The sequence below is a fragment of the Cupriavidus yeoncheonensis genome, assembly GCF_905397275.1.
Classification (GTDB): Bacteria; Pseudomonadota; Gammaproteobacteria; order Burkholderiales; family Burkholderiaceae; genus Cupriavidus; species Cupriavidus yeoncheonensis.
Genome location: NZ_CAJPUY010000019.1, coordinates 114,699 through 164,522 on the forward strand (window position 1 = coordinate 114,699; position 49,824 = coordinate 164,522).

The 49,824-nt window shown below is 64.7% G+C and carries 54 protein-coding genes and 1 pseudogene (1 of these 55 cut by a window edge); 39 read left to right on the forward strand and 16 right to left on the reverse strand.

All coding sequences use genetic code 11. The annotated features are described in order from the left end of the window. Window positions 1–345, forward strand: partial view of a Bug family tripartite tricarboxylate transporter substrate binding protein gene (locus tag KHO22_RS23805; protein ID WP_230426990.1) — the final stretch only. Its footprint begins 627 nt before the window's first position; the window shows 345 of its 972 coding nt (coding positions 628–972); its start codon lies beyond the left edge, outside the window; its stop codon occupies window positions 343–345. Between the two features lie 11 nt (window positions 346–356). Further along, window positions 357–1,280, forward strand: coding sequence for an SMP-30/gluconolactonase/LRE family protein (locus tag KHO22_RS23810; RefSeq protein ID WP_211949641.1), 924 nt, complete (start codon window positions 357–359; stop codon window positions 1,278–1,280). 92 nt (window positions 1,281–1,372) lie between these two features. Here the strand turns inward: KHO22_RS23810 and KHO22_RS23815 are convergent, their stop codons facing one another. Further along, entirely contained in the window at window positions 1,373–2,008 is a 636-nt protein-coding gene (locus tag KHO22_RS23815; protein WP_211949642.1) for an FMN-binding negative transcriptional regulator, read from the reverse strand. 132 nt (window positions 2,009–2,140) lie between these two features. Between KHO22_RS23815 and pdxR the strand changes: the two genes are divergently transcribed. Together pdxR and KHO22_RS23825 are read left to right on the forward strand one after the other, a co-directional pair. Next, the gene (gene pdxR, locus KHO22_RS23820; RefSeq protein ID WP_211949643.1) at window positions 2,141–3,637 is read left to right on the forward strand and encodes a MocR-like pyridoxine biosynthesis transcription factor PdxR; all 1,497 of its coding nucleotides are present in this window, start codon (window positions 2,141–2,143) and stop codon (window positions 3,635–3,637) included. Between the two features lie 61 nt (window positions 3,638–3,698). Next, the gene (locus tag KHO22_RS23825; RefSeq protein WP_211949644.1) at window positions 3,699–4,301 is read left to right on the forward strand and encodes a glutathione S-transferase family protein; all 603 of its coding nucleotides are present in this window, start codon (window positions 3,699–3,701) and stop codon (window positions 4,299–4,301) included. Between the two features lie 67 nt (window positions 4,302–4,368). On the opposite strand, the gene KHO22_RS23830 is transcribed toward KHO22_RS23825, so the two are convergent. Further along, window positions 4,369–5,280, reverse strand: coding sequence for a sterol desaturase family protein (locus KHO22_RS23830; protein WP_211949645.1), 912 nt, complete (start codon window positions 5,278–5,280; stop codon window positions 4,369–4,371). A gap of 254 nt (window positions 5,281–5,534) precedes the next feature. Between KHO22_RS23830 and KHO22_RS23835 the strand changes: the two genes are divergently transcribed. The 3 genes from KHO22_RS23835 to KHO22_RS23845 all read left to right on the forward strand — a co-directional run bounded on the left by KHO22_RS23835 (window position 5,535) and on the right by KHO22_RS23845 (window position 6,868). Continuing rightward, window positions 5,535–5,834, forward strand: coding sequence for a hypothetical protein (locus KHO22_RS23835; protein ID WP_211949646.1), 300 nt, complete (start codon window positions 5,535–5,537; stop codon window positions 5,832–5,834). Window positions 5,835–5,894: 60 nt separating this feature from the next. Further along, window positions 5,895–6,188, forward strand: a complete 294-nt coding sequence (locus KHO22_RS23840) for an EF-hand domain-containing protein (protein WP_211949694.1) — start codon at window positions 5,895–5,897, stop codon at window positions 6,186–6,188. Between the two features lie 191 nt (window positions 6,189–6,379). After that, a complete protein-coding gene (locus tag KHO22_RS23845; protein ID WP_211949647.1) occupies window positions 6,380–6,868 on the forward strand; it encodes an SgcJ/EcaC family oxidoreductase in 489 nt (162 codons plus the stop codon). A 183-nt stretch (window positions 6,869–7,051) separates the two neighbouring features. Here KHO22_RS23845 and KHO22_RS23850 read toward each other — a convergent pair whose 3' ends face one another. Further along, the gene (locus tag KHO22_RS23850) at window positions 7,052–7,333 is read right to left on the reverse strand and encodes a hypothetical protein (protein ID WP_211949648.1); all 282 of its coding nucleotides are present in this window, start codon (window positions 7,331–7,333) and stop codon (window positions 7,052–7,054) included. Between the two features lie 328 nt (window positions 7,334–7,661). Here KHO22_RS23850 and KHO22_RS23855 point away from each other — a divergent pair, with 328 nt between their 5' ends. After that, window positions 7,662–8,078 carry a DUF427 domain-containing protein gene (locus KHO22_RS23855; RefSeq protein ID WP_211949649.1) on the forward strand — a complete coding sequence of 139 codons (417 nt, stop codon included), beginning with the start codon at window positions 7,662–7,664 and terminating at the stop codon, window positions 8,076–8,078. A 48-nt stretch (window positions 8,079–8,126) separates the two neighbouring features. Here the strand turns inward: KHO22_RS23855 and KHO22_RS23860 are convergent, their stop codons facing one another. After that, window positions 8,127–8,765, reverse strand: a complete 639-nt coding sequence (locus tag KHO22_RS23860) for a TetR/AcrR family transcriptional regulator (protein ID WP_211949695.1) — start codon at window positions 8,763–8,765, stop codon at window positions 8,127–8,129. Window positions 8,766–8,819: 54 nt separating this feature from the next. Here KHO22_RS23860 and KHO22_RS23865 point away from each other — a divergent pair, with 54 nt between their 5' ends. The 4 genes from KHO22_RS23865 to KHO22_RS23880 all read left to right on the forward strand — a co-directional run bounded on the left by KHO22_RS23865 (window position 8,820) and on the right by KHO22_RS23880 (window position 12,197). Beyond that, entirely contained in the window at window positions 8,820–9,386 is a 567-nt protein-coding gene (locus tag KHO22_RS23865) for a nuclear transport factor 2 family protein (RefSeq protein WP_230426991.1), read from the forward strand. A 29-nt stretch (window positions 9,387–9,415) separates the two neighbouring features. After that, window positions 9,416–10,162 carry an SDR family oxidoreductase gene (locus KHO22_RS23870; RefSeq protein WP_211949650.1) on the forward strand — a complete coding sequence of 249 codons (747 nt, stop codon included), beginning with the start codon at window positions 9,416–9,418 and terminating at the stop codon, window positions 10,160–10,162. 159 nt (window positions 10,163–10,321) lie between these two features. Beyond that, window positions 10,322–11,428, forward strand: a complete 1,107-nt coding sequence (locus KHO22_RS23875; RefSeq protein WP_211949651.1) for an alkene reductase — start codon at window positions 10,322–10,324, stop codon at window positions 11,426–11,428. 259 nt (window positions 11,429–11,687) lie between these two features. After that, on the forward strand, window positions 11,688–12,197 hold the full coding sequence (locus tag KHO22_RS23880; RefSeq protein WP_211949652.1) for a PaaI family thioesterase: 510 nt from the start codon (window positions 11,688–11,690) through the stop codon (window positions 12,195–12,197). Between the two features lie 108 nt (window positions 12,198–12,305). Here KHO22_RS23880 and KHO22_RS23885 read toward each other — a convergent pair whose 3' ends face one another. From KHO22_RS23885 to KHO22_RS23900, 4 genes are all read right to left on the reverse strand, one after another. Next, window positions 12,306–13,061, reverse strand: a complete 756-nt coding sequence (locus KHO22_RS23885; protein ID WP_211949653.1) for a TrmB family transcriptional regulator — start codon at window positions 13,059–13,061, stop codon at window positions 12,306–12,308. Between the two features lie 154 nt (window positions 13,062–13,215). Then, window positions 13,216–13,506, reverse strand: coding sequence for a DUF1427 family protein (locus KHO22_RS23890; RefSeq protein WP_211949654.1), 291 nt, complete (start codon window positions 13,504–13,506; stop codon window positions 13,216–13,218). 98 nt (window positions 13,507–13,604) lie between these two features. After that, window positions 13,605–14,294, reverse strand: a complete 690-nt coding sequence (locus KHO22_RS23895) for a hydrolase (protein WP_211949655.1) — start codon at window positions 14,292–14,294, stop codon at window positions 13,605–13,607. A gap of 25 nt (window positions 14,295–14,319) precedes the next feature. Next, window positions 14,320–14,661, reverse strand: coding sequence for a carboxymuconolactone decarboxylase family protein (locus tag KHO22_RS23900; protein WP_211949656.1), 342 nt, complete (start codon window positions 14,659–14,661; stop codon window positions 14,320–14,322). A gap of 460 nt (window positions 14,662–15,121) precedes the next feature. Here KHO22_RS23900 and KHO22_RS23905 point away from each other — a divergent pair, with 460 nt between their 5' ends. From KHO22_RS23905 to KHO22_RS23920, 4 genes are all read left to right on the forward strand, one after another. Beyond that, the gene (locus tag KHO22_RS23905) at window positions 15,122–18,526 is read left to right on the forward strand and encodes an adenylate/guanylate cyclase domain-containing protein (protein WP_211949657.1); all 3,405 of its coding nucleotides are present in this window, start codon (window positions 15,122–15,124) and stop codon (window positions 18,524–18,526) included. Window positions 18,527–18,733: 207 nt separating this feature from the next. After that, window positions 18,734–18,871, forward strand: a complete 138-nt coding sequence (locus tag KHO22_RS23910; protein WP_211949658.1) for a hypothetical protein — start codon at window positions 18,734–18,736, stop codon at window positions 18,869–18,871. Window positions 18,872–18,981: 110 nt separating this feature from the next. Beyond that, entirely contained in the window at window positions 18,982–19,299 is a 318-nt protein-coding gene (locus KHO22_RS23915) for a hypothetical protein (RefSeq protein WP_211949659.1), read from the forward strand. A 70-nt stretch (window positions 19,300–19,369) separates the two neighbouring features. Continuing rightward, a complete protein-coding gene (locus KHO22_RS23920; RefSeq protein ID WP_211949660.1) occupies window positions 19,370–19,621 on the forward strand; it encodes a DUF1488 family protein in 252 nt (83 codons plus the stop codon). Window positions 19,622–19,723: 102 nt separating this feature from the next. Here KHO22_RS23920 and KHO22_RS23925 read toward each other — a convergent pair whose 3' ends face one another. Both KHO22_RS23925 and KHO22_RS23930 read right to left on the reverse strand, forming a co-directional pair. Then, window positions 19,724–20,929 carry a chromate transporter gene (locus KHO22_RS23925; RefSeq protein ID WP_211949661.1) on the reverse strand — a complete coding sequence of 402 codons (1,206 nt, stop codon included), beginning with the start codon at window positions 20,927–20,929 and terminating at the stop codon, window positions 19,724–19,726. Further along, window positions 20,926–21,942 carry a chromate resistance protein ChrB domain-containing protein gene (locus tag KHO22_RS23930; RefSeq protein WP_211949697.1) on the reverse strand — a complete coding sequence of 339 codons (1,017 nt, stop codon included), beginning with the start codon at window positions 21,940–21,942 and terminating at the stop codon, window positions 20,926–20,928. Before KHO22_RS23930 ends, KHO22_RS23925 begins: the two co-directional genes overlap by 4 nt. A gap of 255 nt (window positions 21,943–22,197) precedes the next feature. Here KHO22_RS23930 and imuA point away from each other — a divergent pair, with 255 nt between their 5' ends. From imuA to KHO22_RS23945, 3 genes are read left to right on the forward strand one after another with little or no spacing between them, the layout of a single operon-like run. Next, window positions 22,198–23,064, forward strand: a complete 867-nt coding sequence (gene imuA / locus KHO22_RS23935; protein WP_211949662.1) for a translesion DNA synthesis-associated protein ImuA — start codon at window positions 22,198–22,200, stop codon at window positions 23,062–23,064. Next, window positions 22,997–24,601, forward strand: coding sequence for a Y-family DNA polymerase (locus KHO22_RS23940; protein ID WP_211949663.1), 1,605 nt, complete (start codon window positions 22,997–22,999; stop codon window positions 24,599–24,601). The genes imuA and KHO22_RS23940 overlap by 68 nt, the downstream gene beginning before the upstream one ends. After that, entirely contained in the window at window positions 24,598–27,924 is a 3,327-nt protein-coding gene (locus KHO22_RS23945) for an error-prone DNA polymerase (protein ID WP_211949664.1), read from the forward strand. The genes KHO22_RS23940 and KHO22_RS23945 overlap by 4 nt, the downstream gene beginning before the upstream one ends. Before the next feature lie 84 nt (window positions 27,925–28,008). Here KHO22_RS23945 and ltaE read toward each other — a convergent pair whose 3' ends face one another. Next, window positions 28,009–29,013, reverse strand: a complete 1,005-nt coding sequence (gene ltaE / locus KHO22_RS23950; protein ID WP_211949665.1) for a low-specificity L-threonine aldolase — start codon at window positions 29,011–29,013, stop codon at window positions 28,009–28,011. A 222-nt stretch (window positions 29,014–29,235) separates the two neighbouring features. On the opposite strand from ltaE, the gene KHO22_RS32740 reads away from it, so the two are divergent. Continuing rightward, window positions 29,236–29,370 carry a hypothetical protein gene (locus tag KHO22_RS32740; protein ID WP_268914541.1) on the forward strand — a complete coding sequence of 45 codons (135 nt, stop codon included), beginning with the start codon at window positions 29,236–29,238 and terminating at the stop codon, window positions 29,368–29,370. 47 nt (window positions 29,371–29,417) lie between these two features. Here KHO22_RS32740 and KHO22_RS23955 read toward each other — a convergent pair whose 3' ends face one another. Beyond that, on the reverse strand, window positions 29,418–29,840 hold the full coding sequence (locus tag KHO22_RS23955; RefSeq protein ID WP_230426992.1) for a YfeK family protein: 423 nt from the start codon (window positions 29,838–29,840) through the stop codon (window positions 29,418–29,420). Between the two features lie 41 nt (window positions 29,841–29,881). After that, window positions 29,882–30,028, reverse strand: a complete 147-nt coding sequence (locus tag KHO22_RS23960) for a DUF3096 domain-containing protein (RefSeq protein WP_211949666.1) — start codon at window positions 30,026–30,028, stop codon at window positions 29,882–29,884. 459 nt (window positions 30,029–30,487) lie between these two features. On the opposite strand from KHO22_RS23960, the gene KHO22_RS23965 reads away from it, so the two are divergent. Continuing rightward, window positions 30,488–31,831: a glycosyltransferase family 2 protein gene (locus KHO22_RS23965; RefSeq protein ID WP_211949667.1), complete on the forward strand. Its 1,344-nt coding sequence runs from the start codon at window positions 30,488–30,490 to the stop codon at window positions 31,829–31,831. After that, the gene (locus tag KHO22_RS23970) at window positions 31,831–32,859 is read left to right on the forward strand and encodes a hypothetical protein (RefSeq protein WP_211949668.1); all 1,029 of its coding nucleotides are present in this window, start codon (window positions 31,831–31,833) and stop codon (window positions 32,857–32,859) included. The genes KHO22_RS23965 and KHO22_RS23970 overlap by 1 nt, the downstream gene beginning before the upstream one ends. A 120-nt stretch (window positions 32,860–32,979) precedes the next feature. On the opposite strand, the gene KHO22_RS23975 is transcribed toward KHO22_RS23970, so the two are convergent. Then, window positions 32,980–33,987, reverse strand: coding sequence for an AraC family transcriptional regulator (locus KHO22_RS23975; protein ID WP_211949669.1), 1,008 nt, complete (start codon window positions 33,985–33,987; stop codon window positions 32,980–32,982). Window positions 33,988–34,261: 274 nt separating this feature from the next. Between KHO22_RS23975 and KHO22_RS23980 the strand changes: the two genes are divergently transcribed. The 17 genes and pseudogenes from KHO22_RS23980 (at window position 34,262) to KHO22_RS24055 (ending at window position 48,237) form a co-directional block, all read left to right on the forward strand. Then, window positions 34,262–35,320 carry a beta-keto acid cleavage family enzyme gene (locus tag KHO22_RS23980; RefSeq protein WP_211949670.1) on the forward strand — a complete coding sequence of 353 codons (1,059 nt, stop codon included), beginning with the start codon at window positions 34,262–34,264 and terminating at the stop codon, window positions 35,318–35,320. 71 nt (window positions 35,321–35,391) lie between these two features. After that, window positions 35,392–36,363, forward strand: coding sequence for a quinone oxidoreductase family protein (locus KHO22_RS23985; protein ID WP_211949671.1), 972 nt, complete (start codon window positions 35,392–35,394; stop codon window positions 36,361–36,363). A 147-nt stretch (window positions 36,364–36,510) separates the two neighbouring features. Next, window positions 36,511–37,491, forward strand: coding sequence for a tripartite tricarboxylate transporter substrate binding protein (locus KHO22_RS23990; RefSeq protein WP_211949672.1), 981 nt, complete (start codon window positions 36,511–36,513; stop codon window positions 37,489–37,491). A gap of 12 nt (window positions 37,492–37,503) precedes the next feature. Next, window positions 37,504–38,352, forward strand: a complete 849-nt coding sequence (locus tag KHO22_RS23995; RefSeq protein ID WP_211949673.1) for a TauD/TfdA dioxygenase family protein — start codon at window positions 37,504–37,506, stop codon at window positions 38,350–38,352. 12 nt (window positions 38,353–38,364) lie between these two features. Then, window positions 38,365–38,462 (forward strand): annotated as a pseudogene (locus KHO22_RS32890) (H-NS family nucleoid-associated regulatory protein); the annotation flags it as partial. A gap of 103 nt (window positions 38,463–38,565) precedes the next feature. Beyond that, window positions 38,566–39,270, forward strand: a complete 705-nt coding sequence (locus KHO22_RS24000) for a dienelactone hydrolase family protein (RefSeq protein ID WP_211949674.1) — start codon at window positions 38,566–38,568, stop codon at window positions 39,268–39,270. A gap of 377 nt (window positions 39,271–39,647) precedes the next feature. Further along, window positions 39,648–40,142 carry a DUF3016 domain-containing protein gene (locus KHO22_RS24005; protein WP_211949675.1) on the forward strand — a complete coding sequence of 165 codons (495 nt, stop codon included), beginning with the start codon at window positions 39,648–39,650 and terminating at the stop codon, window positions 40,140–40,142. Between the two features lie 97 nt (window positions 40,143–40,239). Continuing rightward, the gene (locus KHO22_RS24010; protein ID WP_211949676.1) at window positions 40,240–40,833 is read left to right on the forward strand and encodes a uracil-DNA glycosylase family protein; all 594 of its coding nucleotides are present in this window, start codon (window positions 40,240–40,242) and stop codon (window positions 40,831–40,833) included. 117 nt (window positions 40,834–40,950) lie between these two features. Next, window positions 40,951–41,340, forward strand: coding sequence for a cupin domain-containing protein (locus KHO22_RS24015; protein WP_211949677.1), 390 nt, complete (start codon window positions 40,951–40,953; stop codon window positions 41,338–41,340). 83 nt (window positions 41,341–41,423) lie between these two features. Continuing rightward, on the forward strand, window positions 41,424–42,404 hold the full coding sequence (locus KHO22_RS24020) for a Bug family tripartite tricarboxylate transporter substrate binding protein (RefSeq protein ID WP_211949678.1): 981 nt from the start codon (window positions 41,424–41,426) through the stop codon (window positions 42,402–42,404). 21 nt (window positions 42,405–42,425) lie between these two features. Further along, entirely contained in the window at window positions 42,426–43,592 is a 1,167-nt protein-coding gene (locus KHO22_RS24025; RefSeq protein ID WP_211949679.1) for an acyl-CoA dehydrogenase family protein, read from the forward strand. A gap of 10 nt (window positions 43,593–43,602) precedes the next feature. After that, the gene (locus KHO22_RS24030; protein WP_211949680.1) at window positions 43,603–44,760 is read left to right on the forward strand and encodes a CaiB/BaiF CoA transferase family protein; all 1,158 of its coding nucleotides are present in this window, start codon (window positions 43,603–43,605) and stop codon (window positions 44,758–44,760) included. 44 nt (window positions 44,761–44,804) lie between these two features. Then, window positions 44,805–45,572, forward strand: a complete 768-nt coding sequence (locus tag KHO22_RS24035; protein WP_211949681.1) for an IclR family transcriptional regulator — start codon at window positions 44,805–44,807, stop codon at window positions 45,570–45,572. A 544-nt stretch (window positions 45,573–46,116) separates the two neighbouring features. Continuing rightward, a complete protein-coding gene (locus tag KHO22_RS24040) occupies window positions 46,117–46,710 on the forward strand; it encodes a TetR/AcrR family transcriptional regulator (protein WP_211949699.1) in 594 nt (197 codons plus the stop codon). Between the two features lie 10 nt (window positions 46,711–46,720). Beyond that, complete coding sequence (locus KHO22_RS24045; RefSeq protein ID WP_211949682.1) at window positions 46,721–47,200, forward strand: nuclear transport factor 2 family protein; 480 nt, start codon at window positions 46,721–46,723, stop codon at window positions 47,198–47,200. Window positions 47,201–47,414: 214 nt separating this feature from the next. After that, the gene (locus tag KHO22_RS24050) at window positions 47,415–47,681 is read left to right on the forward strand and encodes a PepSY domain-containing protein (protein WP_211949683.1); all 267 of its coding nucleotides are present in this window, start codon (window positions 47,415–47,417) and stop codon (window positions 47,679–47,681) included. A 22-nt stretch (window positions 47,682–47,703) separates the two neighbouring features. Then, window positions 47,704–48,237, forward strand: a complete 534-nt coding sequence (locus KHO22_RS24055; protein ID WP_211949684.1) for a cytochrome b/b6 domain-containing protein — start codon at window positions 47,704–47,706, stop codon at window positions 48,235–48,237. Window positions 48,238–48,246: 9 nt separating this feature from the next. Here the strand turns inward: KHO22_RS24055 and KHO22_RS24060 are convergent, their stop codons facing one another. Together KHO22_RS24060 and KHO22_RS24065 are read right to left on the reverse strand one after the other, a co-directional pair. Continuing rightward, window positions 48,247–49,275 carry a class I fructose-bisphosphate aldolase gene (locus tag KHO22_RS24060; protein ID WP_211949685.1) on the reverse strand — a complete coding sequence of 343 codons (1,029 nt, stop codon included), beginning with the start codon at window positions 49,273–49,275 and terminating at the stop codon, window positions 48,247–48,249. 19 nt (window positions 49,276–49,294) lie between these two features. Continuing rightward, window positions 49,295–49,624: a DUF3175 domain-containing protein gene (locus tag KHO22_RS24065; RefSeq protein WP_211949686.1), complete on the reverse strand. Its 330-nt coding sequence runs from the start codon at window positions 49,622–49,624 to the stop codon at window positions 49,295–49,297. Between the last annotated feature and the right edge of the window lie 200 nt (window positions 49,625–49,824).

Genomic DNA, 49,824 nt, shown 5'->3' on the forward strand with positions numbered 1-49,824 from the left:
CTCGCGCCGGTCAAGGGCAACCAGATGCGCTTGCTCGGTATCAGCGGAAAGAGCCGCGTCAATGTATTCCCGGGCGTACCCACGTTCGCCGAAGCAGGCGTACCCGGCTTCAGCCTGTTCAACTGGTCGGGGCTGGCGGCGCCGAAAGGCACGCCGAGCGAGGTGGTCGCGCGGCTGCAGGCGGAAATCCGCAAGGCGCTCCAGTCGCCGGACATGAAGGAGTATCTTGCGCAGATGGGCGCGCAGCCGGGGACCCTGGACAGCCCCGCATTCGCGCAACTGATCCAGCGCGAAACCACGCAATGGGCTGCGGTGGCGCAGAAAGCCAACATCCAGAAGCAATGACGGGAGTCGAGATGTTCCTGCTTCATCAACCGGCTGTACGCGACGCGACGGTGCTCACGCGGCTTCCGGAGTCGTTTTGCCGCCGGGACGCCGACAATGCATGGGCGCAAGCCAATCGCGGCGGCGCCGCTACCGGTTCCTTCCTTGAAGGTCCGGTCTGGTCCGACGGCCACCTGTGGGTCACCGACATTCCGTACGGCCGGATCTTCCGGGTATCGATGCAGGGCGACTGGCAACTCGTGGCCGAGTATGACGGCGAGCCGAACGGCATGAAGCGCCTGGCCAGCGGCGATTTCCTGATCACCGATTACCGCAACGGCCTGATGCGCCTGGATGCGAAGGCCGGCACCCTGGCGCCGTTCCTGGAGCGCCGCAATTCGGAGCGCTTTCGCGGCGTCAATGACCTGACGTTCGACGCGCAGGGCAACCTGTACTTCACCGACCAGGGCCAGACCGGCCTGCACGATCCCACGGGCCGCGTTTATCGGCGCTCACCCGAGGGCAAGCTCGACGTGCTGCTCGACAACTGTCCGAGCCCGAACGGCATCGTGCTGTCACCCGACGAAAAGGTGCTGTTCGTTGCCATGACGCGCGGCAACTGCGTGTGGCGCGTGCCCCTGCAACCCGACGGTTCGGTCAGCAAGGTCGGCCAGTTCTTCACGTCCCATGGGCCGAGCGGCCCCGATGGCCTGGCGATGCGCGCGGACGGGTGCCTGCTCGTGGCGAATCCGGGGCTTGGCTACGCCTGGGTGCTGAACCATCGCGCCGAACCGGTCGAAGTGATCCGCAGTCCTGCGGGGGCTTCGCTGACCAACCTCTGTTTCGGCGGGCCGGAGGGCAAGACGCTGCTGATGACCGAATCGGCGACCGGCACCATCCTCCGCGCGGACATGCCCGAGCGCGGCGCGCCGGTACATGGAGGCCGGTTGCCATGAGCGGCAGGAGCGGCATGCGCGAGTCCGACGCGTGCCCGATACGGCGTGCCATGACGTCGTCCGGCGGGTGAACGCGAGGACTGCGCCCGCCTTCATTCCGGCGGCATGGCCGTGTCCTTCATCGCCTGGGCCAGTTCAATGTTCCCTCGCGCCTCCAGGCCCTGGATCGCCCCCTCCCGATCCGGTGTCTGGTGGTGCTGGCTCAGCTTGCGCTTGCCTTCGAGCCGTGACACGCGGACTTCGATGCCCACGATGTGGCTCAGTTGCTCGGCGATGAAATCCGCGGGCGCATCGCCCATCTTCCACGGTTGCGGCTCGCTGGCTTCATGCTGCCGGGTCAGGCGGGCCACGACGCCGCGGACGAATTTTTCATCGTCCCGGATATGGAGCGTGCCGTGCGCGTGCACCACCTCGTAGTTCCAGGTCGGGACCCGACGGTGCGTCTGCTGCTTGCCGGGGTACCAGTTGGGCGTGATGTAGCCCTGCGCGCCGGTGAAGATCACGAGCACGGGCGATCCGTCGGCGACTTCCCGCCAGAGCGGATTGGCGCGTGCCACATGCGCGTGCAGCACGCCGCATGCGCCCTCTCCGGGTTCGAACAGGAAGGGCAGGTGATTGGCATCGAAGCCCGCGTCCGTCTGGGTGACCAGCGTGGCAAGCGCGTGCTCGCGCATGATGCGATGCAGTTCTTCGGCGTGGGGTTCGGCGAAGTGTTTGGGCAGGTACATGGGACGGGTCCACTCTGAACGGGCGTCGTCGGGACGCGACGCTCAGCGACAGTGTGCCGTGCTTCCGGTTGGGTGAAAATAGCCAGTTTGATACCATCTGACCAGACCAGTTGATCCGGCCAGGTGACCAGGATGTCCAGTGACAAGCATGGCGAGCGGGGCCTGGGCCGCGCCCTGTATGACGAATTCCGGGCGCGTATCGCGGACGGCACCTACGCCGTGGGGGCACCGCTGCCATCGAGCCGCGCACTGGCCGCCGAGCGCGGGCTTTCGCGCGCCACCGTGTCGCTCGTCTATGAGCAGCTCGCGGCCGACGGATTCATCGATACACGGGGTGGCGCGGTCAGCCGCGTGGCGGCCGGCGCAGCGCCGGGCAGTCCGGTTCGTCGCACCACGCGCGGCGCCATCGGGACGGTTGCGGCAGACCCGCATGCCGGGCGACTTTCCGCATGGGGTGCCCGGGTGGAGGGCATGGCGCTGCAGGACACTGGCACGGTGGCCGTTGACGGAGAGATCGACTTCATCTACGGTCCGCTGGCCGGCCGCGACTTCCCGACGCTGACATGGCTCAGGGCGCTGCGTGCGGTCGAGCGACAGCGCACGCCCCGGCTGGCTTACGAGGACCCGCGCGGCAACATCGAGCTTCGCAGGGCGCTGCAGGCGCACCTGAGCCAGACACGCGGGCTGTCGTGCTCCACGGATCAACTGATGATCGTGAATGGCTCCCAGCAGGCGCTGGACCTCTGCGCACGCCTGCTGCTCGACCCCGGCGACCCCGTGGCGGTGGAGAATCCGGGCTACCGGATGGCGCACCATGTCTTTGAGGCCTATGGCGCGGACCTGCAATGCATCGATGTGGACGAACATGGCCTGCGGACAGACCAGCTCCATGCATTGCGCCGGGCACAGATGCTTTACGTGACGCCGACCCACCAGTTTCCCCTGGGGTCGTTCCTGCCGATCGGGCGGCGGCGGGAATTGCTGGCGTGGGCGGCAGACCGGCGCGCGTGGGTCATCGAGGACGATTACGACAGCGAGTACCGCTATTCGGTGCGCCCGGAAGCCTCGCTGCTGTCCCTCGATACGCAGGGATGCGTGATCCACGTGGGCACCTTTTCCAAGACGCTTTCGCCCCAGCTTCGCCTGGGCTACATGGTGGTCCCCGATCGCCTGGTGGATACCTTTGCCGCAGCCAAGCGCCTGACCGACCGCCACGCCGCGACCGGAGTCCAGCGCGCGCTGGCCCTGCTCCTGGAAGACGGCAGCTACGGCCGCCATGTTCGGCGCATGCGGCGGTTGCAGCATGCGCGGCAACGCGCCCTGGTCGAAGCGCTTCAGGCGCATCTGTCCGGCCGGATTGAAATGCAGGGGCTGGCCAGCGGGCTCCATCTGGTCGTGTGGATCCCGGCCTTGCCGTCGAGTGCGGAGCCGGCGCTGGCCAGGGAGGCCGGCCGGCTCGGTGTGCGCGTCTATCCCGTCAGTCCGCTGTTCCATCGCTCGGGGCATAAGGCCGGGCGGTCCAGGCCCGCGGGTCTCGTCATGGGCTACGCGTTGCTGGAGCGCGAGGCCATCGCCGAGGGTGTCCGTCGCCTGTCGGAGGCGCTGCGGCGAATCGACCCACCTGCGTAGAGCCATGGTGCTATCCTGCTGCGGTTGCATCACCTGACCGATAAGCCAGCAGGAGGACGGTATGACCATGACGCTCTACTACAACCCCCAGAGCCGCGCCTCGGTAGCGCGCTGGATGCTGGAGGAGGTCGGGGCCGACTACCAGTTGCAGCACATCGATTTCACCAAAGGGGAGAGCCGGTCGCCGGCATTCCTGGCCGTCAATCCGATGGGAAAGATCCCGACGCTGGTTCTCGATGACGGCACGGTCCTGACCGAGAATGGCGCGATCATCGCCTGGCTGGCGGACGCCTTTCCGCAGGCCGCGCTGATGCCGCCGCCGGGTTCTTCCGCGCGCGGGACAGTCCTGCGCTGGCTGTTCTTCTGTGGCAGTTGCTTTGAGCCTGCGCTGACCGACCGGATGATGCGGGCCGATGCGCCGCTGTCGAAGCAGGCCGTTGGCTGGGGCGATTATGACGATGTTGTCTCAGCCATCGAGAAGGCGCTGACGCCCGGGCCGTTCGTGCTGGGTACGACCTTCAGTGCTGCGGATGTTTACCTGGGGGCGTCGCTTGCCTGGGCGGGGAAGTTCGGGGCGCCGCGTATCGCTGACAGCCGGGTGATTCAGGACTATGTCGGGCAGGTGACCGCGCGGGAGGCGTTTGTGCGGGCGGCGGGGAATTGAGGGACGGTGGTTCGCAAAACAGAACGGGCAGCTCGCGCTGCCCGTTCTGTTTTGCCGCTCGCTCCCGTTACCTCGCACTCACCACCAGCCGCTCTTCGGCTTGCTGCTGGCGCAGCGCTTCGGTCGTCTGGCCCTTGCCATCCGGTGCCCAGCCCGGCGGCATCGCCAGGTAGCCGATCGCGTTGACCACGCTGCCCGACTTCATCATGTCCCTGCCCAGGCTGACCCAGTGTTCGAACTGGTTGACGAGCGGATTGTGCGTGGTGGTCGGGTGGACCAGGCCGAAGCGGCAGGGTTCGTCTTCACGCTCTTCCACGTAGGTGCCGAACAGGCGGTCGAAGAGGATCAGCACGCCGCCGTAGTTGGCATCGAGGTAATCGACATTCGAGGCATGGTGCACGCGGTGCGCCGACGGGGTGTTGAACACATATTCGAACCAGCCGAGCTTCGGGATCCAGGTGGTGTGCAGCCAGAACTGGTACAGCAGGTTCAGGCTCAGCGTGGCCAGCACGACCTCGGGGCGCACGCCCAGGAAGACCAGCGGCGCGAAGAAGACGGCGGTGCCGGTGATCTTGCCGGTCCAGCCCAGGCGGTAGGCGGTGCCCAGCGTCAGTTCATTCGGCGAGTGGTGCACCGCGTGCGTCGCCCAGAAGAAGCGGATGCGGTGCGACGCGCGGTGGTACCAGTAGTAGCAGAACTCCTGGCCGATGAAGAGCAGCAGCACGGCCAGCACGCTGTTGATCTCGACCGTGAAAGTGCGGTGGTCCCAGGCGAAGGCGAAGATCGGCGTGGCCAGCGACAGCGGCAGCAGGACCATCAGCTTGCGGCCGATCATGTCGACCAGCGACAGTCCCATTTCATGCCAGGGATAGGCCTGGCCTTGCCGGCGTGCCTTGCGTGCCAGGAAAAAGGCCTCGACCAGAGAGACCGACACGACGAAGGCCGTGGCGAGGAGGGTGATCTTGTGGAGGTTGTGCATGATCGTCCTGTATGGGGAGCCGGTGACGCCTGCCTGGCCAGGCCGGCATTGCTGCGTCGGTGAGGCAAATGTAGAGGGCGGCGGCGCCGGGCGCCACGCATCAAATATTTCGCCATGTGTCATGGCCGCGGACGCGGCCCGCCGTGTCATACCGCGACATGTTTTCCACGGCGAAATGCGCGCGATGTCCTCCTATAGTTCGGTCCGTTGCCGCGCCGCACTGGCTGGCTGAAACCGAAACTGAAGGACTTGTGATGACCTCGAACCTCTCCCGCCTTGCCCGCTTTGCTCGCTTCCCCCGCTTCCTTGGTGCCGCCGCCGGTACGCTGGTGCTGCTGGCCAGCGGCCAGGTATTCGCGTCCACCGTGGTGGTCGCGCCGGCCACCGTCTATGCCCGTCCGCCGGTCGTGGTGGCAACCGCGCCGAGAGTGATCGTCAAGCCGGCGCCGAAGGTCGTGGTCGCATCGGCGCCGCTGCCGACCGTGGTCGTGAGGGCCGCTCCCGTGCCGCGTACGGTCTACGTCGCATCCCGCCCGGTCTACGTGGTGCGGTGATCACCCCCCGAACCCTCAACGCCGCCGCCAACGCCGGCCATCCCATACGGAGAAAACATGATGAAGAAGATGATTGCAGTGCTCGCCCTCTGCATGGCATCCGCAGGCGCGCTCGCGCAGAGCGCCGAAATGCCCGCCGCGGCCAGTCCGCGCGTGGAGCGTGCGATGCAGCAACTGCAGGGGCGCTTTGCCAATGCCAACACCACGCATGACGGCAAGCTCACCCGCGAGCAGGCCGCGGCCGGGATGCCGATGGTCGCGAAGCACTTCGATCAGATCGACGCGCAGCGAACCGGCTATGTGACGCTGGCGCAGATCGAAGCTTTTATGGGCCAGGCCATGATGTCGCGCTGATCGCCGTCAGCCGGAAGCCGATGTATGGCGGCCTCCGAACGGGTCGTAGCGCCACTGGCCGCCCGCTGACATTGCTGTCCGTGGCCACCGACGCGAAGCGGCTTCGGTCCTAACACTTGCTGGCGGGATGTTCCATACTTCATCCGGTGAACCCGGGCCAGGCGCCGAATAACAAGAGGAGGAACGTTGCCATGAAGCTGATTCCCATTGCAGTAGTGGCATCCGTGCTGGCGGGATGCGCCATGAATCAAGGTGCGCCGGGTACGCCGGGCAGCGCGCAGGGGGCGCCTGCGGCAAGCTGCAAGGCTACCTCGGAACAGGAGATCGCGGCGCTGTTCGATCGATGGAACCAGTCTCTGCAAACGGGTGATCCGCGCAAGGTGGCGGCCAACTATGCGGATCGGTCGATTCTCCTGGCGACGGTTTCCAACAAGCCCCGGCTGACGGTCGCGGAGAGAGAGGACTACTTCCAGCATTTCCTGCAGGACCGTCCGTCCGGGAAGATCGACTTCCGGCGGATCGAGATCGGATGCAATTCCGCGGTGGATGCGGGGCTCTATACCTTTACCTTCGCGCGCACGGGTGCGGTGGTCAAAGCCCGCTATACCTACACCTATCGCTGGGATGGCTCGCAATGGCTGATCACCAGCCATCACTCTTCCGCCATGCCGGAGAAGTGATGGGGATTGTGCGGTGCATTTCGCGCGCCGGACCGCCCGCGCCCGGGCATGCATTGCGCCCGGGCCAGAGGATTGGGAAGGGCTTGGGCGAACCAGCCTGACCATCAAGCGAATACCGCTCAGTCGCGCCGGCCCCCCGGCGGAGAATCCTGTATGCCGTCCTACGGAGCAAGCGGCGCGCGGCTACAGCAGGTCAAGCTGGAGGTGCTGTCGCGCGACCCTTTCGCAGAGCATCGCAATCTCCTTGTCTACCGCATAGAGGAACAGCAACTCCTTCTCGGAGCAATGACGCGTTCTCCGCCAGATTTCCGACTTCACCCGATAGTCCTCGTCCACGTCATTTGGGGTGGCACCAGCTTCGTCCATGAATGCCCGTATGTCTCTTGAGAGAATCCTCGCTCTCGAAGCTGCATGTTGGCCGCCAAGCACATAGGCGGCGGACTTGATCCTTTCCAGAAAACTCACTTCCAATCCTTGCCGGTTGCAGATACACATTCACCGGAGTCCCACTCTTTGCCAAGCCGCCTGAAGCGCTCGCCTCGTGCTCCGTCGAATATCCTTTGGAGTCAATATAGGGACTTCGCCACCGGCCTGATTTGCATTGCACGCAGCTGACTTTGCATTTGCCGCCATGTGGAGATTGCTCGGCTCGACACCCGGCGCTGGTCTGTGCGGGAGAGCCGGAACGATGGCGAGCAAGTGCCGCCGCATAACCTGTCGCCCGGGCGTTGCTCGGCCGGTGCGGACGAAAGCGCCCGAGTGGCCAGTTCAAGGTCCAGTTCAAGGAGATGCCATGGTCAGAAGCACCGCTGACGCAGCCCGGCCAGTGAAGATTCCAGGCAAGGACCACCCGATCACCATCGAACGCAATCCGTCACGGGTGGTGGTCACCGTGGCCGGCAAGGTCGTCGCCGATTCGCGCAATGCGTTGACGCTGCGGGAGGCCGGTTACCCGGCAGTCATCTACGTCCCGCGGGAAGATGCGGAAATGAGCTTGCTCGAGCGCACCGCACACGCAACGTATTGCCCGTATAAGGGCGATTGCGCGTACTTCTCGATTGCGGCAGGTGGCGAGCGATCGGTCAACGCTGTCTGGACGTATGAGAGCCCGTACGAGGCCGTGGCACCGATCCGCAATCACCTCGCGTTCTATCGCGACCGCGTGGACACGATCGAAGAACTGCCGCCTGAAGGCCTGGATCGCGGCTGACGCGGAGCGGTTCGGCGTTCCGCGTCATGCGTGGATGCGGCAGGGCGGTCAGCGCTGGCCCGGTTCCGCATCCAGCGCGAATCTCTTCAGCAGCGTCTGGTGGCTCGCGTTCAGTATTTCCTCTGCGAGCTGGGGATTGCCGGCCAATGCCCGGGACAGGATGAGGGCACCCACCATCTCGTTGTAGAACGAGATTGCCTCACGGCGTGCTTCGTCCCGTGCTTGGTCCGCATCTTTGCTTTCGGGGCGCTGTTCCGCGATCAGCGCTGTCAGGGTTTCAATCATCACCTCCAGCCCGCTGGCGAAGTGCACCTGCGCTTCATGGCCGAGCCGGCGCACATCCGCCGTGAGGCCGGCGATGGCGCAGCCATGCTCGATATCACTGCAGTGCGCGCCGGACAGGTAATAGTCGATCTGTCGTCTCAGGCGGTTGCCGTCCGGCCCGATGGGCGTCGCGATGGCTGCCTTCAGATCGTCGTTGGCCTTGTCCATCGCGGTCGCCACGACTTCAGCGGCGAGCGCCTCCTTCGACTCGAAGTGGTTGTAGAAGCCCCCCTGCGTGAAGCCTGCGGCCTTCATCAGCGCGCTCAGGCCGACACCATCGATTCCGTGCTCGCGGAACAACTTCTCCGATGCCGCAAGGATGGCCTTGCGGTTCTCTTCCGCCTTCTGCTTTGAAACGCCCATCGCTCGTGCTCCCCGCCGCTGACGGTGCAATTATAGCCCTTTCGTGAAAACACAATGGTGATCGACCTTGACTTTTCCGGGGCGATCGCCAAAACTCAATGTCAATCACCATCGTCTTTGGTCGTTCCAAATCCCGTAGGAGTTGTTCATGTACATCGGAAGTCACCAGCCCTTGCCCAGCCCGAACTGCCACGCCTTGCGCGTCTCGGGGGAACCGTCATGAGCAGCACTGCCGAAGCTGCCAACAAGGCCCTCGTGCTCGAAGCGTTCGACACGCTTTTCAACCAGCGCGACTATGCCGCCGCAGAGCGTTTCTGGTCGCCGGACTATATCCAGCACAGCGCGCATATCGCGCCGGGGCGCGACGGTCTGTTCCACCTCATCAGGACCCTGCCTCCGACATTGCGACATGAACCCGGCGTGATCGTGGCAGACGGCGACTACGTGATTGTTCACGGGCGTTTTTCGGGCCATGGGCGTGCGGCCGCATGGATCGCCGCCGACATCCTGCGCATCGCGGACGGCGTGCTCGCCGAGCACTGGGACGTGCTGCAGGACGAAGCAAGCGAGGCCGAATCCCAAAGCGGCCTGCCCATGTTCGGCAACAGCTTTCCGCGCTGACGCCAGCCTTCCATTTCTTCGGAGCCATCATGAACCTCACAGGCAACACCATATTCATCACCGGAGGCGGCTCGGGCATCGGCCGCGGTCTCGCCGAAGCGCTCCACAAGCTCGGCAACCAGGTCATCATTTCGGGCCGGCGCGCCGAGCGTCTGCAAGCGACCATCGACGCGAACCCCGGCATGCGGGCGGTGGCGCTCGACATCACGGATCCGGCCGATATCAAGGCCGTCGCCGCCAGACTGATTGCCGACCATCCCGGGCTGAACGTACTGATCAACAACGCCGGCATCATGCTTCCCGATGGTGCCGATGGTCCGGTCGACGACGAACTGCTGAGCGCCACCGTCGAGACGAACCTGCTCGGGCCCGTACGCATGACATCAGCGCTGATCGAGCACCTGAAAACCCGGGACGGTGCCGTGGTGGCGAATGTCACATCGGTACTTGGCTTTGTACCGATGGCGATCGCGGCGGTGTACAGCGCGACCAAGGCGGCCTTGCATTCCTATACGCTCTCACAACGCTATCTGCTTCGGGACAGCAAGGTCTCGGTCATCGAGATAGCGCCACCATGGGTCCGTACCGAGTTGATGAACAGCAGCGAGGAAGCACGCGCGATGCCACTCGAAGCATTCATCGCGGGCGCGATCGAGCAACTGGGCACCGATGCCAACGAGATACTGGTGGGCCCGGCCGTCAGCATGCGCGCCAATCCGGGACCTGGCGAGCACGCCTGGGTCAATGAATTCAATGACATGATGGCTGCCGGTTGAGCACGGGGCTGCCTGGCGAGCGGCATGCAGTCCGCATGGCAGGGAAGCCCGCGGTGTTCGAAGCGCAACCGCGGCTTCCGACGTCATTTCCTCACATACATTGTCCTTGCCGCGTGCCCCTGTCAGGCACGCCAACCAAATCTCTAGCAGGAGTAAAACATGTCCAGGCTGTTCACACCCGTCAAGGTCGGATCCTACGAGTTCGCGCACCGCGTCGTGCTTGCGCCGCTCACACGCATGCGCGCCGAAGAAGGCGCAGTCCCCGGCCCGCTGATGGCCGAGTACTATGCCCAGCGCTCGTCGCCCGGTGCGCTGCTGATCAGCGAAGCTACCATCGCCGCGCCCAACGGCAACGGTTACCTTGGCGCACCCGGCCTCTACGACGATAGCCAGATCGCTGGCTGGCGTCAGGTCACAGACGCCGTCCATGCCAGGGGCGGCAAGATCTTCCTGCAGCTCTACCACGCAGGCCGCCAGTCGAATGCCGAGGTGCAACCGGCAGGCAGTCAGCCGGTGGGCCCATCGGCTATCCCGCACGGGGGCGTGGCATATACGAAGGCGGGCTGGGTACCCAACACACCGAATCGTGCACTGGAGATCGAAGAGATCGCGGAGTTGGTCGAGAGCTTCCGCCGTGCCGCCGGGCGTGGTCTTGAAGCAGGATTCGACGGTGTGGAGCTGCACGCCGCCAACGGTTATCTCTTCGATCAATTCCTGCAGGACGGCAGCAACAAGCGCACCGACATCTACGGCGGTTCCTTCGGGAATCGCGCACGCTTCCTGCTCGAAGCCACGCGGGCGGTGATCTCTGTCTGGGGCAGCAGTCGGGTCGCGGTGCGCCTGGGCCCGAGCGGCTCGTTTGGCGACATGGCCGACAGCGATGCCGAAGGCCTGTTCACCTACGTTGCCACTGAACTGGACCGGCTCGATCTCGCTTACCTGCACCTGATCGAGCCGCGCGTGCGGGGGAATCTCGACGACGAAACCCGGAACCCGAACCCGGTGGCCTCGCAACTGATCCGCAGGTTCTATCGCGGCACCATCATCGCCGCAGGTGGCTTCAGGGGCGACACCGCGGATGCGATCATCGCAGCGGGCGATGCCGACCTGGTTGCCTTTGGCCGCGACTTCATCGCCAACCCCGACTTGCCCGAGCGACTGCGCCGCAGGCTGCCGCTGAACCCTTACGATCGCGAAACGTTCTTCGGCGGGACCGACGTCGGCTATGTTGACTATCCGTTCTACGAGGAACGCATTGCCGCCTGATCCGGCGCCGCGTGATTGCTGCCTGCGCGCGCAGGCGGCTGTTTTGGCCTGATAACGGCGACTTGATAGGCTCCTGGGTGGCCGGGGAAAGGGCATATCGCTGGCCGGCACCTTATACCTGCCTGACTGCGGAGCGGATTCGTGAGTACAAGCCCTGCTTGCATCCGTGACTGCCGCGCTTGACCCGGTAATCCTCTTTCTGAACAATCGTATGTGCCAGGAGCAGGTCCGGCGTCACGACATCGTATGTTGAGAGATCATGGACGATAAATCGGGCAAGCAGACTATCGAATATGGCATCGTACCCATCGACGTGATGGCATCGATGTCGGGGCTTGATTTTGTCCGCGCGATCTTCGCGGGGCGATTACCGGAGCCGCCGATCATGCAGACAGTCGAGCCGTTCGACTGCACGGCCGAACCCGGCGCCGTCGTGATTCACAGCGTGCCGGGTTTGCGCCATTACAATCCGATCGGATCGGTGCACGGTGGCTATGCCGCGATCCTCCTGGATTCCGCGATGGGCCTCGCGGTGCAGAGCACGCTTCCCGCGGGCACTGGCTATACGACGCTGGAATTCAAGATCTCATTCGTGCGCGGCATGAGCGAGACGAGCGGCGTGATCCGCACCGAGGGCCGCGTGCTCAACGCCGGCCGCCGCGTCGCCACCGCCGAGGCGCGCATCACCGATGCGAACGACCGGCTGCTTGCGCATGCGACGACAACGTGCCTTGTGTTCGAGATTCCGAAGGGAAACGCGAAAGGCTGACCTCAAGCGACTCCTATGACGCCGGCGCCAGGAACATCAGAGTTTGCATGGCCGAGGCGCGGCCGAGCGCATTTCGCTGCCGAAGAGCGAGCGCTGGTTCGGGTCAAACTATGGGCCTCGGCTCGCGCCAACTGGATCGCTGACGCTCCAGAGTATCTCGAACAGGCTCATCTGGAAGGCAAAGAACTCCTGGCTCTGGATCGACAATGCATAGTGTTCGGCACGTGAGGAAATGATGGACACTTTGTCGTCGAATAGATAAGTCGTCACACCCATTTCAAAGTTCTCCGGTGCACACCGAAGTTCTCGCCGGTCCTTTTTTGACGATCGCCAGATATCCCGGGAGTCGCCCGGTCCAGTGCGAATGACGCGCACATGGATCCCTGCCTTCGCGCGACGGGCGATCAGGTCATTGATGAAGTCAAAGCCTGGCGTACGGAACAGTTCGCTGTTGGACATGATCGCACTGACTTCTTTCGACTGACATTCCAGCGTTTCGCTCATGACAGTCTTGATGCCCTCCACGCCGGAGAAAAACCGGACTTTCGGTTTTCCTCCAGAGGAATTGTGAATGGAGCGGAGTTGAGGGAGAACCTCCTGGATAATTTGACGCTGAGATTCGATCTTGCGTAACAGCATGATCGGATCCTGTGGAATCACATAAGAGCGCGCGCCTTTCTGGACCGTCGATACGAAGCCCGACGCGACGAGCCTGTCCAGTACTTCATAGGCATTGGTTCGCCCGATACCTGCTTTCTGTGCGATTGCAGCAACGGTTGCTTCGCCCAACTCCAGTGAGGCGAGGTAGAAGTCGGCCTTGTGGCCATCAATGCCCGCCGCTTGCAGCATTTCAACCATGTTCATGGATCGGCTCCTCTTCTAGTCGATGCTCCGGATTAGAGGCGAATGATGCGCGTGGCTCGTCACGGGTGCAACGGCCTCGCTACTCGCAACGAAACTCGTGATAACAACGCCGGCCAAGAAAGCAGTTTCATCAGCACGAGGGCGGCGGAGGTAATCAGGTACGAGGCTCCTCATACTTCGCAGTCCTGCGCACAGCCGCCGTGCCGAAGACACCTTGCTGCATTGTGCCGGGCGCGGCGGTTGCGTCGTCTGATGCGCGCGTCGCCGTTGCGTGGATCGCGACAGACAAGTATTGCTTGCTGACTGGAATAAGCTGCTCTCCCGCGAGTATGCCGAGCAGGCCGGCCAGGGCAACGAGCGGTGGGGCAGGCGACCGTACGCCGATCAGGTAGTAGATGACGCCGACCAGAACGCCGGCACCTAGTGAGAACAGATGGCTCTTCATTGGCATATCTCTCTTGCAGCTGCTGGGCACGACAGTCCGGCCACGCCATTACGCTTTGCGGGGCCGGACTTGGGCCACCAAATGAGACGGAGGACCGCCTACGACTTTGCCGGAACCGGCGGCACGATCTCGTGAGTGCCGACCGCTCGCTGTGGGGCCTTGTGCACCATGGTGTAGGCGTAGTCGACGCCCATGCCATAGGCACCGGCGTGCTCCCTGACGACCTTCATCACAGCGTCATAGGTGTCGCGGCGCGCCCAGTCGCGCTGCCATTCGAGCATCACCTGTTGCCACGTCACCGGCACCACGCCAGCCTGGATCATGCGTTGCATGGCGTAGTCGTGCGCTTCCCTGGAGGTGCCGCCGGAGGCGTCGGCGACCATGTAGAACTCATAGTCGGTGTCGTGCATGGCCGACAGGGCGAAACTGAGGTTGCAGACCTCGGTCCACAAGCCGGACACCACGATCTTCTTGCGTCCGTTTGCTGCCAGCGCATCGCGCACCTTCTGGTCGTCCCAGGAGTTCATCGACGACCGCTCCAGCAGTTGCTGGCCCGGGAAGACGTCGAGCAGTTCCGGGTAGGTGAATCCCGAGAAGCTTTGCGATTCCACGCTCGTGATGATGGTCGGGATGTTGAAGATCTTCGCGGCCTTGGCCAGGCCGACCACGTTGTTCTTCAGCACCTGCCGGTCCATGGACTGGACGCCGAATGCCATCTGCGGCTGCTGGTCAATGAAAATCAGCTGGCTGTTTTGCGATGTCAGCATTTCAAGCTTGGGATTGCTCATGATGGGCTCCTTTCAGGTGTAATGGTCAGGCTTGCTTCAGCGCGTCGATGGCATCCAGCACATGCGTGCTGTACGTCATGGCGGCGCCGGCGTTCAGGTTGATGGCGACGCCGAGCGCTTCTGCGATTTCATCGTCGGACACGCCGAGCTTGACGGCCTCGGCGGCATGGAAGGCGATGCAACCATCGCAGCGCGTGGTGACTGCGACGGCCAGCGCGATGAGTTCACGCGTCTTCGCGCCGAGTCGCTCGGTTTTGGCGCCCGCACCGGCGATAAGTCCAAAACCGCGAAGGGTGTCCGGCGTGCGCGTGGACAGTTCTTTGAGGCGAGAACCGATGTCCTGAATTTCCTGTTTCCACTCAAGCATGAGATGTCTCCATGAGATGACTTCGAAAGGGATGAATGTGGCCTGGTCCGGCAGCTCGTATCGGCGAGTGCAAAGCGCGCTTCGGTTGCGTCGAGCTACTGGTTACGTTCAGCGCTGGATGCAGAACAAGATCACGAGGTCAATGCTAGGAGTCGCGCGTTTTTCCGTCAAAGACGACCGCAATAATTTCCTTAGAAATCTCTTAACACGCTGATTCTTAATAAGAAAATGTGTACTATTGTGGCGAACGAAACGGCCGGAAGTGCGTTCGGATGCTTTGCAGGAGAGCGCGGGCGCTTCACCGTGCCTACGGACAGCAAGGTCTTTTTCTGCGACCCTCGGGATGGGTGGCAAGGCGGCTCAGATTCGCCTGATCGTCCGCGCGCGGGACCGGCGTGGGTCTCTTGTCACGAGAGGCAGCGAGGCGTTTAATCGTGCGCGGGGAATCGATGGAGGAATCATGACGCAATGCGCAACTTGCGGATTCCAGAATCCCGCCGTAGCAAATTTCTGCGAGCAGTGCGGTAACAGACTGGCGCGCGTCTGCCTGCGCTGCGACCATGCATTGAGCCCGGGCGCCCGTTTCTGCAATGCGTGCGGCGCACCCGTCAGCGAATTCCCGCAGGGGCTGTCCGCCGCACCCATCCAATACACCCCGCCACACTTGGCTGAACGCATCCGTGCCGAGCAGATGGCGCGGGAGGCGCGCGGAGAGACCGGCGGCGAACGCAAGACCATTACGGTCCTGTTTGCCGACATGGCCGGCTCGACCGCCCTGATCCACGATCTGGATCCGGAAGAGGCGGACCGCCTGATCACCCCCGTGATCGAACTGATGATGGAGTCGGTGCACCACTACGAGGGCTACGTGGCGAAATCACTGGGTGACGGGATCCTGGCACTCTTCGGCGCGCCCATTGCCCATGAGGACCATCCCCAGCGCGCGCTATACGCAGCGCTGCGCATGGATGCGGCAATGCGCCGGCACAGCGACCGGCTTCGCCTGGATCGGGGCATCTCGCTGCAGATCCGGGTTGGCATCCATACGGGCGAGGTGGTCGTACGCTCGATCCGCAAGGACGACCTGCACACCGACTACGACCCGGTGGGACACTCGATCAACATTGCCTCGCGGATGGAGACGATGGCCGCGCTCTCGTCTGTTCTCGTCAGCGAATCCACGTACAGGCTCACGGAGGGGTACTTCCGGTTCAAGGAATTGGGCGCCGCACAGGTCAAGGGTATCCCGCAGCCGCTGGCGGTCTATGAACTGCTGGGGCCCGGTGCGCTGCGCACGCGCCTGCAGGTAGCCGCGCAGCGCGGGCTGGCTCGTTTCGTGGGCCGTGAGGCCGAACTGGAGTCGCTGTATCGGGCGCTGCATCAGTCCATGGCGGGACAGGGACAGATTGTCGCGGTAGTGGGGGAGGCGGGGGTCGGCAAGTCGCGGCTGTTTCACGAGTTCAAGGCGCGCTCGGAGCACGGCTGTCTGGTGCTTGAGACCTTCTCGGTGTCCCATGGCAAAGCCTTCGCCTATCTGCCGCTCATCGAACTCCTGAGAAGCTATTTCCGGATTACCCCGCAGGACGACACCCGGCGCGTGCACGAAAAGGTCACGGGCAAGGTACTCACGCTGGACCGCGGCCTGGAAGACGTCCTGCCGTACCTGCTCCATCTGCTTGGCATCAGCGAGCCCGGCTCAAAGCTGGCGGACATGGGCGCCAGCCTCCGGCGCGATCGCACATTCGATGCAATGACCCGCCTGCTGGTGCGCGAGAGCCGCAATCAACCGCTTGAGATCGTGTTCGAGGACCTGCAATGGCTGGATAGTGAGACAGAAGCGTTCCTTGCCTTCCTTGTCGAGCGGTCGGCAGATGCGCGGATCCTCCTGCTTGTGAACCACCGGCCCGAGTATGAGCTGGCCTGGGCGCACAAAGGCAGCTGCGTCGAAGTTCAGCTCGATCCCCTGGGGCCAGCCGACGCACAAGGGTTGCTCGGTGTCTTGCTGGGCGGTGATCCCGGACTTGCGCGGCTCAAGCAACTCGTCCTGGAGAAGACCGGGGGCAATCCCTTTTTCATGGAGGAGGTCGTCCAGACGCTGGTCGAGGAGAAGGCGCTGCTCGGTGAACCCGGCGATTACCACATCGAAAAGTTCCCGGCCGCCCTGCGTATTCCGACCACGGTACAGGGCGTTCTCGCCGCGCGCATGGATCGGCTGCCGCTCGAAGAGAAGGAACTGCTGCAGACCCTGGCCGTGATCGGCAAGGAGTTTCCCTTGAGTCTGGTCCGGCAGGTCTGCGGGCAATCGGAAGATCGCCTGCACCTTCTGCTGGCAGGCCTGCGGAGCGGCGGCTTTGTCTATGAGCGACCCGCCTACCCGGAGGTCGAGTATGCGTTCAAACACGGCCTGACCCAGGAGGTCGCCGGCAACTCCATGCTTTCGGAACGGCGCAGTGCGCTGCATGAGCGCACGGGGCGTGCCATCGAGGTGCTCTTCCAGCATCAGTTGAAAGAGCACTGCAGCGAGCTGGCCCATCACTACAGTCTCAGTGGCAATGTCGCCAAGGCGGTGGAGTATCTGCACTACGCCGGGCGCCAGTCCCTTGAGCGTTCCACGCATCTCGATGCGATCCGTCAACTGAGTGCGGCATTGGAACTGCTGACGCGCCTCCCCGACACGCCTGAACGCGTGCGCCAGGAACTCGCATTGCGCGTCACGCTTGGCCAGGCCTTGATCGCCGCGAGAGGATATGCCTCATCGGAAGTGGAGGCGAACTTTACCCGGGCGCTAGCCTTGTGCGAACAGGACGGCGATGCCCAGCAGCTCTTCCAGGTGAAACTGGGCTTGCGCATGTTCTCCGCCATGCGTGCGCAGCACGGGAAGGCGTATGAACTAGGTGAGGCGATGCTCAGCCTGGCCGAGGATGCGCAAGATTCCGTGTTGCTCGGACAGGCGTATATCGCATTGGGGGGAACATCGCTCTACATGGGCGAGTTTGGCAAGGCGCGGGCGCAGCTCGAGCAGGGTCTTGTCCACTATGCCCCCGGGCAGCACGCCATCCATGTCGAACTTTACGGGCAAGATCCCGGGGTCCGCGGACTCAGCTTCCTGACATGGGTGCTGTGGTATCTGGGCTGTCCGGATCAGGGCAGGGAAAAAAGTCAGGAGGCGTTGGGGCTGGCCCGGACGCTGACTCATCCGTTCAGCCTGGCACTCGCCCTGGTCCATGCAACCGTGGTGCATCAGTATTTGGGCGAGGCGCGGCATGCGCAAGAGTGCGCCGAAGCCGCCATCGCGCTCGCATCCGAACAAGGGTTTCCATACTGGCTGGCATGGGCAACCGTGCTGCGGGGGTGGGCGCTGGTCGAGCATGGAAGCAGCGAGGAGGGCGTCGTTCAGATGCGCGAGGGCCTGACCGCTTACCAGGCTACCGGCTCGGTGCATGGACGGCCTTACTTCCTGGCCCTGTTGGCCCAGGGCTGTGCAAGCAACGGACAGGCCCAGGCTGGTCTGGACGTGCTGGACGATGCGTTGGCCATCGCAGGCAGCACGGGGGAACGCTACTATGAAGCGGAATTGCATCGGCTCAAGGGGGAACTGCTCCTGGGCTCGAGCACGCAAGCCCGGTTGACTACCAATCGCGACGCCGCCAGGGCGAACTTTCATCAAGCCATCGAGATCGCCCGACGGCAAGGCGCAAAGTCCCTTGAGCTGCGGGCAGCGCTGAGCCTTGCGAGGCTTTGTCAGCAGCAGGGCAGGCCCGAAGTCGCAAGGCAGACACTGGCCCGTGTACACGAGGCGTTCACGGAAGGGTTGGGTACCGTTGACTGGATGCAAGCCAAGGCGCTCCTCGATGCGCTGACCTAGTCGGGGCGGCGACAAGCGTCAGGGTTGCGCAAAGCACCCCAGGAGGCCGGACAAGAGCCGTCCTCGATCTGCTGGCATGGACCCGCGAGCGTATGAGCGCCGGGGACTGCGCATTTTTGTGCGGACGTCATCAAAGCCATTCTGTTGGAGCTTCCAAGGGCGTATGCTGGAAATGCCAGCAGGCAAGCAACGCACCAGGAGCAAACCATGGCCAAGAGTCAACTACGCAGCACTCGCGAAGCGAAAAAGCCAAAGCAGCCCAAGAAGCCGTCGGTGCCGGCAACCCCGTTCAGCACGGTTCATTCGAGGGTTGGGAACGAAGGTGTCGCCAAGAAGAAGACGTAAATCGGTTGGCCGCGGACACGCGGTACAGTGATCACACGCAACTTGCAACGTTCACCGCAGGGAATTGATATCTCTACATTGAAAGCGCAGACCGCTTCGGGAGGCGCATCATGATCCATCACAATACGGACCCCACTTTTCGCGGGCTTCCGCTCACCGCCGAGCAGGACTCGGAGATTCGTCACTACCTGAACAGGAAGGCCAGGCTGGGCAAGCCATGGAATACCCCGGAACTGCGCGGGATGCTTGAGGACATGCTGCTGCCGCCGAGCCCCGAGGACGACGGCGAGAGCGACATCCCGCGCGACGCGCAGGTTGCCGCAGAGCGCGCAGCCGCGTTCGTCGACCAGGACATGGAGCCAATCGAGGCGTACGAGGAATTGCATGCCGCGATAGAAGCCGAGAGCATGAAAGGAGGTTCGAAGTAGCGGAACGCCTCGCGCTGGTAGCGAGCGTAGCAACCCGGACCGTCAAAGGCGTAGAACACAGGACGACAACATGGCACTTAGTTTTCCCAACCCCAGCCGCAGCTATGACGGCGCCAGGCATGGCGTGTGGTTCTGGGGTTATGACAATGCACGCGAGATTACCTTCCTGGTGGAGGACCGCGTACTGATGAACTTCGATTCCACTCTCGGTTCTGACGAAGCCGGGGTGCTGGCCTCCTTCGACCGGCATCGCAATGAGATCCTGAAGATTGCCATGGACCTCTATGCCGAGGGGCGGCAGACGCTCTACACGCTGCAGTAGGAAGCCCTGAATGCCGGTCGCGATATCGGTGCATGGCGGCACGCCGCGCTGACGAGTTAGCGCGTTGAAACGACGATCGCCCGACCTCGAACTGGAAGACCTTCAGTGATGCAGCAGCGGATAGGCCACCAGACCGATCACGGCAGCACTCGCAACAATCATGGGTTCGGACAGCTTCTTGAACTTGAGCAGCAGCGCAACGGTCACTAGCGCCAGCAGCGCGGTAGGAAAATCGACGATCGAACGCTTCGCCAGCACAATGACCGCTCCGGTGATGGCGCCGATGGCGGCTGCGGTGACGCCATCCACGAACGCCAGGATGGCGGGCAACTTGCCGTACTTCTTGAAGTACGGCGCCGGCAGGATCGTGAACAGGTAGCACGGCAGGAAAGTCGCCGCCGCTGCCACGCAGGCCCCCGGCAGTCCCGCGACCAGATAGCCAATGAAGCCGACGGTGATGACCACCGGGCCGGGCGTAATCATGGCCACGGCCACGGCGTCAACAAACTGCTTGTCGTTCAGCCAGTGGTGTTCGGTCACCACGCCACCGTACAGGAACGGCACGATGGCAAGCCCTGAACCGAAGACGAAGGCACCGGCCTTGGCAAAGAACACGCCGATCTGCGAGAGCAGCGGCCAGTCCACGGTACTCAGCAGGCCGCTTGCCGCCGGGAAGGGCGTTGCCGCCATCGCATTCAGCTTGCCTTGACGCAGCCATTTTGGCGGCGCACGCCAGAACCAGACCAGGACGCCGGCCGCGAGAAATAGCCAGGCCACCTCCGATTCGGTGATCACCGTCACTGCGGCGAGAACCAGGTAGATGAACCACAGCAGTTTGTCTTTGCCCACGCTCTTCCTGGTCAGCTTGTAGGCACTGATTGCGATGATGCCGATGACGGCTGCACCCACGCCGTAAAACACAGACTGCATCCACGTCAGCCCGCCGAAGCGCACGTACGCCCAGCCGAGCGCCAGCACCATCAGGAACGATGGCAAGACAAAGGCGATGCCGACGAGCGTAGCGCCCGGAATGCGGTAATGCACATAGCCAAGATAGATCGCCAGTTGCGCTGCCATCGGCCCCGGCGCCAGTTGCGCCAGCGCGATGCCTTCCTTGTAGTCGGCATCGGTGATCCACTGCCGCGCATCCACCAGATCACGGTGCATGTAGCCGGCCAGTGCTACCGGACCACCAAAGCCGAAGGTGCCAAGTCGCAGGAAGTAGAGCACCAGTTGCCGTAGCGTGTAGCCGGGGCGTTGATGCGTTGGCTGGGCCGACGGGGTTTCGGCTTGCTGGGGCGAGGTCATCGTAAGTCTCGAAGGCGAGCTGGATCGGGAGAAGTGGCCTGGCGTTTGCGGCTGCCGGAGAAGTGCACATGGAGCGAGTCGAGGACATGGCCCAACTCGCCCAGCAGGGCATCGTCATCGGGCAGCCGCTCGCGGGCACCGGTCAGCACGGCCTCAAAACCGCTCGCTTCCGCGACGGGCGTGCCGCCGATGTCGAGTGCGTGAATCATCTGGCCAAGGCGCGCCAGTCCTTTGTCCTCGTCGAGCCCGAAGCTGGCGAGCAGCACTTCGAAGGAAACGCGGTCGCCGATATGCGTGAACGTCGCGCCGTCGAAATCGAATCCCAACGCATCGTCCGGGCATTGGCGGACGTCGTCGAGCCAGAGGAAGGTGGCGTGGGGATCGATGAACCGCCGGATCAACCAGGCACAGGCGACCCGGTCCACCCAGAGGTGCCGGCGGGTTGCCCAGCGCCTCCCCTGGTATTGGGTGGGGTCGCGTCGCGGGATGCTGCCGGCTACCCCGCGTGGTTCGCCCGGCGACAGGAGGATGTCGACAGCCGCGTTGAAGTCGCGCCATTGCGCTTCTGCACGGGCTGACGCGTCGCTGGGGAAGAAATCGATTTGTCGGATCGCGTCGAATCCCCGGCCGTGGCGGCGCACGATGCGCAGCAATTCCGCTTCGTCCGCGTCGCTTAACGTTGCACGAGCGCCGGAGAGTTCGGCCGTCCAGGTCGCATACTCGACAGACCGATCGAACAATGCGCGATACACGGCATCTTCCTGCGCATCGTTCGTCTGGACCGAAAGGATCCAGACTTTGCCGTCCTCGCTGTTCGCGTCCTCGGCCAGCTTTTCGAGCTGGCCGCGCAATCCCGGCTGATCGGGCAGAAGATAGGCGCCGTCGCGCAGCGCCGCGCCGCCGAGCGACTTGATGCCGCGCCACAGCCGCATGCGGGGGGTGGCGGCAGAGGTTGGCAGGCTGACGATCAGCAGCAGCCAGGAGGCTTGGGAGCGTGATGGAAGAGGATTCATGCGCCCAGCGTAGCTGGCCATAGCCATCTCTTCAATGCCGTAGAGATCTCTACAATTTCGAAATTCGGTGGGGTCCTGCCTGGCCGCACCCAACCTCCGCGCTGCCCGACAGTCCAGCCGGGTGTCCAGCCAATGCCGGTTTCCCGGAACGACTCGACCACATTCCACTACCCCCTTGCGTTACCTCGAATACTGTATAAATATACAGTTATCGTAAAACTACCATTCGCCACGCCGGCGAGACTCAATATCCACATGATCGCACCCGCAGCCCCCGCCGCGGAGGCTCCCGCTTTCCCTCCGCCTGCCTCGCATCCCCCGCCAGGCCGGGAGGAGGCCGTGGCCGTGCTCGAGCATCGCTACCCCAGCCTGTGGCGCGCAGGCCAGCTTGGCCGCGCCGGCAGCCAGCCGGTGTGGCCGGCCGGCTATGCCGGGCTGGCGGCGGAACTGCCCGGCGGCGGCTGGCCGGTCGGCGGGGTGACGGAGTTGCTGACCACGCAGGGCGGGGCGGGCGAACTGCGCCTGCTGCTGCCGGCGCTGCTGGCGCTGGCGGCGGCGGGGCGGCGCATCGGGCTGGTGGGGCCGCCTTACCTGCCCAATGCGATGGGGCTGGCCGCGGCGGGCTTGCCGGCGCGCCAGCTCTACTGGGTCCGCGCGGCCGCCGGTGCCGGCAAGAGCGCGCAGCAGGCCGATGTGCTGTGGGCGGCCGAGCAGATGCTGCGCAGCCAGGCGTTCGGCGCGGTGCTGGTGTGGCTGCCGGCCGCGCGGCCGGCAGCGATGCGCCGCCTGCAGGTGCTGGCGCAGGCCGGCGACGCCGCGGTGTGGGCCATGCGCCCGGCCGCGGCGCTGCGCGAGTCGTCGCCGGCGGTGCTGCGCTTGCTGCTGTCGCCGCTGCCGGGCAACGAGCTGTCCGTCATCTTCCACAAGCGGCGCGGCCCGGTGCGCGAGGCCCCGCTGCTGCTGCGGCTGGATGGCATGGAGGGCGCCCGGCGCGGCGGCGGCCACGCCGCGCCTGCCCCGGCTGTTTCACCTGTTGTTGCGGGAGGTTCCGCCCATGTCGTACTGGATCGCGGTGCATCTGCCGCGCCTGTCGCTGGACGCGCTGCAGCCGAGCTGGCCTGAGCCGGTCACGGCGCCGTCTTCCACGCCATCCTTCCCCCGCGGCACGCTGCACCATGCCCTGCCGGTGGTGGTGATGGAGCGCGAGCGCGTGATGCTGGCCAACGCCCCGGCCATGGCGCTGGGCGTGGGTTTCGGCATGCGGCGCGGCGGCGTGCAGGCGCTGTCGGCCGACGTGGTGCAACTGGAGCGCGACCCGGTCGCCGAAGCCGGGCTGCTGCACGCGGCGGCGCTGGCGCTGCTGCATTTCACGCCGCTCGTGACGTTCGATGAAGACCCGGAAGCGGCCACGCTGATGCTCGACGTCAGCGCCAGCCTGCGCCTGTTCGGCGGCCACCGTGCGCTGTGCCGGGCGGTGCGCGCGTGCGTGCGGCAACTCGGCACGTTTGCGCAGGTGGGCAGCGGGGCCACGGCCCATGGCGCGGCATGGCTGGCGCGCCAGCCCATGCGCCGCACCCGCCGCGGCATCGTGCGGCCGGCGCGGCGGGCGGTGCAGGCCGCGCGCATGGGCCGCCTGCTGGATCGCCTGCCGGTCGAGGTGCTGCGCCTGCTGGCGGATCCGGCCTGGCTCGACGGTATCGGCTGCCGCACGCTCGGCGAAGTGCGGCGCCTGCCGCGCGCAGGGCTGGCGCGCCGGCTGGGCCCGGAATTGCTGGCCCGGCTGGACCAGGCCTATGGCGAGGCCACGGCCAGCTTCACCTGGTTTGCCGCGCCGCCCGCGTTCGCGCAGCGCATGGACCTGCCCGGCCGCATCGAATCGGCCGAAGGCGTGCTGGCCGGCGCGCAGCGCCTGCTGCTGGCGCTGGCCGGCTGGCTGGCGGTGCAACAGGCCGGGGTCACGCGTTGCGTGCTGGTGCTCGAACATGAGCGCTACCGGCTCGGCGTCGATACCGTGGGCACGCCCGTGATGGTGGGTCTGGCTCAGCCCAGCCGCGATCCGGCGCACCTGTCGCGCCTGCTGCGCGAGAAGCTGGACAAGCTGAATTTCCATGCCCCCGTGACGGGCCTGGCGCTGCGCGTGGAGGCCATGGCGGAGTACCGGCCGCAGAGCGATGCGCTGTTCCCCGAGCCCGGCGGCACGCCGGCCGAACTGGGCCGCGTGCTCGACACGCTGGTCGCGCGCCTGGGCCGCGACAACGTGCTGCAGCCGCAGCCACTGGCCGATCACCGGCCCGAGTGCGCCAACCGCTGGTGCCCGCTCGACGAGGCCGCCGGCAAGCCGGCGGGCGCGCCGTTGCCACCGCTGCCGACGTTACCCGAGCGCCCGTTGTGGCTGTTGCCGCAACCGCAGCCGCTGCCGGTGCGCAACCACCGTCCGAACCACGGCGGGCCGCTGAGCATGCTGACGCGGCCGGAGCGCATCGAAGCCGGGTGGTGGGACGGCGCGCTGGCCACGCGCGACTACTTCATCGCCGAGCGCGCCGACGGCCTGCGCTGCTGGGTCTACCGCGAGCGCCCCGGCCATCCGGGGCGTGATGGAGGCGATGGGCAGAATGACGGCGGCGAATACCGCTGGTTCCTGCATGGCTTGTTCGCATGAGCGCGCCCGAGCTGTCCGCGTGGCTGCCCACGCTGCCCGACTACGTGGAGCTGCACTGCATCTCCAACTTCACGTTCCTGAACGGGGCGTCGCATCCGGTTGAGCTGATCGAGCGCGCCTTCCAGCTCGGCTACCGCGGCATCGCGCTGACCGACGAATGCTCGGTGGCCGGCACCGCCCGCGCGCACGATGCCATCAAGACGCTGCGCCAGCGCCTGGACGAAGCGGTGAAACGCGGCGAGGCCACCGCCGGCGATGCGCAGGACGACGGCGAACTCAATGCGCTGAAGCAACACGCCGAAGCCGCCAGGGCCTTCCAGTTGCTGATCGGCAGCCGCTTCAGCCTGACCGCGCCGGGGGACGCGGACGAACGGCCACCGCTGCGGATGGTCCTGATCGCGCAGCATCGCGAAGGGTTCGGCAACCTGTGCGAGCTGATCACGCTGGGCCGCATGCGCGCGCAGAAGGGCAGCTACCGGCTGCATCCCGAAGACCTGTCCGCACCCGATCAAGACCAGCGCCACCTGCGCGGCATGCCGGGCTGCCTGGCACTGCTGCTGCCCGACTACTGCGCCGATCCGGTGCAGTTGCTGGAGCAGGCGCAATGGTGCCGCGAGGTCTTTGGCGAGCGCGCCTGGATCGCGCTGGAACAGCTGCAAGGCCATGCCGATGCGCTGCATCGCAGCCGGATCGAGGCCGTTTCGGCACAGTCCGGCGTGCCGATGGTGGCGGCGGGCGCGGTGACCATGCACGTGCGCTCGCGCAAGCCGCTGTCCGACGTGCTGACGGCGATTCGGCTGGGCAAGCCGCTGCCCGAATGCGGCATGGCGCTGGCGCCCAATGCCGAACAGCACCTGCGCATGCGCCAGGTGCTGTCGCGCCTGTATCCGCGCGAGGCGCTGGCGCAGACGCTGAAGATTGCCGGGCTGTGCGATTTCTCGCTCGATACGCTGCGTTATGAGTATCCCGAGGAACTGGTGCCCAGGGGCGAGACGCCGATCAGCTACCTGCGCAAGGAGGTGGAGGCTGGCAAGCGCGTGCGTTTCCCCAAGGGGCTGAAGCCGGAGTGGGAGGATCAGCTCGAAGACGAACTGAAGCTGATCGAGGAAATGCAATATGAGCACTTTTTCCTGACCGTGCACGACATCGTGCGCGAGGCGCGCGCGCGGGGCATCCTGTGCCAGGGCCGCGGCTCCGCGGCCAATTCGCTAGTGTGCTACTGCCTTTACGTCACCGAGGTCAGCCCCGAGCAGGCCAACCTGCTGTTCGGCCGCTTTCTCTCGCGCGAGCGCGACGAGCCGCCCGATATCGACGTGGACTTCGAGCACCAGCGGCGCGAAGAGATCATCCAGTACATCTACGGCAAGTATGGCCGCGACCGCACCGCGCTGGCCGCGTCGCTGATCACCTACCGCTCGCGCAGCGCGCTGCGCGACGTCGGGCGCGCGCTGGGCATCGATGCCAGCGTGGTGGAGCAGGTGGTCAAGGGGCAGGCGTGGTGGGAAAGCGGGCAGGGCTTCCTGGACCGCATCAGCCGCTACGGGCTGGATCGCGAATCACCGGCGGTGCTGCAGTGGGCCAGCCTGACCGAGCAGTTGCGCGGTTTCCCGCGCCACCTGTCGCAGCACGTGGGCGGCTTCGTGATGGCGCGCGGCAAGCTGTCGCGGCTGGTGCCGATCGAGAACGCGGCCATGGCCGACCGCAGCGTGATCCAGTGGGACAAGGACGACCTGGAATCGCTGGGCCTGCTCAAGGTGGATGTGCTCGCGCTGGGCATGCTGTCGGCCATCCGCCGCGCGCTCGCGCTGCTCCCGAATCCGGATGAGGATCTTGCCAGGGCCGGCGTGCCGGCGCGGATGGAAGACATCCCGAAGGAAGACGATGAGACCTACGAGATGATCTGCCGCGCCGACACCGTCGGCGTGTTCCAGATCGAATCGCGCGCGCAGCAGTCGATGCTGCCGCGGCTGCGGCCGCGCAACTATTACGACCTGGTGGTGGAAGTCGCCATCGTGCGGCCGGGCCCGATCCAGGGCGGCATGGTCCATCCGTACCTGAAGCGGCGCGAGGCCGTTCGCCTCACGAAGCGGCCGCCGGCCTACTATGACGCGGTGATCGAAAAGGTGCTGGGCCGCACGCTGGGCATACCGATTTTCCAGGAACAGGTGATGCAGCTGGCCATCGACGGGGCCGGTTTCACGCCGGGGCAGGCCGACCAGCTGCGCCGCTCGATGGCAGCCTGGCGCCGCCGGGGCGACCTGGGCCGGCATCAGGAGGCGCTGATCGAGGGCCTGACCGGGCACGGGTATCCGATGTCCTTCGCGCAGGCCATCTGCAAGCAGATCGAAGGCTTCGGCGAATACGGGTTTCCGGAAAGCCATGCGGCCAGCTTTGCCAAGCTCGTCTATATCAGCGCCTGGCTCAAGTGCCACCATCCCTCGGCGTTCCTGTGCGCGCTGCTGAACAGCCAGCCGATGGGCTTCTATTCGCCGTCGCAGCTCGTGCAGGATGCGAAGCGCCATGGCGTGGCGGCATTGCCGGTCGATGTGACCGTCAGCCACTGGGACAGCACGCTGGAACCCGCGCCCGGGCAGACCGGCGCCGGCAAGCCGCCGGTGCGCCTGGGCATGAACCGCGTCAAGGGCATGCGCGAAGACGCCGCGCTGCGCATCGAGGCCGCGCGTGCGCAACGTCCGTTCGACAGCGTGGAAGACCTGGCCCTGCGCGCCGGGCTGGACCGGCACGATATCGATGTACTGGCCGCCTCCGACGCGCTGGCGGCACTCGCCGGCAACCGGCGCCAGGCCCGCTGGCAGGCCAGCGCCGCGGCGCTGCAGGTCGCGCACCGCGACCTGCTCCATGAAGCGCCGCTGATCGAGCAGCGGTTGTCGCTGCCGGCGCCACGCCTTGGTGAAGAGGTGGCCGCCGACTACGCCACCACGGGGCTGTCGCTCAAGTCCCATCCGCTTGCGCTGCTGCGCGCGAAGCTCGATGCCATGGACTACGCTACGGCGGAACAACTTTCCCACTGCCGCAATGGCCGGCGCGTGCGCGCCTGCGGCATCGTCACCGTGCGGCAGCGGCCCGCCACGGCCAGCGGCACCATCTTCGCCACCATCGAAGATGAAACCGGCACCGTCAACCTGATCTACTGGCCCGACCTGATCGAGCGGCAGCGCAAGGAAGTGCTCGGCGCGACGCTGCTGGGCGTGGTCGGCACATGGCAGCGGCAGGGCGAGGTGCGCCACCTGGTGGCGCAGGAGCTGATCGACCTGAGCCCGCTGCTGGGCCGGTTGATGGTGGAGAGCCGCGATTTCCACTGATCCGCCTGGCCGGTGCACCAAGAGCCTGTTTGAGAATGCCAGGGTGGCTCCCGACCCAGGGTGCTGGAAGCTGTATCCAATCGATCAGCGCACGAAATACGCCTTGACCGCGGCGACGAACGTGTCGATGTCCGCGCGAGAGACATCCTTGTGCGTGACGAAGCGCGATGCATAGAGCATCTGCGTGAGAATGCCGCGCTCCTTCAGCCACGCTTCAAGCAGCGCGCAGTGCTCCGGGGGAAATTGCGCGAAGACCATGTTGGTGGCATGCGACTGCACGCTGACCTCATCGATCCGCGAGAGCTCGGCCGCGAGATGGGCGGCGTTGTCGTGGTCTTCGGCAAGCCGCTCCACGTTGTGGTCCAGCGCGTACAGACACGCTGCCGCCAGCACGCCAGACTGCCGCATTCCACCGCCTAACACCTTGCGCCAGCGATGCGCGACGTCGATCAGCGTCTTTGCGCCGACCAGCACCGAACCTACCGGCGCACCGAGGCCCTTTGAAAAGCAGATCGACACGGAATCGAAGGGCGCGCATAACGAGGCAATGCTCTGCATCGAGGCAACTGCGGCATTGCACACACGTGCCCCATCGAGGTGAGTCGCCAGCCCGCGTTCGCGGGCGAGCTGTATTGCCTGCGCGACGTAATCGGGGGGCAGCACCTTGCCGCCAATGGTGTTTTCCAGTGCCAGCAGACGCGTTCGCGCAAAATGATCGTCGATCGGCTTGATTGCCGCGATGACTTTGTCCAGCGGCAGGGAGCCATCAGGCGCGTTTTCAATCGGTTGCGGCTGAATGCTGCCAAGTACGGCCGCGCCGCCTCCTTCGTACTTGTAAGTATGCGCGGCCTGCCCGACGATGTATTCGTCGCCCCGCGCGCAGTGCGCCATCAGCGCGGCAAGATTGCTTTGTGTGCCACTCGGAAAAAACAGGCCAGCCTCCTTGCCGGCCCGCTCGGCTACCGCCGCCTGCAAGTGCAGGACCGTCGGATCGTCGCCCCACACATCGTCACCGACTTCGGCAGCCGTCATTGCGGCGAGCATCGCCTGATCGGGCCGGGTTACAGTATCGCTACGCAGATCTATCATTCGGTTCTCCTTGACTCTGACAGGGGGCGTCACTCCGGTGGCGCTGACGACATGGGTCGGCCTCCAAGTCTACCAACTGGCGCGTGGGGTTCAGCGGGAAAGCGTCGACAGATAGGTCGACCATGCATGGGCGAGATGGTCGGGGTTTTGCCCCGCGAGGCGAGGTATCGCGCCTGCCGACGAAGCTCGGGTCCCGATCGGCAATCCGGATTTCAACGCGTCATGCGCGCGCTGATCTTGCGCCGTGCCAAACTGATCGAGATCCGTCCGCTCGGCATGAGCCGCGAGTATGCGACCATCGCGTCCGCTTTGCCGACATCAAGAGGCTCAACGCCTGGTTTGGCCGCCGGCAGGTGATCGCAACCAAGCGACGCTCGCTATGCATTGATCAATGCCTGCACCATTTACGGTAGTTTGGGCGCCGTTGGCTCAGAACCCGACTTCACCTGACCGGCGCGTGCCGCGCGCAGCGCGTTCAGTTGCGCTGTCAGCCATGTCGCGCTCGTTTGCGCTGATGCTTCGCCGCACTGAACCAGATATGGCTTGCCGGTAATACTGCTCTTGCTGCCTGCAAGTTCGATGAACTGTTCGGCACTCGCCAGCGTGGTACGGTCCTCAATGTAGCGGAGTTTGACCAGCATATGATGCTTCGCATCCGGTGCCGAGTACCAAGTTCCGTTGCGGTTGAACCGGCAGCCCGATGCTTCGAGGCGAGCCAGCAAAGACGTAATCTCGGCCCGCACGGCGGGATTGGGTTCGCCGGCCTGGGCCGTCACTGTCGTGCTGACGGCCAGGACAATCAGGCAAGTACGCATATGGACCAACACGACCAGTCTCCTGGATGGCGCGCAGTCGGACGCCGCTCCGCTCAACGCAAATGCCCGCCAAACAGTCCAAGCAGGCCGATGACGATCAGGTAAATGGCGACGATGTAGTTAAGCAGCCGGGGGATGACAAGAATCAGGATCCCCGCGATCAGCGATATGAGAGGGCCAGCGCTGGTGATGATGTTCACGATGCCTCCTTGGTGCCGGCCGAGATAGACAACATTCATATACCTCCGCCCTGTCGGTCATGTTTGTGTTCTAGGCGGGTTTGGATGACTTGTCTGTCGGACCACCTCTTACCTTCGCGTCGGCGGTTCCCCTGGAAGGTCCAAGCACTGCCTCTGGCCGACTGACGAATACGCCACCGACCGAAGCTCCGGCGCCCGCTATTTTTTGGCTCATCGCCGATCTGCGGGGTGGGGCTGACGGTCTCGGAATCCGGGGCCTGAGGAGTAGGTCCGGGTGAGCCGTAGAGCGGGCAATCTGTGCAAGGGTTCAGACCGTCAGGCTTGCAGTGGCCGGTACGCAACTTCAATACAAAGAGTTCCGCTAGCCGCGCGAGCGTCACACCATGGTTCAATTTGCGCACTATATTGGACAGGCGCTGTCGCAATATGCCGGCCGCGCCACTGGAAACCGGCCACGCCATGCGCATCGAAGACGTCGACCCAGTACATTCCCGGCCGTTTGGCGCCGGGCCAGGCTCACTCGGCATCCGCGGCTTTGGTTGCGCCCTGGTTACGGCCACTGCATGGCTTGGCGTTTCTTTATGGCTGGCGCTGCCCTGGATGGCCGGACTTGCGGAAAAGATCGGCTCGGTACCCACATGGCTGATCGTTGGTGGCATTGCGCTGGCGCCAGGGTTCATGAACGCCTTTCAGACCGCCAGTCTCCTGCAACGTCCGAGTGGTCGATACCGCGAACCCGCTGCCTACCCCGCCCTGACAGTTCTGATCGCGGCCTATAACGAAGCCGACCAGATCGCCGATGCCTTGCGCTCTCTCCTGGGCCAGAAGTACTCTGCGCCGTTGGACATTGTTGTCATTGACGACGGTTCCCAGGACGGAACCGCAACGATCGTACGCGAGACGTTCCCGGAAGTCCGTGTGATTGCGTTGGCATGCAACGCGGGCAAGGCGGCGGCGCTCAATCGTGGACTGGCTGTCGCGCACCATGCTCTGGTCGTCACCGTCGACGGCGACAGTTGGCTGCATGCCGATGCGCTCCGTTATCTGGTACTGGAGTACGTGAACGGCCCACCCAATACCGCAGCGGTTGCCGGGGCCGTATTCGTGGGCAATGGGGACAGGAGCTGGTCGTCTCGCGTCCAGTACTGGGACTACTTGCATGGCATAGCGGCGACCAAACGCACGCAGGCCGCCTATGGCGGCACGCTGGTCGCCCAAGGTGCCCTGTCACTGTACCGTACCGATCTGCTGCGAGAAATTGGCGGGTGGCCACAAAGCCTTGGCGAGGATATCGTCCTAACCTGGGCGTTGCTGTCCCGAGGATACGACGTCGGCTACGCCGAGCGGGCGCTCTGCTTTACCAACGTGCCGGAAACGTTCGGCGGCTTGCTCCGGCAGCGGGCTCGCTGGGCGAGAGGCATGATCGAGGCGTTCCGTCATCACCCTGGCATTCTGCGCCAGCGCCGCATCACAACATTTCTGGTTGGCTGGAATCTGCTTTTCCCGTGGCAGGACCTGGCCTTTACCTTTGCGTTTATTCCGGGCCTGGTACTCGCACTCTTCGGCCAGTACTGGTTGGTCGGTCCATTGACGCTGGCATTGATCCCATCGGCCGGCTTTATCGGCTTCGTGATGTACCGGATGAGTGCGAAAGTGTTTCAGCAGGCAGGCTGCAAAGTCGCGTGGGATCCGCTGGCACTTGTCTTCTACACGCTGGCGTATGGACTCATCAATCATCCGGCCAGTTTGCGTGGCTACCTCGCCGAATTGTTCGGACAGGCGAAAACGTGGGGTACGAAATAATGGCCCAGCCCTTTCTGCCGGTGCTGCTCCTTGCGGTCGCTGTCAGCGCGGCCGCATCCGATGAGGTGCTTGACAAACGCCCGCCCACACAGAGTCCTGACCTCTTCGAGTCGCCTGAGTATGACCCCCTGGCCGGGATGACCACCGACTATTTCGGAACCCGCGATACGACGGGATTCAAACGGGATTCGCTCCGTCTTGGCGGAATGGTTCGCTATGCATCCCGGTACGACTTTGTCAGCGTTGGCGTGTCTCGCGATGAATTCCGTCAAGGCGATTGGACTAGCATTGTTGACTCCGTCCTGGTTGAAGGGCGGAGAGTCAATCGGCGTACTGCAGAAGGGATCACTGGCCGATTGGCGGTAACCACGAATACCGGGCATCCTCAATGGCATGGGGAGGCCACATGGAACGTGCGCTTTGGAGAGCGTGGCGGTGTCGAGCTGATTGCGAATCGAGATGCTGTAGAGAGCCAAGCCGCTCTCCAGAACAGCATCCTCTCCAATTTCCTTGCGGCAGCCTTTGACTACGCGCCCACCGAGCGTCTGACGATGGTAGCCATGCCGACCTGGCGGCGATTTACCGATGGCAACAGGCAACTTGGCGGGCGAGCGTGGCTGATCTTTACTCCGGTGCCGGAGAGCGGGATCGGCATCGAACTGAAGGGACAGGGCTTTCACGGTAGCGGGCAATCCCAGCAGATGTATTTCAATCCAGCGGAGTACCGCAAAGCGGAGGCGGGAATACGATTGCGGCGTTCGTTTGGCGATTGGCGGGTTTTTGCGTATGCCCGCCTGGGCCACGAATGGATCGATCACGACATTGACAAGCCGACGGCGGAATTCGGAATTACGGCCCGGCGCACCTTCAGCAATGGCATCACCGCAGCCGTGCAGTTCGCCTACAGCCGAAGTTCCTATTCGGATGCAGTCCAGAATCTAAACGAAAATTACGGATGGCGCATGCTGAGAGTCATCGTCGTATTGCCTTTCGACAGCCTTTTCCCTTCCTCTCAGTCGCGTAATTGAAGTCCCGTCGTCGCAGCACGCGCGCCAAGTGTCCTTTCCGCCCGGACTGCCAGTCGGTAAGGGCAATCAGGAGGGCCGGAGGGTATCCGCTTCGGCTACACCCCAGCCCAACCACGCGGCTTACCTTATTGCCGGCCTGGTGCTGCGCCACCGCGTCGGCGTCATGCCGAACTGCGCCGCGAACCAGCGTACGAACGAGCCATAGGTGGAGTAGCCAAGCGATTCGGCAATGCGTCCGAACGAGTAGCTCCTGTTGTCCATATAGTGGATAACGAGATCGCGCCGTACGCCATTGACCATGTCCGAGAAGATCTTTCCGGCGCCTTCGAGCTGGCGCTGCAGTGTACGCACGTTCATGCCCAGGCCCTGGGCAACCTGCTCGATCGTCGCGCGCCCTGCCGGCAGCATCAGATAGATGGCCTTGCGCACCTCGAGCACGATTGACGGCTCGTTGGCGCCCGGCAGACCTTCAAGCAGGCGTTGCGCATGGCGTGCCATGACAGGGTCGGCAATCGGGTTGGGCAAGTCCAGGTCGGCCGCGCGGCAAACCAGGCCGTTGAAAGAGCTTGCGAACTCCAGCTTCCCTCCGAAGATGCGGCGGTGCAGCCGCAGATCAGGAGGCGCGTCATGGGTGAAACTGACGCCGAGGGGATGCCAGGCTGTACCCAGCAGTGTGCCGCACATGCGTGACAGCGAGCCAAGTGCCAGCTCGATCGACTGCATGGACGGCCCGGCGTCATCCGCGACCACGTCCTCCCGCACGATGACCTTCTTGCCGGCCTCCTCGATACGGATGACCAGGAACTCATTCATCAGGTGCCGGTACTGAATCAAGGTTCCAAGCGCGTCGCGCAGCGTTCGTTGATGCGTGAGCAACACGCTGACGACGCCGAGGTCGGACAGTTGCCACAGGTCGGCCATACGCAGCCCGAATGTCGGGCATTGCGTGAGCCGCGCTGACTCTTCCAGCAAGGCAACGGCAGCACTTCCGGAAATCCAGTGTTCCGGGTCCGCAAGCATCTTGCCGCTCAACCCCAGCTTGCGCAGCAAAGGCTGTGGTTCCAGGCCCAACTGCTGCGCGACCTTGAAGTAGTTCTTCAGCACGCCAGTGCGAATCAATGTGCCCATTGCCTCTCCTTCACCCGGTGTGTAGTCCGTATTTACGCGTTCCGGGGAAACCCGAATACCCGACATTCTGTCATGAAATGAGACATGAATGTCGTGAAATGAGAGAAAACGGACGATCCGCGATTACTAGACTGATCCCGTGAATCGATGACGGACGGAGCCTCATGGCAGCCCCTCGGAAGCCACCTGAATCCATTGATGCCCGGTTCGACCTCAACGGTTCGTTGCGGCGCCGATAGCCAAATCCCTTCAATCCCCCATCAAGGAGAAAGAAATGCAATTTCTGGATGATTCGCTGCACCCGGAGAACATGGACAAGGTGGTCATTACCGTGGCCCCGTACGGCCCCGAGTGGATGCCGGAGGATTTCCCGGAAGACATCCCTGTGTCCATGGAAGCGCAGATCCAGAAGGCGGTGGATTGCTATGAGGCCGGCGCCAGCGTGCTGCACCTGCACGTGCGCGAGCCGGATGGCAAGGGCTCCAAGCGCCTGTCCATGTTCAACGAACTGATCGCCGGCGTGCGCAAGGCCGTGCCGGACATGATCATCCAGGTCGGCGGCTCGATTTCCTTTGCACCGGAAGACGAAGGCCAGGCTGCCAAATGGCTGTCGGACGACACCCGTCATGCACTGGCCGACCTCGACCCGAAGCCGGATCAGGTGACGGTAGCACTCAACACCATCCAGATGAACATCATGGAGTTGATCTACCCGGAATACTACGAGAGCACGCACATGGCCAACCCGGCCGTCTACGACGCGTACCGTGAAATGATCGTTCCGGCCGGCCCGACCTGGGCGGAAGAGCACTTGCGTCGCCTGCAGGACGCCGGGATCCAGCCGCACTTTCAGCTGGTTGGCATGCATGCGCTGGAAACGCTGGACCGCATGGTGCGCAAGGGCCTCTACAAAGGCCCGCTGAACCTGACCTGCATCGGCATCGGTGGCGGCCACCATGGCCCGCACCCGTACAACCTGTTCGACTTCATCCAGCGTGCCCCGGATGGCTGCACCATTACCGCCGAATCGTTGTTCAAGAACGTACTGCCGTGGAACACGATGGCGCTGGCAATGGGCATGCACGTGCGCTGCGGCATCGAGGACACCCTCATCGATCAGCATGGCAAGCGCTTTACCTCCGTGCAGCAGGTTCAGCAGCTCGTGCGCATCGCGAAGGAGCTGGGCCGCGAGATCGCCGATGGCAAGGAGGCGCGGGAAATCTACCGCATCGGCACCTGGTACAAGGATGTCGATGAAACGCTCGCCGCCAACGGCATGACGCCGAACCGCAAGCCTGGCGTCAGGAACGTGCCGCTGCGCAGAGCGGCCTGAGGCAACCACCACCGGCAAAGCCGGTGGCTTGAGATTCTGAGCGCCTCGGAGGCGCTCCCAGGAGACATGACATGGCAAAGGCAATCCGCTTTTACGAAACCGGCGGCGCAGACGTCCTCAAGCTCGAGACCGTGGAAGTCGGCGACCCCGGCCCCGGCCAGGCGCGCGTGCGGCACAGCTATATCGCCGTCAACTTTATCGACATCTATTTCCGCACTGGCCACTATCCGCTCGAGCTGCCCAACGGCCTGGGCTCCGACGCCGTGGGTGTGGTCGAGGCCGTGGGCCCCGACGTGACCGACATCCGCGTGGGCGATCGCGTGGGCTATCTGCTCGGCCCGCAGGGCGCCTATTCGGACGTGCGGGTGATGCCTGCCAGCGTGCTGATCCCGCTGCCGGACGGCGTCTCCGACCGCGTCGCCTCCACGCTCATCATGAAGGGGATGACGGCGCAATACCTGTTCCGCCAGGTCTACCCGCTCAAGGGTGGCGAGACCATCCTCTATCACGCCGCGGCCGGCGGCGTGGGCCTGATCGCCTGCCAGTGGGCACGCGCGCTTGGCGTAAACATGATCGGGACGGTCAGCACCGACGAGAAGGCGGAGCTTGCCAAAGCCAACGGCTGCTCGCACGTCATCGTCACCGCGCGCGAGAACATCGTCGACCGCGTGATGGAAATCACCGACGGCAAGAAGGTCCCGGTGGTGTTCGATTCGGTCGGCAAGTCGACGCTGGATGCCTCGCTGTCCTGCCTGCAGGTGCGCGGCACGCTGGTCAGCAACGGCACGACTTCGGGCCCCGTCGAGATCGACAGCCGCACGCTCGCGGCGAAAGGCTCGCTCTGGGTCACGCGTCCGGCCATGGTGCACTACGCCACGCCGCGCTCGCACATGCTCGCCATGGCCAACGAGGTGTTCGACATGGTGATGGCCGGAAAGATCGCCAGCGAGCCGAAGCAGACGTTCGCGCTGGAAGACGCCGCGCAGGCCCATCTTGCCCTGGAAAACCGGCAGACGAGCGGCGCGACGGTACTGGTGCCGTAAGGCGAGGCGGCTGTTCAAGCGATTGCTGCAGGTTCGCAATCCACCCGGCAGTCGCCTTGCTCGCCTGGCCTGGCCAGGTCGCCGGAAGGCGGCTGCTTCCAACAAGGCAAGTACACATTGCCGGAAGTTCCAAAACGGAGACTACAGATGTCGAATCGACCTGCCTTCCCGCGCGTGCGCCGCGTCGCCGCGGCGACGATCCTGGCGCTTGCCATGCCTGCCGCCATGGCGTGGACCAGCAAACCGGTGCGGGTGCTGGTGCCCGCGCCTGCCGGCGGCACCATGGACGTGATGGCCCGCATGCTGTCCGAACAACTCACGGCAGACCTGGGACAGCCGGTGATCGTCGACAACAAGCCGGGCGCCGGGGGCGCCATCGCCGTCGGCGCAATGCTGGCGGCGCCGCCCGACGGGCAGACCATCCTGGTGTCGGCGACCAACGTGTTCGCGGAGATCCCGCACGTGATGAAGGTGCCCTACGATCCGATGAAGGATGTGAAGCCGGTTGCTGCCGTGGCCAAGTCGACGCTTCTGCTCGTCGCTGCGCCCAGCCTGCCGGCGAAGGACCTGCCGGGGCTGATCAGCTATGTGAAGGCGCATCCGGGTACCCTGAGCTTCGCGACCTATGGCCCGGGCACGGCATCGCAGTATGCCGGCATGATCATGAACCAGAAGGCCGGCATGGACCTCCAGAACGTTCCGTTCCCCGGGTCGCCGCCTGCGTTGACGCAGGTGATGGGCGGACAGATCGCCGTGATGTATGACGGCATGGTGACCTCGCTGCCTTACCTCAAGGCCGGCAAGCTGAGAGCCTATGCCGTGGCCGCGAAGCAGCGGCTGCCGATGCTCCCGCAGGTGCCGACGTTCGCGGAACAGGGTTATCCGGATGTGGACTTCAGCAACTGGACCGGAGTGTTCGTGTCGTCCAGGCTGCCGGCAGACCTGACCGAGAAGATCCAGGCGGCCGTCTACAAGGCCGCTTCGAAGGCTGGCGTGAGGGAGCGGATTTCCGCACTCGGGTTCGAGCCGCTGGAGCCCCAAGGCCTTCCCCAGCTCAGCCACGACCTGCACGCCGATTTCGAGCGGAATGCCGGCATCGTGAAGACCTTCAGGATCCAGCCGCAATGACACCCGCCGACCATGCGAGTTGAACAACTGACCTGCGCACTCGGCGCAGAACTCATCGGCGTCAGCCTGGCCGATGCGATCCATGATGACGGCCTGTTCGCCGGCATCCGCGCAGCGCTGCTCAGGCACCGCGTCCTGTTCCTGCGCGACCAGGACATCACGGCTGCCCAGCACGTGGCGTTTGCGCGGCGCTTCGGGGGTCTGGAGGATCACCCCGTGACGGGCAGCGACCCGGAGAATCCGGGGCTGGTGCAGATCTACAAGACGCCCGCCAACCCGCCGGATCGCTACGAGAATGCCTGGCACACGGACGCGACCTGGCGCGAGGTACCGCCGCTTGGCGCCGTCCTGCGGTGCCGGGAGTGCCCGCCCGTCGGGGGCGACACCATGTGGGCCAACATGGCGCTTGCGTACGAGAACCTGCCGGCCCACGTCAAGGCGCAGATCGCCGACCTGCGGGCGCGTCACAGCATCGAGGCGAGCTTTGGCGCCGCCATGCCGATCGAGCGGCGCCTGGCGCTGAACAGCCAGTTCCCGGACGCCGAGCATCCCGTGGTGCGCACCCATCCCGAAACCGGCGAAAAGGTGCTGTTCGTCAACGGCTTCACCACGCACTTCACCAACTTCCACACCCCGGGGCGGGTGCGGTTCGGGCAGGACCATAACCCGGGCGGGGCCGACCTGCTGCGCTACCTGCTTACCCAGGCCTACATCCCCGAACACCAGGTCCGCTGGCGCTGGGAAAAGAACAGCGTGGCCATCTGGGACAACCGGTCGACCCAGCATTACGCCGTCATGGACTATCCGCCGTGCCACCGGAGGATGGACCGCGCAACGATCATCGGAGACCGTCCTTTCTGAGCGCGTCCAGGCGCCGAGGAGTTGAACTGGGACGGGCAGGGCGAATGCCGTCCTGGCTCAAGCGGGCGGTCAATGCAGGACTGAGTGTCGAGTTCTTCCGGGTCGGATAGCCGCCGGGTCCGGCGCTTGCCGCTGCCCGCGCATTCCGGAGCACCCCCCTTGCGCTATCATCCGGCCCATCTGGTTCACAGCAAACGACAGGAGCAGCCAATCATGCGACGCATCGGTCAGACCGTCTCGTTCACCCGTCCCGACGGCCAGTCGGTCAACGGCTACCTTGCCAGGCCGGATTCCGCCGACGGCGCCCCGGCCATCATCGTTGTCCAGGAGTGGTGGGGGCTGAACAACCAGATTCGCGGCGTGGCCGACCGTCTTGGGCGTGCCGGCTACTACGCGCTGGTGCCTGACCTTTACCGCGGCGCCAGCACGGTCGAGCAGGAGGAGGCCCACCACCTGATGTCCAAGCTGAACTTCGGGGACGCCGTGGCGCAGGACATCCGCGGTGCCGTGCAGTACCTCGGCACCCTGAGCAGCCGCATCGGTATCACCGGCTTCTGCATGGGCGGCGCGCTGACGCTGCTGTCGCTGAACGCCATCGCCGAGCTGAAGGCAGGTGTGCCGTTCTACGGCATGCCGCCGCTGGAAGCCATCGACCCCGCCAATATCAAGGCGCCGGTGCTCGTCCACTCGGCCACGCAGGACGCGTTCTTTGCGGCCGAGGACTTCGACAAGCTCGAGGAGAAGCTGCGCGCCGGCGGCGTCGACGCGACGTTCCACCGTTACCTCGCGCACCATGCCTTTGCCAACGAGGATGCCATCGGCGACGGCCGCATCGCCGGTACCCAGTACGACGCCGCTTGGGCACAGGTTGCCTGGGACCGCACGCTGACGTTCTTCGCGCGCCACCTCTGGCGCTGATCATCGCCAGCCGGGAAGCATCCCGACTGCGGAATGGGAATCGCCTGGTAATCGGTGTGCTGCACAGTCGCTCCGAGTTCGGTGAACTGGCAGGAAAGGACGATTCAGCATGGCAACGACGCGGGACCTGACAGGTCGGCGGGCATTTCCATTTTTCTTCATTTGCCTTTGCTGCGGAGTTACTCCTTGAAGCCGGATCTGGGCAAGGATGCCGTCCGTTGCGCCGTGTCGCCTATCCTTGAATTCTCAAGCAGGCACTAAGCTGAAGTCAGCCCGGGCCGGCGGCCAGCCCGGGCTGTTCATGGGGGTTTCCGTCCTGTGCGCGCACGCCGCGCATCTTCCGGCCGTGGTCTTCCCTGCGCTGGAGGCGTGCTGCCATGCCGCGGTACACCCTTCCCGCCCTTGTCATGCTGGCACTGGGCCTTCCCCTGGCGGCCGCCGCTGCGCCCGGCACGCTGTCGGTGACGTTCGTGCATCCGGAGTCCTATACCGATGCGTCGTACCACGACAGCTATGGCAGCGACCGGCAGGTGCTCGACGAAATCAACCGGCATCTGGAGAAACTCGCCGCGCGGCAATTGCCGGAGGGGTACACGCTGAGCATCGAAGTGCTCGACATCGACCTGGCGGGCTACGTCGACTGGCGTTCCCCATCTGGCCTGCGCATCGTGCGCGATGTCACCTGGCCAAAGATGACGCTGCACTATGTGCTGCGCCACGGCGACCAGGTGGTGGCGGAGTCGCAGGACCGGTTGTCCAATATGAACTTCCACTGGGGCGTGAACCTGTACCACGACACTGACCGGCTGCGGTATGAGAAGGCCATGCTGGATGACTGGTTTGACCGGACGATCGTGAAGCGGGTGGGATGAGTTGCGCAAGCAGGCCGGCCTGACCGGGCCTGCGGCTGCGCAGGGGAAGCGCACGGGACTACACTGAAACCTCCCCGCCGCTTCCTCCCGCGCCACATTGCCCGCCAAGCCCCGTTCTCCGCTCGACATCCTGCTCAACGACATCACCGGCTGCCGCGCCTGCGACCTGCCGTTCGGGCCGCGCCCGGTGGTGCGGGCCGCTGCCAGTGCGCGCGTGCTGATCGTCGGCCAGGCACCCGGCCGGCGCGTGCACGAGACCGGCATCCCGTGGAACGACCCGTCCGGCGACCAGTTGCGCACGTGGCTGCAGATGACGCGCGAAGAGTTCTATGACACCAGCCGCATAGCGATCGTGCCGATGGGCTTCTGCTACCCCGGCAAGGGCGCCAGCGGCGACCTGCCGCCCCGGCCCGAATGCGCGCCGCTGTGGCATGCGCAGTTGCTGGCGGCCATGCCGCATATCCGGCTGACGCTCCTGATCGGCCGCTACGCGCAGGTGTATTACCTCCGGGGCAACGCCAGGCCGACGCTGACCGACACGGTTGCCGCCTACGCCGACTACCTGCCGCATTTCCTGCCCTTGCCGCACCCGAGCCCGCGCAACCGGCTCTGGCTGCGCCGCAATCCGTGGTTCGAGACCGAGGTCGTGCCACGGCTGCGGCAACAGGTGGACATGGCGCTGGCGGACTGAGCGCAGCATCCGGCACCGGTGTAAACCCGAAATCCGGCTCGTCGGCCTTGCTTCCATAATTCATGGTGATAAACTTAAATTCACAGATATGAATTACAGGCCGAGGGCCCACGAGACATGCCGCAATCCCCCGTCTATTTCGTTTCGACCGAGGACACCCCGGGCTATCACCCGGCCAACCACACCGGCACCCTCAATCGGCGGCTGATTTCCCCCGAGACTGTCGGCGCGCGCCATCTGGAAGTGCTTCACGGCACGATCGAGAAGGGCAAGGGCGCACTGCCGCACGCGCATCCGGGCATCGAGCAGGTCTGCTATGTGCTGGAAGGCCGCGCCATTGCCGAGGTCGGCGGCCAGAGCAAGGAGCTGGGGCCGGGCGACTGCTGCTTCTTCCCGCCGGACACCATGCACGTCTTCACCGTCGTGAGCGACGAGCCGGCCAAGATCCTCGTGATCTATTCCCCGCCTTACGAAGAATCCCCGGAACGCGTCGTGCGGCCCGCGTAGCGCTACCGCCCGCTTCCGATTTCCCTGTCCGACAGCCGGCGCCACAGACCGGCACTGACAAGCTGAAACAGGAGACCAGCATCGTGAAGTTCGCAAAACAGGCTTTGCTCACCCTGGCGGTGGGCTGTGGTGCCGCCATGGCGATGATTGCACCGGCAGGCGCGGCGGATCCGTATCCGTCCAAGCCGATCCGGCTGGTGGTGCCGTTTGCCGCGGGCAGCGGCACGGATGCCGTGGCGCGCCTGACGGCCAGGTATCTCGGTGAAGCGCTCAAGCAGTCGGTGGTCGTGGACAACCGGCCTGGCGCCAACGGCACCATTGCCGCGGAGTTCGTGGCCAAGGCGCCGGCGGATGGCTACACGCTGTTCATGACCACGAACACCACGCATTCGGCCAACCCGTCGCTGATGAAGCAACTGCGCTATGACCCGGTGAAGGACTTCACGCCGGTCTCGCGCATGGGCAACCTGCCGTTCATGCTGGTGGTCAGTCCGTCGCTGCCGGTCAAGACGCTGTCGGAGTTCGTCGCCTATGCCAAGGCGCACCCGGGCATGTCCTATGCGAGCGGCAACAGCACCGGCATCGTGGCCGGCGCCACGCTGTCCAAGATGGCCGGGCTGAAGATGCTGCACGTTCCCTACAAGAGCACGCCGCCGGCGATGACCGACGTGATCGGCGGCCAGGTGCAGCTGATGTTTGTCGACTTCGCGGCCGGCATCGCCAATGTCAGGGCCGGCAAGCTGCGCGCGCTGGCCGTGACCACCGCGCAGCGCAGCGCGCTGCTGCCGGACCTGCCGCCGCTGGGGAGCGTGCCCGAGCTCAAGGGGTTTGACATCACCTCCTGGAACGGCATCTTTGCGCCGGCTGGAACGCCGGCGCCGGTGGTCGAGCGCCTGAATCACGAACTCGTGGCCATTGCCTCCAGCAAGCAATACGCGCCGCAGTTCCACGCCTTCGGCTTCGAACCGTTCGGCAGCACGCCGGCCGAGCTCGGCCAGTTCGTCGTGGCTGAACTGCAGAAGTGGTCGCGGCTGGTGAAGGACGCCGGCATCGAGGCTGAATAAAAAAATACAAGGAACACCGATATGAATTTCGATCTCTCCTCCGAGCAGCAGTCGATCGTCGAAGCCGTGCAGCAGGTCTGCGCACAGTTCGACATGGAGTACTGGGACAAGCTGGACGTCTCTCACACCTATCCGCACGAGTTCTACAAGAGCCTGTGCGAAGGCGGCTGGCTGGGCGTCGCCATGCCGGAGCAGTACGGCGGCGCGGGGCTGGGCATCCTGGAAGCGGCGCTGGTCATGCAGACCATCTCCGAGTCCGGCGCGGGCATGAGCGGTGCGTCGGCGGTGCACATGAACGTGTTCGGGCTGAACCCGGTGGTGGTGTTCGGCACCGACGAGCAGAAGGCGCGCTTCCTGCCGCCGCTGATCGCCGGCAAGGAGAAGGCCTGCTTCGGCGTGACCGAGCCCGACGCGGGCCTGGATACCACCAAGCTCAAGACCTACGCGCGCAAGGTGGAGGGCGGCTATTCGGTGACCGGCCGCAAAATCTGGATCTCGACCGCGCAGGTGGCCGACCGCATGCTGTTGCTGGCGCGCACCACGCCGCTGGAATCGGTGAAGAAGCCGACCGACGGCCTGTCCTTGTTCTACACGAAGGTGGACCGCAGCAAGATCGAGATCCGCGAGATCGACAAGATGGGCCGCTCGGCCGTCGATACCAACATGCTGTTTATCGACGACCTGTTCATTCCGGAAGAAGACCGCATCGGCGAGGAAGGGCGAGGCTTCGAGTACATCCTGCACGGCCTGAACCCGGAGCGCATCCTGATTGCCGCAGAGGCCATCGGCCTGGGCCGCGCGGCGCTGGCCATCGCCACGCAGTACGCGAAGGAGCGCGTGGTGTTCGGCCGGCCCATCGGCATGAACCAAGGCGTGCAGCATCCGCTCGCACAAGCCTGGATGCAGCTCGAAGCGGCCAACCTGATGATGCTCAAGGCCGCCGCGCGCTACGACGCGGGCGAGTCCTGCGGCGCCGAGGCCAACACCGCCAAGTACCTCGCGGCCGAAGCGGGCCACAACGCCTGCCAGACCGCCATCCTGACGCTGGGCGGCATGGGCTACTCGCGCGAATACCGCGTCGAGCGGCTGCTGCGCGAATCGTATATCCCGCGCATCGCGCCGGTGAGTCCGCAGCTCATCATGTGCTTCATTGCCGAGCGCGTGCTGGGCCTGCCCAAGTCGTACTAAGGGGGCAGCGATGACGATGCAGAATGCGGGAGCGACGAGCCAGGCCACCGGGCCGCTCGCAGGCGTGCGCGTGGTGGACATGACCTCGGTCGGCATGGGGCCGTACGCGACGCAGATCCTCGCCGACATGGGCGCGGAGGTCATCAAGGTGGAGGCGCCTGCCGGCGATGTCTTCCGCCATGCCGAGCCCGCGCTGCACGCGGGCATGGGCGCCACCTTCCTGAACCTGAACCGCAACAAGCAGTTCATGGTGCTGGATGTCAAGCGCGCGGAAGACCTGGCCCGGCTCAAGGACCTGATCGCCGGCGCCGACGTGTTCATCTCCAACGTGCGTCCGCAGTCGCTGCGCAAGCTGGGGCTGGACTATGAATCGCTGCGCGCGTCCAATCTGCGCCTGATCTACTGCGGCGCCTATGGCTACTCGGAAACGGGCCCGTATGCCGGCATGCCCGCGTTCGACGACATCATCCAGGCACGCAGCGGCCTGGCGCACTTCCAGGGCGCCAACAGCACAGAGGGACCGCAATACGTCAACACCATCCTGGCCGACAAGGTCGCCGGCCTGACGGTGGCCTATGCCATCCCGATGGCGCTGTACGAGCGCGAGCGCTCGGGGCAGGGCCAGGCCATCGAAGTGCCGATGTTCGAGACGCTGGTGTCGTTCCTGGCGGCGGAACAGCTCGCCGGCCATACGTTCGTGCCCGAGCAGGGCCCGTGCGGCTATCCGCGCGTGATGTCGCCGCACCGCAAGCCTTACCGCACGCTGGACGGCCATATCGCGCTGCTGCCGTACACCACGCCGCAATGGGCGCGCTTCTTCGCACTGTCCGGCCACCCGGAACTCGCGCAGGATCCGCGCTACACCGACCCCGCCGCGCGCAGCGCCAATATCGACGAGCTGTACGCCACGCTGGCCGATATTGTCAGCCGCAGGACCACGGCACAGTGGCTCGCGCTGCTGGCCGATGCCGATATCCCGCACAGCGAAGTGCCGGCGTTCGAAGACGTGGTGCAGGATCCGCACCTGCGCGCCACCGGCATGGTGTTCGAATACGAGCATCCGACCGAAGGACGCCTGCGCGGCATCGGCATCCCGACGCGTTTTTCGCGCACGCCCGGCAATATCCGCACGTGGGCGCAGGCGCTGCCGTCGTCGGACGACGCCTGAAGGCGCGTACAATCCGCGCACGGCAAGGCTGACAGGAACAGGAGATGGCGGAATCCGAGACCGGGGACAAGGCAGGGCAGGCCAGCGTGAAGACGGCGCTGCGCGTGATCGAGATCATGGAGATCTATGCGCGCGAAGGCCGCTCGCTCACGCTGACGGAGCTGGCGAAACTGCTCGGCGCGCCGATGTCGAGCTGCCTTGGCCTGATCCGCACGCTGGCGTCGCTCGGCTATCTCTACGAGACAGGCCGGCGGCAGGGCTATTACCCGACCAGCCGGCTGCTCAGTATCGCCCAGCGTATCTCGCGCAACGACCCGTTGCTGGAGCGCGTGCAGCCCGTGCTGGAATCGCTGCGTGACGCCACCGGCGAGACCGTCATCTTCGGCAAGCTGCAGGATGACGGGCGCGTGCTCTATCTCGAAGTGCGCGAGTCACAGAACCCGGTGCGCTACATTGCCACGCCTGGTGAACTGCGCGATGTGCACATCAACTCGATCGGACGCGCGATTCTCGGCGCCATGCCGGGGCCGGCGCGTGACGCGGTGCTGGCGAAGGTCTCGTTCCAGCCCCGCACGGAGCGGACGGTGGCCTCGCGCGCGGTCCTGGAGCAGGATATCGCGCAGTGGCAGCAGCAGGGCTGGTATCCGAACTTCGGCGAATCGTTCCCCGACCTGGGGGCGATCGCGGTGCCGGTGGACATCGGCGGCGTGGTGTATGGGATGTCCGTGGCCGGGCCGATTCATCGCGTCGAATCCAGCGTAGGGTCGATCGTCGACGCGCTGCGCAGCGGACAGGCGTCGTTGGGGGGATAGGCCGGCGCCCGGAGCCGGCCACCGCCGAAGTATTCCAGCTCGTAGCCGCGGCAGCCCGGGCAGTCGAAGGTCCCGACATACAGGAAGACGATGAACCGCGCCTGGCATGGTATTGCCCGGTTGTCGCGGCGTGTGCACCGCCTGCCCGTTGCCCGTGGGGGCGGCGGCCGCGTCCTGGCTGCCGGCGTGTCGCCTGTCGCCTGGCGCGGGCGGCGGCACGCAGTGCCATCGCTTCTTCCCTGGGCAGCAGGGTCATCCAGAAGATCTTTTCCTTGCCGTTCGTATAGCGGATGGTGCCGCCGATCGACAACGAGCCCGCGGACATCTGCACATTGACGAGCGACCCGCTGGGCGCCGTGAAGCGAAAGCGCAGCGCATCGCCAAGCGTCTCGCCCGACCAGTCGCTGAGGGGCTGCGGGCTCTTGGCGTCGATCCATCCGTAGATGCCTTCGCTGATTTCGATGCGCGCCGCTTGACCGCGGAGAATGGTCGTTCTACTATAGCTTCCTATAGAGAACGATCATTCTCAAACGAGCGAAAGACCATGTCCGAAGATTTCTCCGCGCAATCAAGGTTGCTCGAAGCCACCGAGCAGCTCATCTATTCGGGTGGCATTCATGCCACCGGCATGGATGCCATCGTCAAGGCGTCGGGCGTGGCCCGCAAGAGCATCTACCGGCTCTATCCGACCAAGGAAGCGCTGGTCGCGGCTGCATTGCTGAATCGCGATGCGCGCTGGATGGCGTGGTTCATCGGATCGACGCCGCCCACGGGCGAACCGTCAGACCGCGTGATGTCGATTTTCCCGGCGCTGCGGCAATGGTTCGAGTCCAAAGGCTTCCATGGCTGTGCCTTCATCAACGCTGCGGGTGAGACGGAAAATCCGGACAGTGAGATTCGCGCTGTCTCACGCTTCCACAAGCAGCGGTTGCTCGACTATCTGAACGAACTGACGCAGGCCTGCGGATTGCCTGATCCGCAGGAAACCGCGCGGCAGCTGCTCGTCCTGATCGACGGCGCGACTGCCGTAGCGATGGTCAGCGGCGATGCCAGCGCCGCCGACAGCGCCGGCAGGGCCGCGGCCCTGCTGCTTGAATCTTCCCGGTCCGGCAACGGACCGTCTTCATCCCACCATTGAGGTGCTCCCCATGTCTTCCAACTCCGAAATCCGTCCTCCGCTTCCGCCGTTCACGCGCGAAACCGCCATCGAGAAAGTCCGCCTGGCCGAAGACGGATGGAACACGCGCGATGCCGCCAAAGTCTCGCTGGCCTACAGTCTGGATACTCGCTGGCGCAACCGCGCCGAGTTCGCCAATGGCCGCGAAGAGGCGCGCGGTTTTCTTGAGCGGAAATGGAAGAAGGAGCTCGACTACCGCCTTGTCAAGGAGCTTTGGGCCTTCGGCGGCAACCGCATCGCCGTGCGCTATGCCTACGAATGGCACGATGACTCGGGCAACTGGTTCCGCTCCTACGGCAACGAGAACTGGGAGTTCGGCGACGACGGACTGATGATCAACCGGTACGCCAGCATCAACGACATGCCGATCAAGGAGTCGGAGCGCAAGTTCCACTGGCCGTTGGGCCGCCGTCCCGATGATCATCTGGGGCTGTCGGAACTGGGGCTCTGACGGCAATCGGAAGCGTGGCGCCCCGGCATGCAGGCCGGGGCGGGGAGCAGGCACCGGCCGGACGGGCCGGGAGCTGTGCCCACTGAGGCAGGGGGCAAAGCAACAGTGAAACGGCGATCCCAGGCAATCTGGGGAAACCCGATGTTGAGAACAATTCCCGTTTAACGGTACGATCTCGCCATCGCCCGTCACGGGCTTCCTGTCGGAGACTCCCATGCTGAAGATCATCGCTTTCGCCGTCGCCGCCGCGCTTTCCACTGGTGCACTCGCCAGCGCCAAATGCGTGTCTCACCCCAAGTCCGAATGGATGACCGAGGCCGACGCCCGCGCCAAGATCGAGGCGCAGGGCTATGTCATCAAGAAATTCAAGGTGGACGGCAACTGCTACGAGATCTACGGCACCACCAAGGACGGCAAGAAGGCCGAGATCTACTTCGATACCAAGACCCTGGACATCGTCAAGTCCGAGATCGGGAAGTAACCCCGTCCGGCTCGCTGCCGCCATGCCGGACACCGCATCGGTCCGTGTCTGGGACGTGGTCGTCCGCGTCACGCACTGGAGCGTGGCCGCGATCGTCTTCTGGGACCTGATCGAGGATTCCGGCGGCCGCCTGCACCGCGTGCTCGGCTATATAGCCGCGGGCCTCGTGCTGTTGCGCATAGTCTGGGGCTTTGTCGGCAGCGAACACGCGCGCTTCGGCGCCTGGGTGCCGCGGCCGGCGGGCGTGCTGGCCTACAGCAGGGCGCTGATGCAGCGCCGCGCGCCGCGTTTCCTCAGCCACACGCCGCTCGGCGCGGTCATGATGCTGCTGATGTGGGCCCTGATCCTGGCGCTGGCCGTCACTGGATGGATGTCGCGGCTCGATGCCCTGTGGGGCGAGGACTGGCCGATCGACATCCATGCCGCGCTCGCCGACGTGCTGACCGCGCTGATCGTCCTGCACGTGCTGGCCGCCATCGTGTTCAGCGTGGCCGGGAAAGAAAACCTGGTGCGGGCGATGCTGACCGGACGCAAGCGGCCGAATCCTGACGCCTAGCGTTCCGGGTCAGGCTCCCTTCATCGATTCCTGCGCCACTTCATACTGCCCGGCGCAAGCCTTGCCATTCAGCAGCGAGCGCTTCAGCAGCGCCCGCTGCGCCTGTACGAGATTCGCCGCCTGCCCGCGCCATGCGGCCAGCGGCGGCTCCTGCAGCGCGCGCCCGTAGGAGAAGCTCAGTGGCCACGGCAGCGGGCCGAGCCGGTTCATCGCATCGAGGTTCGCGGTCGCCTGTTCGGGCGTCTGTCCGCCCGACAGAAAGAAGATGCCGGGCACCGCGGCCGGCACCGTGCGCTTGAGCACGCGCACGGTTTCGGCGGCTACGTCCTGCACGGATGCCTGCTGCGGGCACTTCTTGCCGGCGATCACCATGCTCGGCTTGAGCACCATGTGTTCGAAAACCACGCCATGGCGATGCAGCGCATGGAACACCGCATGCAGCACGCGTTCGGTCACGGCCGCACAGCGCGCCATGCTGTGGTCGCCGTCCATCAGCACCTCCGGCTCGACGATCGGAACGATGCCCGATGCCTGGCAGATGGCCGCGTACGCGGCCAGCACCTGCGCGTTGGCCTGCACCGCCAGCGCGCCGGGCAAGGTGTCCGAAACATTGATCACCGCGCGCCATTTGGCAAAGCGTGCGCCCTGCTGGCGGTAGGCCTCCAGTCGCTTTGGCAAGCCGTCCAGCCCTTCGGTGATCTCGTCGCCCGGCGCATTCATGAGCGGAACCTTGCCCTTGTCCACCTTGATGCCCGGCAAGATGCCCTGGCGCGCGCACAGCTCGGGCAGCGGCGTGCCGTCGTCGGCGCGCTGGCCGAGCGTTTCCTCGTACAGGATCACGCCGCTGATATGCGCGCCGAGCCCCGGCGTCGACAACAGCAGGCTGCGCCATGCACGGCGGTTCTCTTCGTTCGATTCCACGCCGATGGTGGCGAAGCGCTTGGCAATGGTCGGGCCGCTCTCGTCAGCCGCGAGCAATCCTTTGCCCGGCTGCACCATCGCCTTCACGGTCGCCTGCAGTTCGCTTGCAGTATCCATGGCTTCTCCTGATGTCCTGTCACGGCGCGCGCCCGAAGGCCTCGCGCAACTTGCCCTTGGCACGCTGCAGTACGGCCAGCTGTGTTTTCGGCAGGTTGCGGCCCGCGCGGTTGATGTAGAAGTTGAGCATCGACATGGCCGACTGGAAAGCCGTGCCCTTGCGCCGGCGGCTGTGTTCGGCCGAGCGCTTCAGCGAAGCGGCGATTGCCTTCGGATCGGTGTGCTTGAAGAGGTCGGGCTGCAGGTCGAGCGCATCACTGTGCTCGCTGACCTGCTTCGACCAGCGGCGCGCATGGCGGCCGTGGCGGCGCTGCTTGCTGGTTTGCCGGGCGGATCTGGCTGTGGCCATTGCGTTTCCCTGAAACGGCTGGTCTCTATCCCAGACTAGGCGATTTCAGAAGCAGCATGGGTGCCCGGAGCGTCCTTTTTTCAAAGGACTGACCCGTCCTGAATAAGGTTGACACTTTTCCCGCAGTGATGAGGAGAGTGCCTTGGAGATGGATCGGAAGCGAACGCAACGCGACTACACGCTGGCTTTTAAATTAGCAG

Coding starts and splice junctions, on each gene's coding strand:
- KHO22_RS23995 (WP_211949673.1), top strand. CDS start 37,504: ATGCGAGTTGAACAACTGACCTGCGCACTCGGCGCAGAACTCATCGGC.
- KHO22_RS24030 (WP_211949680.1), top strand. CDS start 43,603: ATGACGATGCAGAATGCGGGAGCGACGAGCCAGGCCACCGGGCCGCTC.
- KHO22_RS23815 (WP_211949642.1), bottom strand. CDS start 2,008: ATGTACCTGCCCAAACACTTCGCCGAACCCCACGCCGAAGAACTGCAT.
- KHO22_RS23865 (WP_230426991.1), top strand. CDS start 8,820: ATGGTGATCGACCTTGACTTTTCCGGGGCGATCGCCAAAACTCAATGT.
- KHO22_RS23945 (WP_211949664.1), top strand. CDS start 24,598: ATGAGCGCGCCCGAGCTGTCCGCGTGGCTGCCCACGCTGCCCGACTAC.
- KHO22_RS24025 (WP_211949679.1), top strand. CDS start 42,426: ATGAATTTCGATCTCTCCTCCGAGCAGCAGTCGATCGTCGAAGCCGTG.
- KHO22_RS24060 (WP_211949685.1), bottom strand. CDS start 49,275: ATGGATACTGCAAGCGAACTGCAGGCGACCGTGAAGGCGATGGTGCAG.
- KHO22_RS23810 (WP_211949641.1), top strand. CDS start 357: ATGTTCCTGCTTCATCAACCGGCTGTACGCGACGCGACGGTGCTCACG.
- KHO22_RS23920 (WP_211949660.1), top strand. CDS start 19,370: ATGGCACTTAGTTTTCCCAACCCCAGCCGCAGCTATGACGGCGCCAGG.
- KHO22_RS23840 (WP_211949694.1), top strand. CDS start 5,895: ATGAAGAAGATGATTGCAGTGCTCGCCCTCTGCATGGCATCCGCAGGC.
- KHO22_RS24055 (WP_211949684.1), top strand. CDS start 47,704: ATGCCGGACACCGCATCGGTCCGTGTCTGGGACGTGGTCGTCCGCGTC.
- KHO22_RS23885 (WP_211949653.1), bottom strand. CDS start 13,061: ATGAACATGGTTGAAATGCTGCAAGCGGCGGGCATTGATGGCCACAAG.
- KHO22_RS23930 (WP_211949697.1), bottom strand. CDS start 21,942: ATGAATCCTCTTCCATCACGCTCCCAAGCCTCCTGGCTGCTGCTGATC.
- KHO22_RS23825 (WP_211949644.1), top strand. CDS start 3,699: ATGACCATGACGCTCTACTACAACCCCCAGAGCCGCGCCTCGGTAGCG.
- KHO22_RS24035 (WP_211949681.1), top strand. CDS start 44,805: ATGGCGGAATCCGAGACCGGGGACAAGGCAGGGCAGGCCAGCGTGAAG.
- KHO22_RS23975 (WP_211949669.1), bottom strand. CDS start 33,987: ATGGGCACATTGATTCGCACTGGCGTGCTGAAGAACTACTTCAAGGTC.
- KHO22_RS23870 (WP_211949650.1), top strand. CDS start 9,416: ATGAACCTCACAGGCAACACCATATTCATCACCGGAGGCGGCTCGGGC.
- KHO22_RS23905 (WP_211949657.1), top strand. CDS start 15,122: ATGACGCAATGCGCAACTTGCGGATTCCAGAATCCCGCCGTAGCAAAT.
- KHO22_RS23900 (WP_211949656.1), bottom strand. CDS start 14,661: ATGCTTGAGTGGAAACAGGAAATTCAGGACATCGGTTCTCGCCTCAAA.
- KHO22_RS23855 (WP_211949649.1), top strand. CDS start 7,662: ATGGTCAGAAGCACCGCTGACGCAGCCCGGCCAGTGAAGATTCCAGGC.
- KHO22_RS24065 (WP_211949686.1), bottom strand. CDS start 49,624: ATGGCCACAGCCAGATCCGCCCGGCAAACCAGCAAGCAGCGCCGCCAC.
- KHO22_RS23965 (WP_211949667.1), top strand. CDS start 30,488: ATGCGCATCGAAGACGTCGACCCAGTACATTCCCGGCCGTTTGGCGCC.
- KHO22_RS23880 (WP_211949652.1), top strand. CDS start 11,688: ATGGACGATAAATCGGGCAAGCAGACTATCGAATATGGCATCGTACCC.
- KHO22_RS23860 (WP_211949695.1), bottom strand. CDS start 8,765: ATGGGCGTTTCAAAGCAGAAGGCGGAAGAGAACCGCAAGGCCATCCTT.
- KHO22_RS24015 (WP_211949677.1), top strand. CDS start 40,951: ATGCCGCAATCCCCCGTCTATTTCGTTTCGACCGAGGACACCCCGGGC.
- KHO22_RS23890 (WP_211949654.1), bottom strand. CDS start 13,506: ATGAAGAGCCATCTGTTCTCACTAGGTGCCGGCGTTCTGGTCGGCGTC.
- KHO22_RS24040 (WP_211949699.1), top strand. CDS start 46,117: ATGTCCGAAGATTTCTCCGCGCAATCAAGGTTGCTCGAAGCCACCGAG.
- KHO22_RS23895 (WP_211949655.1), bottom strand. CDS start 14,294: ATGAGCAATCCCAAGCTTGAAATGCTGACATCGCAAAACAGCCAGCTG.
- KHO22_RS23940 (WP_211949663.1), top strand. CDS start 22,997: ATGTCGTACTGGATCGCGGTGCATCTGCCGCGCCTGTCGCTGGACGCG.
- KHO22_RS23925 (WP_211949661.1), bottom strand. CDS start 20,929: ATGACCTCGCCCCAGCAAGCCGAAACCCCGTCGGCCCAGCCAACGCAT.
- KHO22_RS23875 (WP_211949651.1), top strand. CDS start 10,322: ATGTCCAGGCTGTTCACACCCGTCAAGGTCGGATCCTACGAGTTCGCG.
- KHO22_RS23915 (WP_211949659.1), top strand. CDS start 18,982: ATGATCCATCACAATACGGACCCCACTTTTCGCGGGCTTCCGCTCACC.
- pdxR (WP_211949643.1), top strand. CDS start 2,141: ATGTCCAGTGACAAGCATGGCGAGCGGGGCCTGGGCCGCGCCCTGTAT.
- KHO22_RS23835 (WP_211949646.1), top strand. CDS start 5,535: ATGACCTCGAACCTCTCCCGCCTTGCCCGCTTTGCTCGCTTCCCCCGC.
- KHO22_RS24050 (WP_211949683.1), top strand. CDS start 47,415: ATGCTGAAGATCATCGCTTTCGCCGTCGCCGCCGCGCTTTCCACTGGT.
- KHO22_RS23910 (WP_211949658.1), top strand. CDS start 18,734: ATGGCCAAGAGTCAACTACGCAGCACTCGCGAAGCGAAAAAGCCAAAG.
- KHO22_RS23845 (WP_211949647.1), top strand. CDS start 6,380: ATGAAGCTGATTCCCATTGCAGTAGTGGCATCCGTGCTGGCGGGATGC.
- imuA (WP_211949662.1), top strand. CDS start 22,198: ATGATCGCACCCGCAGCCCCCGCCGCGGAGGCTCCCGCTTTCCCTCCG.
- KHO22_RS23970 (WP_211949668.1), top strand. CDS start 31,831: ATGGCCCAGCCCTTTCTGCCGGTGCTGCTCCTTGCGGTCGCTGTCAGC.
- ltaE (WP_211949665.1), bottom strand. CDS start 29,013: ATGATAGATCTGCGTAGCGATACTGTAACCCGGCCCGATCAGGCGATG.
- KHO22_RS23990 (WP_211949672.1), top strand. CDS start 36,511: ATGTCGAATCGACCTGCCTTCCCGCGCGTGCGCCGCGTCGCCGCGGCG.
- KHO22_RS24005 (WP_211949675.1), top strand. CDS start 39,648: ATGCCGCGGTACACCCTTCCCGCCCTTGTCATGCTGGCACTGGGCCTT.
- KHO22_RS23980 (WP_211949670.1), top strand. CDS start 34,262: ATGCAATTTCTGGATGATTCGCTGCACCCGGAGAACATGGACAAGGTG.
- KHO22_RS24045 (WP_211949682.1), top strand. CDS start 46,721: ATGTCTTCCAACTCCGAAATCCGTCCTCCGCTTCCGCCGTTCACGCGC.
- KHO22_RS32740 (WP_268914541.1), top strand. CDS start 29,236: ATGCGCGCGCTGATCTTGCGCCGTGCCAAACTGATCGAGATCCGTCCG.
- KHO22_RS23985 (WP_211949671.1), top strand. CDS start 35,392: ATGGCAAAGGCAATCCGCTTTTACGAAACCGGCGGCGCAGACGTCCTC.
- KHO22_RS24000 (WP_211949674.1), top strand. CDS start 38,566: ATGCGACGCATCGGTCAGACCGTCTCGTTCACCCGTCCCGACGGCCAG.
- KHO22_RS23830 (WP_211949645.1), bottom strand. CDS start 5,280: ATGCACAACCTCCACAAGATCACCCTCCTCGCCACGGCCTTCGTCGTG.